The following is a 40,945-nucleotide window of genomic DNA, read 5'->3' as shown; positions in this document are numbered from 1 at the left end:
TGCCATAATTCCCCTGTAAATCTTGATGTGATATGATATGGACGACAGCAATAGCACAGTTCGTGCAGCCATAATTCCCCTGTAAATCTTGATGTGATATGATAGGAGAAATGAAAGCATGGACACAGCGCTTGCCATAATTCCCCTGTAAATCTTGATGTGATATGATAGTCCGGACAATACGCCCACAAACCAACTGCCATAATTCCCCTGTAAATCTTGATGTGATATGATGGCTATCCAGGCTTTAAAAGCAGTCAATCCGCCATAATTCCCCTGTAAATCTTGATGTGATATGATCGGTTTTTTTGTATCAGTTGTATCCGGTAAGCCATAATTCCCCTGTAAATCTTGATGTGATATGATGCTTCTTTTTTATTTTAAAGGAGGTTCATGGCCATAATTCCCCTGTAAATCTTGATGTGATATGATACATGGCCCTGAAACCCTTGAAGCATCCCCACTTCAAGGGTTTTCATTTTAAAAAAAGAGAAGAATATCTCGTTTTCTTTAACCACTTTGATAGTTTTTTATCAAAGTAAATAGAAAAAACGCCTGCAAATTTATTTTGCAAGCATTTTTTCAAAAGAAATCAACCTTTTTTGGACCTATTTCCTCTTCAGCTGTGGTCGTTCCTAGAAGGATATCCATGTTTTCAAATTGACGTTCGGTCACTTTCATCGCACGTATTGCTCCGTTTACAGGTGGAATATGTTCATGGAGTCGCCTCATATGCTTTCTTACGTTATCCTCGCCATTGCAAATTCTCGAGTAAACTGAGTACTGAAGCATGGTATAGCCATCATTCAACAAAAATTTTCTAAATCGGGCATACGCTTTTCGTTCTCTGGGTAAAACGACCGGCAGATCAAAAAATACAATGATACGCATATATCTACTCATACTGGTGAACGTTCAAGTTAATGAGTTCTGGCAAAGTTAGTAAGTTTGCATCTTGCTGCCGGCATGCAGATACAAAACTTTTAACCATGTTATCCACCCCATGCGTGATATTTAATCTATCGTTGCTCCATGCTGCTTCAATTTCAAGTACTTCAAAAAGTTTCTTTCGAATCTGTGAGGACCATACTGAATCGGCATCTACATGTTCCACAATCACAGCATCAACGAAAGGCCGCAACACCTCCATAAAATCATCGGCCAGGTTAAATGCATTTGTTTGACTGTCATGAAACACCCCATAACTTGGTGTGAAACCATACCTTATCAGGGAGCGGGCAACTAGTGAGCGAATAATGCTGTACCCATAATTCATGCTAATGTTATAAACGTTCTCTTCTCGCCTTTGAAATCCTTTTCCGAAAAGCGCTTCGAAGTAAATCTTAGCGCCATACGCCTCTCTATTGGATCGGTCACCTGATTCAACCGAGCGGCTGATGGTGTACAGTCTTTGAGCTTCATCCCCTTTATGATGCAGTTCCAGACAGCGTGCTTGATTTTCCAGTTTAGAGATAACAATTTTTTGCCATGTCCGTTTTTTAAATGGCTTGCTTAATTTCAATTGCATGTCCATCACGGTTTTTTGCCTAGAATGCCGGTGGAACGGCTGTACAATTCCACTCGGCATTCTTTTACGGTCGCAAACAATCATTTCCACATGATACTCGGTACATTTGCTAAGTAGAGCATTTGTTATGGTTATTGCAGGATCTTCTAATGTGATGGTACATATATCCTCTAAAGGGATCGTCACTTGCTCATCTTGCTTTATCACCAATTGCTCATGTCTGGTGGACAATTTTGCGGGGTTTCGAATAACGATATGCCTATACGACATAACTTTTTTCCTTATTCACTTTGGTTAGGTTTCCTAAAGGGTCGACTTGAAATTTATCAAAAAGTTTAAGCCCATTCGTACCTACCCTATCTTCAAAACTATCTTTATGATCAATTATTTTAATTGCAGCTGTGCCCGTATCAACGCCTTTATAGTAAAAAATTCCTTCTGTCCAAGTAAACTGTTCTTTTGTATGAGTCTTAGATGTTTTTTCTCGAGGCATTTTTATCTTGATTATATCATTTGGAAAGAGACTATATAAGAACTCGTATTCTTCTGTGATGTTTATCCATTTATCAAAGGGCTTGTTAGCTGTAATGAACTTACTCGGCCTCACTCCAGCCATAACCTCACTTACATAAACCGGTGCCAAATAAAACTTCCTGGTTTCTTTATGTCTGAATACTTCTGTCCTTGCAATACTTCCATTTGCCGCTACAGTGTTGTTATCCAGTTCAAAAGCTCGGTTGGTCGTATCCTCTATTTTCACACTGCGAATAATAGGGCTTTCTCCATATCCTTGGATGGTTTATATAGCGGCTCTTTAAATGCTTTGTCTTTTTTACCGTCATATTCCAGGAATCTTTCTTTTATCGCTTGGTATGTCATTGGGTCTGATTCTTTACCATACATTGGAAAGTCACCGTTTTTCTTAAATGGTATACTTTCCAGTGGTGTTTTTGTAACGACGCGCATAAATCCACGATCATTATATCCCGATGTCGACGGAGAGTTTCTTCATGAATCTGCCCTTTGATCGAACGCTTCGGCATACGCGAAACAAATATCGGTTTCACTTCATTGATAAAAGCCTCATCATAACCTGCCATGGATAAACTTTCGAGGGCCATTTTCAATTGATCAGGGTCTTGGACCATTCTTGCTTCGAGTTCTCTTCTGAATCCCTCCCATGGTTCAGGAAAGCGTTCACCTTCCCGTTTCAGAAGCTGTGATGCATGCTCTTCACTTCGCTTGAAGTAACGACTTACTTTTTGTTGATTAGGTAAACTTACTGCGACAATTGCGGCGTCAAGGGCATGGTGCAGGTCATTTTCCTGTCTGTTTTTATTGAAACCCCAACGTTTTCGCATTAATGACGTGTAAGCACCATTTACGGTATGGACATGTTGTTTCTTACCTTCTTCTTCACGAAACTGAAGATTGTCCTCAATAAAACCTTTGAGAAACCGGGTGATGTAACGTGTATCATTGAGATGGCGTGATTTGAATTGCTCTGCTTCATCTTCGTCAAAGTTCTTCTTAAGCAGTAAATTCTTTTTCTTCTTGCGTACTTTTAACGTGTTCACATAAGACGTAAACTCATCCCATTTCACAACGTCATTGCCAAACCATTCATAAGGGGTCTGATTTCTCTTATTTTGGTTTTCACTTGTCAGCACAAGTACCTTATTCGCATTACTGTCATCAAAGCTGCGACTGTATGGAATAATGTGATCCACTTCTGTGTAACCGGGATCGAGTAAATGATCCATTGTAATAGATTTCATAGAATAGGCACAACACCCATTTTGTTCTTCCCATAATTTGAACTTCAGAATATCATGACCCCGTGGATCGCTAAGCTGAGGATGCAGTTCTTGAATGCGTTCTTTTGCCTTATCGTTTACTTGCCTGTTTTTGTTGAATTGCTTTTCAATTTCTCGCCGTTCTGTGTAATGTCGCCCCATATCCCGTGCCATTTCAATATAAATAAATGACGGAGGGCCAAAGCGTTTAATAATTGAATTGACAACCTTCCTAGTCTGGGACAATGCTCTGATTACTACGGGATTGGCGATATCCTTTGTTGGAATCACAGGTAGAAGGGCATGCTTTTTCTGACCAACACGCTGATTAAAATTGTAACCGGCTTTTTCACATGCTTCATAATACTGTAAACCATCTTCAATGTAGGGCAAGATGTTATTCAGAGCTTTAAAGGATAAATGGCCAAACTTAGAAAAAGACAGATTCAATAACTCTGATATTAATGCTTCATCATAAGCTTGATTGGAAAGGTTGCTGACTTTTTTACCATTTGTATTCACATATTCATTCTTTAAATAAGCCCGAATATCCGGGTCGTCTTTAAATACGGTCAAAGCATAACCAAATGTGTCGTAATCAATCGGTCGAATGGTTTCGGGCATGATGTTACTGGCAGATTTAACAGCTTGTTTCATTTTCCATATGCCTTCAAGTGACAAAAATACCTTGTTTTCGTTTTTAGTATTCGCTTCATTCAGATCATAGAATAGTTCATTGAAACGCTCATGGTCAGCCAAATTCAACGTTTTTCGGAGTTCTTGATACTTGACTTGCTTTTTATTCATCAATGTATTCAAAATAGCATCGCGCTCTTCGTCTGACAGAAAGCGTGGTGATGCCGTATCGGAAATTATTTTAAGGCGATTGATTTTATCGAGGGCACGAAATCGTTCAAAGGTATAGGAGAATTTTGGTGCCCGTTTTTCATTTGGCTCAAAAGTGCAAGTGCCGATCTTCTTAACAATGTCATCTTGAGTGGCAAATGGACGTTGGGAGGCCCAGATGGATATGTATGCGTCTTCATTTTCTGCTGTAGCAAAGGGATGTCCATACTCTCGCTGCTTCTCAAACACGGTATGTATTTCTTCTTCAATTTCACTTCTGGCAATGACATGTGAATAGTCACCGCCCTTATTTCGTTTATGACCTTGGAATTTATCATCGAGCATTAGCATTTCAGCCACGGTATTGTAATTGTTCTCTTTCATTAATTCTTTGTTGGCTCTTACAGCCTGAAGAAGCTGCCCGCCTTCTTTTTCACTGGCTTCACTTTTCCGGTTGGATTTAAAACCCCGATTCTTGGCATAATGTATGAGGATTCTAGCAAACTCGCGATCTGATAACTGTCGCTCAAGTGCATTCATTCTGATCAGCCATATATCCAGGTCTCCATCTTTCCAATCATACAATTGTTCTGCCTGTACCTTCGACAACAATCCTTTATCGAGAATCATCTTGCGGACTCTTCCCACTCGATACCGACGTCTTCTGATCGTTTTCCTTGAAGACCGTGCCTCTCGTCTTGGTGCTGCCAATGATGAACCATTTTTAGGGTTCTCAGCCACATCAAACATTCGTGAACTTAAGTCCTGGATTCGCTCTTTATCAAGATTAATAACAGCCCAGCCTACAGACGTAATGCCAATATCCAGTCCAATACTATATCTCATTCTCATCCCTCCTGCTCTAATAACAAACTCATTTTGGGTATAAAAAAAGACTAAAAGCAACTTTAGTCTGAGTTCAAAGCAATAGGTGGGGAACTCCGCAAATGAATGCGGAGCTAGGCGATCCCCAACGCCACGGCTTAATGCCTTACCATAATAACTTACCTGTAAACCTTGATGTGATATGATACTTCCGACCTTCCCCAAGGCCGTTACCATTAATCTACCACATTATTCCTATTTTGTCAATAATTATTTGAAAATATCTTTATTTAGTCGCCAACAACATTCACACTATTATTTTTACTTATTTTTGACAAAATCAAAATAGTACTTAATACTTAGTTCGTAATGCCGATATTAGATAAAGATATACATATTAACTGGGGGATGCGTGTCATGAAAAAGAGTCTGTTAAAGAAAAAGAAAGTGCACAAAAAGAAATCAGAAAAGAGGAAAAGTGGGGCTTGGCGTAATCTGTCGATCGGGCGGAAGTATACAGCAGTCTTCTTATTGATTGGTGTTCTGTTTATTACAGCTGGCAGTCTGGCATTCTACCAGCTGCAGGAGGGGCAGAATGATGTCGGAACGATTGAGGACGAGGGCAAGAATATCAATAGCATGCTGGAAATTGCTACACTCATGCAGAACAAATACCTTGATGTCTCCTACTATGTTTCCACCACAAGCGATAAATACCGAACATCTTTTCAAGAAACCCAGGAGTCACTGATCCAGCTTGAGAATCAAATGGAGGGCCGGTTCTCTTCTGCTGAGATGAAAGAGATCTTTGCTGAAATCAGGTCTGACAATGAAAAGATTGATCAGCTATTTCTGAATGCTGTGGTGAATGCAGTTGAGAATAATAATATGTCAACGGCGATGAAACAGAATAATAGTGTTGCAGAAGCCACATCCGCCAACATTGAAAAAGTGACAGAGCTTACCAAGATGATGCACAAAGAGCAATCTGGTCTCGTTACGAATGCGAATCAAAACATCGGATCAGCGATTTGGGTGCTTACAGGCGTCATTGCAGCTGCACTTATCATTGGAATTATATTTATGTATTTTGTCAGCAAATCTGTGACATCTAATTTGAAAAAAGTTGTTGTGACCACGTCTGAGGTGGCAAAAGGGAATCTGGCTGTTGCCGATGTTGATTACAGCAGCCGTGACGAAATTGGGCAATTGGCCGCTGCAGTGAATCAAATGAAAACAAACATACGGCAGATCGTCGGTAATGTTTCTAACGTATCCGGCAGAGTGTCGAACCAAAGCACAGCCCTGAACCGTGCTGCTGAAGAAGTGAAGGCCGGCAATGAACAAGTAGCTTCAACGATGGAAGAATTGTCAACAGGTGCAGAAACACAAGCCAATTCGGCTTCTCATTTGTCTGAGGAAATGAGTGATTTTCTGCAACGGATCCAGGCATCTGAGAAAAACGGCCAAGAGATCGCCCGTACCTCTCAGGACGTTTCCCGCCTGACCACAGACGGGGCCTCAATGATGGAGCAGTCGACAGCACAAATGAAGCGTATTGATGACATCGTGACAGATGCCGTCGAGAAAGTTCAAGGGCTGGACAAGCATTCTGATGAAATCTCAAAACTTGTGTTGGTGATTAAGGATATCGCTGATCAGACAAATCTCTTGTCTTTAAACGCGGCGATCGAAGCTGCCCGTGCTGGTGAGCATGGCAAAGGATTTGCTGTAGTAGCTGATGAGGTACGAAAACTGGCTGAGCAGGTTGCCAATTCTGTTACGGAAATCACCTACATCGTTGACAACATCCAAAATGAAACGAGTCATGTCGTCGTGTCCCTGAATACAGGCTATGATGAAGTCAAGACCGGGTCAGAGCAAATGGAAGCCACTGGCAAAAGCTTTACGACGATTAATGAGGCGGTGGCGGACATGGCTGATAAGATCCATGGAATTTCAGAGAATCTGCAGGAGATTGCTCAAAATGGCGGGAACATGAACAATTTAATTGAAGACATTGCATCTGTGTCTGAAGAATCAGCAGCTGGCGTTGAACAAGCTGCAGCCTCAGCACAGGAGACATCAAGTTCGATGGAGGAAGTGTCAGAGAGCGCTCATCAATTGGCCGCGTTGGCTGAACAGATGAATGATGAAATAAAGGCATTCAAGCTTTGAATCTTGAAGCAGTCACTTTTTGTGGCTGCTTTTTTTGTGGCGGCCATAAGTTGGGTGAAGTGAAACTTATGGGCAGGTTCTTGCGTAAGGATGGTAACAATTGAAGAGGGGTGCATGTGGATGTTAATCGTCACAATGAACGATATTCCTGGCAAGACCATTAAAGAGGTGAAGGGACTTGTTCAAGGGAGCACTGTTCAGACACGGCATGTCGGCCGTGATATCGGTGCGGGTTTGAAGACGTTGGTAGGTGGTGAGATCGAAGGCTACTCCGATCTCATGAAACAGGCGCGTAACATTTCCCGCGAAAGAATGATTGAAGAGGCTCAACAACTCGGCGCCAACGCGATTGTTGCTGCACGCTACCAGACGTCACAGGTGATGAACTCCGCTGCCGAAGTGATTGCTTATGGGACAGCGGTTGTGGTGGAGTAAGTGGGTTCGCTTGGATGTTGGGCCTTGGCTTGTGGACTTTGCTGACGGCGTGAACGAAACCTGGATATAATGGTCAAGAACCTGGATAAGTGCGGCGAAATCCTGGATATATCATATTTTTTGTGGATATACCTTATGAAAACCTGGATACCGCACTCTTTTTCAGGATAAAGTCCTCTATAACCTGGATATACTGTCAAAGCACCAGCGCCCATTTCAGGAGGCTGGTGCTTTCGTTTACTATTTTTATCAAAACGGTCAACCCACTTCTTTTAAAATACCTTCAATATCTGTAAGCCGCTTCTGGACATCATTAATGGCTTGCATCTGCTGCTCTTGCAGGGACGCGTTGTCCTTTTCCAATTGAAGACGTTCATCTTACAAGATAGAAACAAAAATGGAACGCATGCACAGAAGGTAAAATTTCATTACTCTTATTCACGACACAAATAAAAGCTGAACACTTGGCATCCCCTTTTTTTCAAAGCGGATTGCCGAAGTGTTCAGCTTTTTATTATGCCTGTGCTTCATCCTTCTTCCCATGATACAAAAAGCAGTTCATGGTGTGGTCGTTCACCATACCGGTTGCTTGCATGTACGCATAGCAGATCGTGGGACCGACAAATGAGAAGCCGCGCTTTTTCAAGTCTTTGCTCATGGCGGTGGATTCTTCTGTATACGCCGGAACATCTTCATGAGTCGGCCAGTTGTTTAACACGGGTGTGCCTCCGACAAATTGCCATATGTAGGCGTCAAAGCTACCGTATGCTTCTTGGATGCGGAGGAAGGCTTGGGCGTTTTTAACAACAGAACGGATCTTGCGCTCGTTCCGTATGATGCCTTCATCTTTGAGCAGAGACTGAATTTTTGCTTCATCGTATTGGCTGACGAGCTTGGGATCAAATTCATCAAAGGCTCGGCGATAATTGTCACGGCGCTTTAGTATTGTGATCCAGCTCAAACCTGCTTGAGCCCCTTCCAAACAAAGCATCTCAAACAGATGGCGATCTTCATGATGCGGTCTGCCCCATTCATGGTCGTGATATTCAATATAGAGCGGGTCCGGGCCCGCCCATTGGCAGCGCTCGAGCATTACTCTTCCCCTTTATTAACGGGGATTTCTTCATAAGAAATCCAGTCGCTGAAACTGCCGGGATACAGTTTGACGTTGGTGTAACCGGCTGCCTTTAAACCAAGCACGTTTGGGCATGCAGACACACCAGACCCGCAAGAAACAATGACTTCAGTGTCTTTAGGAATGTCTTTAAAATTCTCAGCTAAATCGTCTTTTGTTTTCCAGTTGCCTTTTTCATCCAAGACATTTTTCCAGAAGTAGTTCTTGGCACCTGGGATGTGACCCGCTCTGCTGTACATCGGTTCGTTCTCGCCCATATAGCGTTCGTGTGAGCGGGAGTCAATAAGCAGAACATCGTCACTTCTTTGTTTCACATCATCTATATCCACTGTCTCATCTTGTCTCGGGTTTGGTGTAAATGTTGTTGGGTTCAAATCTGGAATTTCGGCAGTCGTTTCATAACCCGCTTCTACCCATGCATCAAAGCCTCCGTCAAGAACGTAAACTTTATCATGACCTAAATGGTGCAACATCCACCAAAAACGCGGGGCAAACATTCCGTTATTCTGATCATACACAACAACTGTTGTCTCTTCATCGATGCCAATGTTTCCCATCTTGGCAGCGAACGTGTCTGTGTCGGGCAGGGGATGAGTGCCTCCGTGTTTAGCTGGTTTCGCGGACAGATCTTTTTTCAAATCCAAATATACGGCACCGGGAATATGACTCTCGAGATATGTTTTCTGGCCTGCGTTCTCGTCATTCAGCTGAAAACGAACGTCAACGATCAACGTATTATTCAAATTGTTTTCCAGACGATTTTTCAAACGGTCGACACTAATAATGTAAGACATATGCACCCTCCAAGTTATGTTTTATTCAGTATAACATGTGAAGGCTTGGTTTGTGTTTAAGAGTGTTGTTCACAGTCTAGATGCTCTTGCTCTCGTTTGAAGTGGTGTTGCTCCCGTACCCGACTGCCTTGCTCTCGTTTGAACCCGTTTTGCTCCCGTACCCGACTGCCTTTCTCTCGTTTGAACCCGTTTTGCTCTCGTATCCGACTGCCCTTTCTCACATTCCGTTCCCTTGTGCTCGCGAAAGAGGTACTCTTGCTTGTATTACTAGAAACTTACTCATGTAATCCGTCCTTCCTCTCATCACCATATTGTTTAAACGTCAACGCAATCCCCAACGCAATAGCGAGCACACCGCCCAGGAGCACAACTGCCAAACGGGGTCCAGTGATCTCAGCAATACCAACCGCGCACATGGGTCCGACTGTAGCCCCGGCAAACAGGATAAATGCATACCACGCATTGGCCACGCCCCGCACCCCGCCGGAAAAATCGCCGATCATCATCATAATCGCTGGAAAGATGAGTGACATTCCGGCGACGTATATGATGCTTGCTAAGGTGATCAATCCCACCCCGTTAACGAGACCAAGCATGAGCAGTCCGCCTACCGATAATAACAATCCTGATTGCAAGATCCGTTCTTTTCCGAAAGCTGTAATAAATTTTCCAGCAAAGAGTGAACAGAGCATTCCGATCAAACCGGCAGCACGGACCATCATGACAGCACCATCATCCAGATTAAAAGGTGCGCGGACGAGCATATCGCCTAGGATCGTATACATGCCAATAAAAATGAGCAAAAGCAGAACGGTAATGCAGTAACACTTTAACAATCCGCGATGCTGAAACACTGTTTTCGTTCCATGTAAGAAATGCCGAACAGCCTGTTGATGTTTGACCTGTCTTTTGGCGAGCGGCAGAAGGGCGATGATGGCAATAAAAGAAGCGGCATAAAAGATCGTGAACAGGTAAAAGACCAAGTGCCAATCAAACGTTTGACCAATCCATTCAGCAACCACTTGCCCAAAGATTCCCGACGCAACGTAGCCAAAACTGATGAGTCCAACCACTCCTCCGATCTTTCGCCTGGGATAAACGTCAAACACATAGGCGAGTGCTGTTGGTGCAAAACAGGCTGCTGCAAATCCCTGCACACTGCGCCAAAACAGAAATGTGCCGAACTGACTAACCATCCCTGTGCAAAGGGTTGCGATGGTTAACGAGGCAAACCCGGCTACGAGTGTTTCTTTTCGGCCAAATCGATCTGAAACGGGACCAAAAAATAAAAATCCCAGCGCATAAAACAAGGAAAAAAGGCTTGTCGGCAGCACCGCTCGCGTTGAGGACACGTCAAATCCCTGCTCAAAAATGCCTGTCAAAGGCGTCGTGACATAAGCGCTGGAGACGACAACGAGTGCACACCAGAACAGAATTCCCGACATGAGTTTTAAGCGATTTTCAGTTGGTTCATAGCCATCCATACCCTTCGCTCCCTCAGCAATTGTACCGACAGTGTATGTGGTGGGCGATAGGGATGTGCGGCTCCGGGTTGGAATGACCAGAAGTTGCTATTGTCGGGGCAAATATTATATGCGACAATATAATTTGGAAGCAATTTGCATAGGATTGGGAGAGACAAACCTTGAAAACATACACACGATTAACGATTATGATCACTTTTTTACTCATAGCAGGAACAGCCTGTGCCCCTGCTGACAATAACAATCAAGAAAATATCAATAAGAACACAAATGAACAGCCCACAGAAACGGCTGATACGAATGATAAGGGAGAAGATAATGACATGGGAGAGCAAGAAGCACTTGTCTGGCCGGATGCTCATCTTCAGAAACAAGACACGGGGGATGCTGTAAGCGAACTGCAGCAATCTTTAATAAAGCTCGGCTATGATATGGACGCAAGCGGCACCTATGACATGGCTACGACCAATGCTATTACTGATATCCAGTTGCAACTTGATCCCATTATGGCGCTTGGCGTTTATAACGCGGAAACGCGCGAGGCCTTGACAGAACTGGACCAAGAAACATTCGCTGCCAAGGTTACACCCGGGAACAAATTGCCTGTACACGAGGCTCAGCCAGTCTCGGGATCGAACGAAAGAGGCACGCCTGTTATCACAAATCCCTACGATCAGCTCGCATTAGTTAATAAATCGCACGCGTTACCAGCCGACTATACACCAATCGATCTCAAAGTTCCTGACGTTCGTTTTCCATTTGAAGAGGATTTGCCAAAGAAAAAAATGCGGATAGTCGCTGCCGATGCTCTTGAAGACCTATTCAAAGCAGCAGAAAAAGCCGGCCATACCTTGTACGCCCAGTCCGGTTACAGGGCATATGACACCCAAGTTCGCCTATTCAACAATTACGCCGAAAAGCACGGTGAAGAAGCAGCCAACAACTTCAGCGCCCGCCCTGGCGAAAGTGAACACCAGTCAGGGCTTACCATGGACATTACCAGTGAATCCGTCAACTTTCGCTTGGTCACAGATTTTGGTAAAACCCCTGAAGGTCAATGGGTGAAAGAACATGCAGCTGATTTCGGGTTCATCATTCGCTATCCGAAAGGCAAAGAAGACATCACCCAATACCAATATGAACCTTGGCACTTGCGTTATGTCGGAAAGCAAGCTGCTCAACAACTCAGGGAAAGCGGACAAACACTCGATCAATATTTGGGAGAAGGATAATCTGCTAGCCTGACAGAGATTGAAATGGTCCCTGTTTCAGGAAGGAGTGGTGACATGCCAAAAGTTCTCGTTGCCGGGGCTACGGGCTATTTGGGAAAACATCTTGTACAGACCTTCAAAAAGGAAGGGTATAATGTACGGGCTTTAGTCCGGAATGAACAAAAACTTTCCAAGACTGGCCCATTTTTAGAACCTGCTGTCGATCACTTAGTTGATGACGTGTGGGTGGGTGATGTCACTGAGTCGGAGTCGATCAAAGGCGTTTGTGAAGGTGTTGATTTTGTCTGTTCTGCGGTCGGCCTCACACGCCAAAAGGGCTCTCTCACATTTCATGATGTAGACTATCAAGGAAACCTCCATTTGCTTCATGAAGCTCAGAAAGAAAACGTGGGGAAATTCATGTATATCCATGTTTGTGGCGATCGCCAAATGAATAACCCCATCGTTAACGCAAAATCAGCCTTTGTCCGTGAACTCAGGAACTCCGGGCTCAATTATATCGTTGTGAAACCCACTGGCTATTTCTCGGACATGACTGAATACCTGAAAATGGCCCAGAAAGGCCGGGTATTTCTGCGTGATAAAGGAGAAAACCGTGTTAATCCTATTCACGGCGAAGATCTTGCCGATTTTTGCGTTTCAGCTCTACGGGAACATGATGATACTGTACTCGAAGTCGGGGGACCTCATGAGTATCGGCATGCAGAAATTGGGGCAATCGCGTTTGGGGTCCTTCGAAAAAAAGAACGATATTTTAACATCCCGGCTCCACTCTTGTTGGTCTTACTTCCTGTTCTAAAAATCTTCAATAAAAAGCAGTATGCCCTGGGGAAGTTTTTCCTGGACATTATGACGAAGGACATTTTGGCCCGCGCTTATGGTAGGAAGAATTTAAGCGATTACTTCCTTGAGTACTTGGAAGCCGATAAGAAAAGCTGATCACAGGCTGCACACTCTAACCAAAGAGAGTCCAGCCGCTGATCAGCTTTTTTCGTAATCACACATTTTCCTGTGCCATTTTTTGATCAATGGCAGCATCAAGGGCCCGAATGCGCTCAAGTGCTGCCTCGTGTGAAATGGTTTTATAATGATGCTTGCCGCCCTTTTGTTCGTCGGCTTCGTCGGCAAGTGCCACAACTTGCTGAAGTGCATTCAATTCGAGGCTGCCTTTTGGGAGGTAAGAATCTGTGTGCAGGAGGATGGCAATGGCGATATCTTTTGCAGCTTGTGGGTACTCGCCGATTCTCACAAGCAATTTATGAGCCCTGTTGGCACCCTTAATCGCATGAATATCATTTTCTTTATACAGCTCATAGTCCCATTCCCCTTCACGATACCATGTGTAATGGCCAACATCATGCAACAACGCGGCTTTCGTGGCTCTGTCGGGGTCAACACCGTATTGCCCGGCGAAAATGTAAGCATATTCCGCAACCGAAATAGCATGGGCCATGCCTGAACGCCCTACATATTTTTGCGTCACCGGATGATTAAACACTTCTTCCAACGTTACTTTTCGCATACCCATGGCCTCCTTTGTTTTGGCATTCCCTGCTTTAAGGGAATTAAACGGTGAAAATAATTGCCAACCATTATAGCACTGGCTGTTTCTTTCGTAAACATTTTAGACTATGTCTTCTAAAAAGAAAAAGGAAGCCACCAATGTTTGACGACTTCCTTTTCATTCAAAAAGGTTTTAAAACCATGAGCACAATAATGACGATGATGAGTACGTTGGTTGCGTGTTCGACGATAAACAACTTTTTGGAGAGCTGTTTGTATTCGGCGGGAATGGCTTCACTCTTATGGGTTCTCAAGATCACTTTAATCGGTGTCATCAAAGGCCGAAGCAGCAAGGGGCCGGCAGCGAGGATCGCGAAGAATAAGATCAGGCTGAGAATATACCACCCTTGGTGCAACAGAGCCGTGTTGATAAGCGCCATGCCGATGCCTGTGACCAGCAGCAAAACAGCGCCGACAATGATAAACATATGAATACGACGACGCAGTGCGAAACCGTGTCGGAGCTCTGTCATAGTGGTTGCGCGATCAATAATGAATGTCATAACAAAGCCAGGTCCCATACCAAGAATGGCCGCTAATATATGAATAAAAATAAGAATTTCGTATAATGTCATATTACGGACCTCCACACATCTGTCTAGTTTCCAGTATAACGCACTCATGCTGTTTGTCAGTGATGGATATCACACAAATGTGAAGGTCACCCGACATACCGTTCTAAAACTTCATCCACCCGGGCCCCATACATTTCGCCGAAAATATTTAAGTGAACAAGCAGATAGTACAGCTGATACAATGGTTTGACCGTTTCGTAATCGGAACTTATAGGCGCATTGGCAGCATAGGCGTCATAGAATGATTTGGAGAAGCCACCGAACAACTCGGTGAATGCCAATTCGAAATACCGATCACCGTATAAAAAAGACGGGTCAATCAGATAGGGTTCACCACCCGGGCCCGCCAGCCAATTGCCGCCCCATAAATCACCGTGTAGCGGAGACGGGGTTACGTTTTCAGGGATCCATGTCTCCAGACGGGTAAGTAATTTTTCTAATAAGTCACGGCGGTGCCCGGTAATGGTGCCATGGTGGATGCCGTAATCCAGCTGGCCGCCAAGGCGTTTGTCACGATAGTAAGACAGCCAATTATCGTAGAGGTCATTTGGCTGGTCTAGGAGCCCGATATATGTATTGTCATGGAACCCATGTTGCTCAGCTGATGTGCTGTGCAGTGCTGCTAGTTTTTCACCGAGGACAGCTTGAGTTCCTTTTGTCTCACGGCCTTCGATCCATTCAAGAACGAGGAATGATTCACCCGGTTTGTCTTGGTAGGTAAAGGCTAGGGGCGCATTAATAGTACCCGTGTTACGAATGAGCTCTAGCCCCTTAGCTTCCAGTTCGAAAAACCGCTCCGGTGCCGCTTCGTGATATTTAATGAAATAGACGGACGCCTCTGTCTCCACACGGAAGCTTTCATTAATTGATCCGCCTTGAACGCTTGTCGCTGATTGGATCGTGGTCGTGTCACCTGTTTTGTCCAGCGCTGTTTGGATTAATGGATGCATCGGTCGTCCGTCCTTTCTGGTTGAAATTATGCTTTTTCGTTAAAAAGTGTCATAGGATTTTCCTGACCCTGTTCAAGTGGCATATGCTTCATTTTAACCGTACGCTTGTCTTTAGGCTTCGTGAAGTCATCATATAAAGTTACAGAAGCCCCAAGACCAACATCAGCCGCTTCTTCCATAGGAGAACAATAATAGCCTTCTGTAATCCCGCGTAAAACATAGCGGTCAAACACATCGGGCACGGCTCACCGCTTGCATACATGACATAACCTGATAAGTCGTGTGTTTGCAGCTTTTCCTGTGCTTTGCGGATGGCCACAAGTTCGGCATGGGCGCTGACATCGTATACTTTATGCACCTCATTGGCACCTTCTGTTATGACCTCTCCGTCTTTTACGAGCACAGCGCCAAATGGCTGACCGCCTTCTCTGACTGTATCGGCTGCCAGTTCCACAGCTCGCTTCATAAATTGATCCATGTAATCGCCTCCAGTTGGTTGAGTACTTATTTACCATGATAGGATAACGCTCGCAAAAATGCCAAGAACGCGGCTTTGTAGTCTTGTTTTTGGTTCCAGATGTCTCACCGACATACGCTTTTGGCAACAATTATTGTCTAACGCTGGGATAGACACGGCCTATGCATGTCCATTTAAAATATATCGGCGATTTGCAGTCATATATCGGCGAATTCTAGATGGATATCGGCGGTTTCCTCTCATATATCGGCGATTTTGCATGATATATCGGCGAAAACGCATTATAATCATTTATTCCGTTTCAATCCGCATATCTCCCGACTTAATCCAGCCTTTTTTCCGGAACCATTCGGCAAGGGCCAAGCTAATCAGAGCTGGAGCGACGATATGAAGCATCAGGATGGCAATTAGAATTTCCCATGTGAAGCCCATTGTCTCAAACGTCATAATCTGTCCGACAAGACCGCTTGTCCCCATGCCGGCGCCGGCTGTGTTATTTTCAAGTTTTAGCCACACCGTTGCTAACGGGGCGAGTCCGGCACCGGCGATCGTTGGCGGGAGAATGATCAGCGGTTTCCTGAGAATATTGGCGACTTGCAGCATTGATGTCCCGATGCCTTGTGCGAGGAATCCGCCGAATCCGTTGTCCCTGTAGCTTGCCGCTGCGAACCCGATCATCTGAGCAGAACAGCCAATGGCAGCAGCCCCGGCCGCGAGTCCGTCTATTGAAAGCATGAATGCGATCGCAACACTGGATATCGGTGCCGTTAAAGCCCATCCCATCAAAACCGCGACAAGAATGCCCATGACAAGCGGCTGCCTGTTGGTGGACCAATTGATGATCTCACCAAACCAGACCATAAACGTGTTGATGGGCGGTCCGATGAATGTTCCCACCAGAAATCCGATAACAATCGTGACGAGCGGCGTTACCAAAATATCTACTCGTGTTGTCTTATAAACCATTTTTCCAAATTCAATCGCGAACAAGGCAGTGACATAGCTGCCGGCGGGGCCTCCCAAATTCGCACCAAACGCCCCAGCAAACAATGCCGAAAACATAACGAGCGGTGGGGCTTTTAAACCATAAGCAATCGCCACGCCAATTGCGCCACCCATAATTTTCGGATCCATGGCAAAGGTACCCATTTCAATGGCAGATGCGCCCAAGCTCCTCCAACCAAGCGCAACCATCTGTTCACCGGCAGTTTTGATGATCAGTCCAATAATCAATGATGAAAACAGCCCTAGCGCCATGTAGCTTAACGCTGTAATCAGATAATCCTTTGGTGACAGTGTGACCCCTTTCTTTTTTAAAAACGCTTTCATATTACCCGTTCCCCTTTGTTTGTGAACTAATTCACATTAATGGTGTGACTTCTCTCTCTATGCACTCTTGTATATTATTACGTGAATGGCCTGTACAATCAAGTGTTACTTTGGACTGGTTTGTAATTTTTGCTGAGCTGAGGAGCGGCGTAAAGGGTTCCATCTTGGTTTATTCGTCTTTTATTTTTTTCTTTGCTGATGTACTTTATTTCTTCGCTCTTACACTTTATTTTTATTTCTTCACTCAGCCCTTTTATTTCTCCACTCACCTGTTTTATTTCTTCGCCCCTCTCACCCCACAGTTAAAAAGACCTTCATTTGCCATTCCTCTCCCAATCATATACAATATAATTGAAAATAATTCTCAATTAACTCAACACCCCTATAAAGTTCACTGTGGGAGGCATGGATATTAATGGAACAAACAAAGGAAAAATCAGCTCTGGTGCAAGTCATCCGTGAACGCCGAGCGGTTAAGAAAGGCTATAACGATCAGGAGGTTAAAGAAGCGGTAGTCCGTGAACTACTGGAAGATGCCATTTGGGCCCCAACGCACAAGATGCGGCAGCCCTGGCGCTTTGTATTTGTCGGAGCCGACCAACTGCCTGACTTTGCTAAAAAAGTGGCGGCCACCTATCCGGAAGAACGCCAGGCGAACCGGGAGATGGTGTTGCGTGAACCCAGTGCCATTCTCGTGGTACTTATGGATGAAGCCGATTCTCAGAAACAGTGGGAAGAAAACTTTGGTGCAGTTGCCAGCATGATTCAAAACTTCTGGCTGCTTGCCTGGGAGAAGGAGCTCGGCGCTGTCTGGAAAACCAATTCACATATCTATGATGAAGCGGTTAAACAAATTGTCGGGGCCGGACCCAATGAAAAGATCGCCGGTTTTGTCCATCTTGGCTATTTCGACACGCCGCCAGCGAAAAAAGAGCGCATGTCCCTTGATGAGAAATTTACGAGTTATCAAGATTAACTTCAATAATAAAGCCAGAAGGAAGCCATCCAGCCACGCGACTTCCTTCTGGCTTTTTTTGTGTGAAAGCTATCCAACGAAGAAACATCTCTATCCAAGCGAATGCATCTTCTATCAAATGAAGCACATACTCTATCCGAGCAAAAATATTCTCTATCAAACGAATCTTACAATCTATCGGAGCAAAACCCCCGTCTATCAAAGGAACAACTCTTTCTACCAAACAAAGAGCACACCCCCCATAGAAGTGTGCTCCGCTCGCTTCAATCATTAATCATCCCATACAGTACTTTTCAACTTGGCATCTGCTTCATGCCGCTCCACAGCAAGTTCAATCAAACGTGTAATCAGCTCTGTATAAGGCACGCCGCTGATTTCCCACAGTTTCGGATACATGCTGATCTTGGTGAATCCTGGCAACGTGTTGACTTCATTCACATAAATATCGCCTGCTTCAGTCAGGAAAAAGTCGACACGGGCGAGACCTTCGCATTGTAGAGCCTGGAAAGCTTTAATGGCCGCATCTTGAACCCTTGCCACATCTTCGTCAGATAAATCGGCCGGGGCTGCGAGGTCGGCACCTTTTTCATCGATGTATTTCGATTCATAGGAATAGAATTCAGTCTGGGGTAAAATCTCACCAGGTAAAGACGCCTTTGGATCGGCATTGCCCAGGACGGAACATTCAATTTCGCGTCCGACAACAGCTTCTTCAATAACAAGCTTGTGGTCATAATCAAAGGCTTGGTCAATTGCAACGTTGAATTCCGCTTTTGAGGTGACTTTGCTGACGCCGACTGATGAGCCTTGATTTGCAGGCTTAATGAACATCGGCACACCAAGTTTTGCTTTTGCAGTATCAAAATTTATCTTCTTCCGCTCTGCGCGTGTGAATGCCATTCCTTTTGCCACATGAATGCCTGCATCTGCGAGGAGACGTTTGGCAATATCTTTATCCATGCAGACTGCTGAACTGAGAACGCTCGGCCCGACAAATGGCAGGTTGGCGATTCGCAGCATACCTTGCAGGCTGCCGTCCTCACCGAGTGTGCCGTGTACAATCGGAAATACAACATCCACTTGATCCAGCACAGAAGCATCTGCTGCATGAATCATTTGTGCCTCACTTGACCCTGGCACCACAGCTACCGGATCCTCGGATTTTTTCAATGCGATACGTTTTGGGTTATCGGCATTGAGTAAATAGGACGAAGGATCACTCACATGCCACTTACCTGCCTTATCAATACCAATCAGCAGAACTTCATATTTGTCTTGATCGATCGCATCCACAATGTTCTTGGCAGACTGCAGGGAAACCTCATGTTCGGCAGACTTCCCCCCGAAAATAATACCGACTTTTCTTTTGTCCATTATTCATATCTCCTTGTCAAAAATGGGTGTCTACCCACATACTATTCAAATCATGATGCAATGATAATACTTACCTGTTTTTCGACGACATCAAACGTTTACGCATGTTCCTGATCTTTAGCGAATGCTTTCAAGTCCTTAAGCAATTGTGTTTCAATTTCTTCTTCATGGGAAAATTGAATGCCATACTGCCACTGATTAGCTCGCGGCTTCTTCCACACGATTTGGCCGCGGGTCTGGTAGTTGTTTTTATGTATACGATAATCAACCAGTATGCTCATGCTGGGACGGTTTGCCGGCATGTTCAAGTCTGTCTCGATTTTCATGCCTTGGAGACTGATGTCAAGCATTTTCGCATCGCCGGAAGAAGAAACAGTCCTTTCTCCATTTCCGTCTTCAAGCCGGAATTGTATATCAAGCGGTTGTCCAAACTCCAGACGGAACCCTTCATTTCTTCTATATCGCATGAACATCACCCTTACTCCCATGATATCCTAATCATAAATAATATGGATTTTAATTACAAGCGCAGTTTATAGAAAAAATTACGCCACTGCTTCGAAAAGCTGTGGCGTAATGGTAAGCAAATTTATGCGGCATATGAAAAACCGGGTTTTTCATTATTACGTTGTCTTTTAGCCTCTGAACGAAAGCGAATTAGGCGGAGCGCATTTAGAATGACCAGGAGAACGCTCGCTTCATGAATCAGCATACCGGAGGCGAGGAACACTTTGCCAAGTAATACACCTGCAAGTAAAAGCCCCACTGTCCCGACAGCGAAGAACATATTCTGCTTCATGTTGCGGACGGTTGCTTCGGAAAGTGCATAGGCGTAGGGGATTTTCTCCAGGCGATCTGCCATGAGCACGACATCTGCCGTTTCCATTGCAGCATCTGTTCCAGCAGCACCCATCGCAATCCCAACGTCTGCCAGCGCAATAGCTGGCGCGTCGTTAATGCCGTCACCTACCATGGCAACTTGATGGCCGGCTTTTTTTAACCGTTTGATGTGCTCAACTTTATTTCCAGGGAGCATTTCTGCCTGCACGAAGTCAATGCCCAGCTGCCCGGCGACTTTCTCAGCTGTGTGCTTGTTATCCCCTGTCAGCATGACCGTTTTCTTGATGCCCAACGATTTTAACTGGCTGATCATATCAGCTGCCTCTTCTCGAATCGCATCAGCAATGGAAATGACCCCTGCAATACGACCAGCAATTGCAACAAATATAGCGGTTGTTCCTTGTCTTTCTTCCTGAGTTGCATAGGCGTTAACTTCAGTAGGAATCGTGATACCGTGGCGTCCTATTAACTTTCGATTACCGACGACAACATGACGTCCAGCAATGTCAGCATGGAGACCATGCCCTTTTTCCACAGTAAAATTTTCAGGCTTATTTGTTGGGTTTAGGCCCCGTTTTCGGGCTGCTTCAACAATGGTGCGTCCAAGATGATGCTCCGAAATCACTTCCACTTCGGCTGCTGTTTTAAGCAGTTCATCTTCACTTATGTTGAAAGCCTGGACGCTACGGACTTCAGGTTTGCCTTTTGTCAATGTCCCGGTTTTATCAAATACAACCACATCAACTTTAGCCAGGCGCTCCATAACCTCCCCGCCTTTTAGAAGTGCGCCGTTACGGGCTCCGTTACCAATGCCAGCCACAAGTGACACGGGTGCTGATATGACAAGCGCTCCAGGGCAGGCAATAACGAGGAAAGTAAGCGTCATTTCGATGTTTCTGGTAAATAAAAAGACAATGATCGATAAGACGAGAATGCCTGGGGTATAGACGCCTGCAAAGCGTTCAAGGTATTTCTGTGTTTTCGCCTTAGATTCCTGTGCTTCTTCCACCAGTTCGATGATCTTGGCAAATGTGGTTTCATCACCAATTTTGTCTGCGGTGACTTCCAAATAGCCGTTGTCAATAATCGCACCGCTATATACTTGATCTCCTGTCGTCTTATTAATGGGAACCGATTCACCCGTAATAGCGGCCTCGTTTACAAACGCCTGACCGGATACAATCGTGCCGTCGATGGCAATTTTTCCGCCTGACTGGATGAGGACTCTGTCACCTTTTTCAATCTCTTCAACCGGGACAGTGTTTCGCTTTCCATCTATTAAAACCACAGCCTCATCCGGCGCAAGGTCCATTAATGTTTTCAAAGATGAACGCGTTTTTTCCAATGTGCGCGCTTCAAGGTACGCCCCAAATAGAAACAAGAACGTAACAGCTGCCGACTCTACATACTCTCCAATGATCAGTGCGCCAATAACAGCGATCGTGACCAGCAGTTCAATACTGAATGCTTTCATTCGAAGCGACTGGAGCGCCTTGATCATAATGGTGTACCCAGCTGCAACCGTAGCACCAATTAAGGCAGCATTTTTCCAAATATCCAAACCGGCCATGTGACTGATCGCTGCCAGGAGAAGCAGACTCCCGGCAGCAATGACAATATGCACCTGCTTAACGTTTTTCATTTGACCCATCTCCCTTTACTTTTGTACCGGATAACCCAATTTTTCAATCGTACGCTCAACCTCGTCTGCAGTAACCTGGCCCTCATCAATGGTCGCTTTCACTTTGCTGGAATTGAACAATACTTTAGCATCAGTTACGCCATTCATTTTTCCCAATGCTTTTTCAATCTTGTTGATGCATGACGGGCAAGTGAGTGGCTCTAATTGGAATTTAACTGTTTTCATAATCCATCTCTCCTTTGTTTGATTCTGTCTTCATTATAGGATGGATTGTGATGGTGTTCTTTGACCTGGGTCAAGTTTTAGGAAACAAAAATAGAAACGCCCCTAAAAAAACAAAAAAACCGGTGATCAGCCGGTTTAAAGAACACGTTCATATGGGTTGTGGGTCATCATATTAAATCCTTACAAGTCTTGCATGAATTTCTACTATATATATGTATCTAGTGTACAACCATGACGGCGGAGTGGCTGGTGTAAGTGCACATTTTGGCTAACCTATGAACCAATCGCACAATTTCCACTAAAAATAGACTTTTGTACAACCATAGAAGTTTGGTTTCCATAGAGTATTAATGTATCAAAAATCAATTTAAAGGAGAGAGTGTAGTTATGACTAAATATCACGGGCATCATAATTGTGTTTACGAAACGGTGAGAGGCATTATCCGGGCGCAAGACGAGGTGGCCAACAATAACGGTAACGGATGTTGTACAACGAGTTGTGAAAAATCGATAAGCGAATTGTTATCTCCTGCAGCCCAGCCAGGGCGTACAGGTTTTTCCACAATCCCTTTCATTCTATACTGTAAAGGTGACTGTCAGCCGTTTATGCCGAGCGGTGTATTTACCGATGTAATCGAGGGTACGAATGACACATTTTTGAACTGTATTCAATCCCCGATCCTAAGAGTTAAAGGATTCACTGACGAAGATGAGAATTGTGTTCGTGTTGAGTTACTGACTGGGGTTAACAACGCTGATGAAGTTGTTAAACAAGAAGCAGATACAGTGTGTGGCTTTTTCGAAGATGCGTATGGTGAAAGAGCTAGAAACCTTATGGCAACGGGCATCTGTCTCACTCTTGATCTAGATTGCTTCTGTGCCATCCAATGTCTGGACCCGGTTAACCCACTCCCTGCATCCATGCTTGTTAACGGCTAAAACACAATCAAACCAAAGGCCAGCAGCTGGCCTTTGGTTTTTTTAAACATATTTATAGAACTCTATCAAAGAGAGTGCCATTATTACAATCATAATCATACCGATTCCTGAACCTATCTCCTTCATGGGGAGTTTGCCATTTTGCTTATTCTCAACCCAGACCATCCACGACACAACCGCAATAACACTGACTGCTAAGATCAATGCCGAGAAAGAGTTTGTCGGCTTAAACCAGTCATGCCAATGAATATTCATACAACGTCACCACCTGGTACATTATATGCCTGAAGCGGTTAAATTATAACGAAACCACCTGAGCACAAGTAAACCGTCCCATTATATACCTGTGCTATAATCTCATTCAGAATGGAGGTTCAAATATATGTCACCATTTACCAGACTGACATCAATTGAAGCGATCGATACGTTTATAGACGAGCACTCACTTGCATTTCTCTATATTTCCCGTGAAGGATGCAGTGTCTGCCATGGTCTTCTCCCGCAAGTGGAAGAGATGATGGAACGCTATCCAAATATCAGCTGTGCGCATATAGACGCGGACCAGGTGGCAGCAGTCGCCGGGCGTTTTTCAATTTTTACCGTTCCCGTGCTCCTTTTGTTTGTTGAGGGAAAAGAATACATCCGTGAAGCCCGGATTGTTCATATGGATTTGTTTGAAGAGAAAGTTGAGAAAGTTTACCGGCATATGGGATGAGGATATTTGGGTATTCGTTCCTTCGAGCAAAAAGCCTGATCCTCACACAATACAGGATTAGGCTTTTTTACGATTTGGTATCAAGTATAAGCTCACGCAGCTTGTTGGTCACTTCCGGTGTGGTTAGATAAACCATATCATCTTCAATGTACATGAATTGACTGGCCTGTCCCTTCTTGCCAAGGGTCAGATGCAGACCGTGAGTAGGCAGGCCACCGTCAGATTTGGATCCATATTCCACCAGCACATCATAATCCGGATTCGGCACAATTTTGTCAGATGCTTTTTCCGCCGTTGTTATCGCTTTTTGGAGAAATTCCAGTTCCGCCGGGTTCTCAAACGATAGGAAGTAATCTTCATTAATGCCACCGTCTCCCTTTGACTTAGAAATCTTCACCACAGCAACTTTTTCATCGAGGAGTGACATCGTTTCTGACTTCATCGGACAGCCAGCTATAAAGCCAATACTGCAAACAATGGCAAGCAGGGCGATTCTTCTCAACATGCACATTACTCCCCTCTTCTATCAACTATTCGTCTTTGTAGATACGCAGCATATCATTCTTTGGTTTCAATTTCCGATGATTTGGCCGGGTCAGATCGCCAAATTCCCGTGAAACCTCTACATATTGAACAGCCTTTTCATCCTTGGCAAAAACCAGCAACTGTATATCATCACGATAACTGATACCGCTCGGGTCTTTAATGCCAACTTCATCTTTAATAGAATCTTCCGGAGTATACGGTGTAAACAAAAAGGCTTCGTCCCATTCAAAATCTGTTAAATGCCCCAGCTGAATCGTGTCTGTTTCTCCAGACTGCATTCTTGCATGGATCGCCTCTTCTACACCTGAATTACGGTCAGCATTACTCAAATCGCATGCCGCCAATAAAAGCATAGCGCTAATTAATAGGAGCCCCAATTTTTTCAAAACATATCTCCCCCTTCAAACAGTTGTAGATGTATCAGCCGAATCAAGGAGGAGAACTCCCTCCCCCTGATACGGTCTGTCATTACTGCACAATAAATTCATATATTTCCAGATTGTATTTTTCCGGAAGATCTTCAGCTGTAACTTCCCCTTCAAAAACCGTTTCCCCTGTTTCGGTATTAAGGGCATAAATTTTCGGTGTGGTGTCAGACGCCGGATCATTCAGGAGGAGATATAGTTTATCCCCTTTTATAGTCATGTTAGAAAAGTTTCTCAGTCTCTCTGCATCTTTCATTTCTACCTCTAGCTCATTGATAATCTCCTGCTTGTCAATGTTATATTTAACGATTGTCATTCCAGTATCGTCTGTTTCAACAAAATACAAATTTTCCCCATCAAATAGATCGACTTGGCTTTTGTCCTCTAAGCGCTTAGGAAGATCAAGGTTCTCAGTTTCTTCAGTTTCAAGGTTAAAAACAACCAGATCACTTTCGATCACCTCAGGTTGCTGGATTTGATCACCTTTATCACTAAACTCTACTGTACTGTGATCTAGCACCTCTTTACGAAACACAACATAATCTTTCGGTGCAAGCGGATCAGTCACATGAAGCAAGCGAATATACGTCTCATATTCTTGTTGTTTAGAAGGGTCAATTTGATCCAATGGTTGGTCATCGACGAGCTCCTGACTGTTCAGATCAAATACATATAGATGAAGCTCTTCCTCACCCGTCCGCTTAAATAGGGTGGCAAACACTTTTAATTCGTCGCCAACCTTTTCCACACTTTCGATGGACGCATGATTGACTTTATTCGCACCTTCCATTAGATAAGAAAACTCATTTTCCTTGTCAGCTTTTTTATCAAGAACAGCCAAATTAAAGGTGAAATCTCCAGTCTCGAACGAACGAAAGTCGTACTCCACGGCAGCGTATGCCAAATAACTGTCATCTTCATACATGCTGCCCATCCAAGGGCTTTTCCCGCGCATGAATCCGCGATATTCGGTCGTCAGCCGTTTATACATTGGATCATGATTAATTCCGTTCAACCGTTCCCAATAGGAATAATCACTCATGTACTTCGAACCCTCTTGTGTAATGGTTATATTTTCGTCAATGGTATCTGTTGAATAATAACCATCTATACGCAGATTTTCTGCTTTTGCTTTATCTCCCTCAATGGTTTTTATCGTAAAATTAGGATTACCGCCTGAGGCCAATGCTACTTGCAAATAAAATGTTCCGAGTCCAAGCACAATGATCATTGTAATGGCTATGGATTTCCAGTATTTTTTCATGATTTGGATACCTCCTTAAATGCGTATTTTTTTATTCAGTAAATAACCACTCATAGCAAGTGATCCTGCTAAGACAATGACACCTGCCAATACTGTTAACAATACCAGTTCAGTTGGATAGAAAAATTGCTGCATCACAGTTTCATGTAAAATCAACGGCAAGAAGAAAACCAACCCAGCAATAAACCCGTACGCTACAGCGCCAATAATGCCTTTCCAGCGAAAACTTCTCTCAAATAAGATGCCTGTAAATAATGTCACAACTACGACGACTCCAGCACCATAAGTAAACAGAAATGCGAGGGGTTCTTCCGGAAATAAAATCCCCAGGTCAAGCATAGATCTGACTACTTCATGGAAACTCATATCCATGCGGAAATCTTTGGGAACCATCCATTGCATCACTCTAGCTTCCACCTGGTAGATAATAAACTGAAATGCGATAAATCCAAACGTCATCATAAGAATAGTTGTCAGTTTGGCATACAAAACATTCAGCCGTGATGTCGGCAACGTTAACAGGCGATAGGCAAATGTGTTTTTGCCAAACCAGTCTCTATACCATATGAAGAATATATAAAACGCAACGGCAGCGATACACAAGGCGATAGGTCCTCCAAACCACAGAGAACGAACCACATTGTGAAATGTCATATGTCCATACGTCGAGAGAAAGTCTGCTTGAGACATCATCTCGACATTTAATGACTCATTAGCATCTTTTAAATAATTTCTGGATGCTGTAATGACAGCGATCATTTGAGAAGTCAGAACGATGCCCAACAAAACAACATACACTTTCGCAATTCGATTAAATTCAAAGTTGACCAGTTTTAAATAACGCATCATCCTCTATACACCTCCCGCATCACGTCTATAATTGATTTGCCCTCGTTTTCTCTGATGTCTTCTACATTAAATGACCGATAGACCGTGCCCTCATCTAAAAGGACGGCTTTGTCAATCAGATGTTCAATATCCTGAATTTCATGAGTCGTGATGATAACGCCTCGGTCTTCAATCAAATGACTTGTGAACACTTCCGCGATCTGCTCCCGGCTGAACATATCAATCCCGGAAAACGGCTCATCCATAAGCACATAATCCACATCCAAAGCGAGACCCATCAGCAGGTTTGCCTTTGCCGTGTTACCTTTTGACAGTGTGCTGATCCGGTCATCTTTGTTTAAACGAAAGAAACCAAGCATTTCATTGGCACGTTCCGCATTCCAGCTTTCATAAAAGTCCGCCATGAAATCCATCGCTTCACCAATCTTCATTTGTGGCAGCATCGTGATCGCATCTGGAATAAAAGTCACTTTTTCATATGTCTTTTTATTGAGTTTGTTTCCATCAATTAATATCTGGCCTTTATTGATTGGTGTCAGATTCATAATCGCATTCATGATGGTCGTTTTTCCAACACCGTTCACACCGATCAAACACGTAATTTCACCTTTTTCCGCTGTAAACGAAACATCTTGCAGCACAGTTTTAAACCCGAATTTCTTCGTCATATTCTTCACTTCAATCATGGGGTGGCCCTCCTTTTTCACGTCCGGTGACGGATATTTTGTTTTAATCAGCTCAATCAGCTCCTCAAGAGGTACATTAACCGGTCTGACCGCCTGAACAAATTCTTCCACGGCTGTCGTAAGCAGCTCCTGGCGTACATGTTGAATCATGGCTTCATCATTCGTAATTTTGCTTGGCGTATTTCGTTCGGTCCGTATCAAGCCTTCTTCCTCCATTTCCTTGTACGCCCGTTGCGCCGTGTTTGGATTGATCTTAAGGGTATTCGCCAACTCCCGCCGTGATGGGATTTCATCACCCGGCTCCAGCTCCCCAGTCGCGATCTGGGTTTTAAAATGGCGAATGACCTGCAAATAGACCGGATCTCGTGTATTAAATTTTAACGTCATACGACTTCACCTCTTATCAGTGTGTGTATTAATTGGTTCATACACATAACACAAAAAAATATAACTGTTTACCTTTGCTATGAAGCTGTATCAAGGAGTTAATACACCATCTAAGTGTATTATATGCATCATACACTTGAAAGTCAAGACAAATTTAACGGAAGGGTAAATCCTTCCTATGATAGAAACAGTTCTTGCTTGGATAGCCCCAGTCCCTTCACCAAAGAAAATCTCATTCCAAGTTTCACACGGCACATGTATGTTAAAATGGTAAGGTTACTATGGAGAGGAAGTTGGTAGCATATGAAACTCATTTCATGGAATGTCAATGGACTAAGAGCTTGTGTCAGAAAAGGGTTTATGGATTATTTCAACACTGTGCAAGCAGATATTTTCTGTGTCCAGGAAATCAAATTACAAGAGGGGCAAATTGAACTGGATATGCCTGGCTATTATCAATACTGGAACTACGCTGAGCGGAAAGGCTATTCCGGTACAGCTGTTTTCACTAAATATGAACCAATAGATGTCCTTTATGGACTCGGGGAAGCCCCCAGCCAATCTGAAGGCCGAATCATTACGCTTGAATATGAGCACTTTTATCTCGTCACCGTCTACACCCCGAATTCACAGCGGGACCTCGCTAGATTGGATGTACGACTCGAGTGGGAAGATGCCTTTTACAAACACATACAAAATTTGGACAAAAAGAAACCCGTTATCTTGTGCGGCGATATGAACGTGGCACACAAAGAAATCGACATTAGGAATTATAAGACCAATTACGGAAACTCCGGATTTACTGACGCTGAGCGAAGCAAGATGACCCGGCTTCTCAACGCTGGATTCATTGATACGCTTCGTCATTTCCATCCGGATGAAACAGACATTTACACATGGTGGTCTTACATGAAAACTGTTCGGGAGCGGAACATCGGCTGGCGGATCGATTACTTTATCGTTTCTGAACGCTTAAGAGACAACCTTGAAAATGCCGCTGCACATCCACACATTTTTGGAAGCGACCATTGCCCAATCGAACTGGACATAGATCTGCCTGTCGGCTGAGGACCTCCTGGAAAAAGGTCTGATTGGGATAACTCGGGGAAGCTCTGATATAATAAGGAAAGAATGATACAGAAAGGCTGATCAAATTGACTGAACAGATCAAATTAACATCACTGACTTCGAAGGGCGGATGTGGCTGCAAGATTGGCCCCGCAGATCTTTCGAATGTGCTTAAGTCTTTACCGCAAAAACCTGCCCATCCTGATCTCCTTGTCGGCCTCGATACGAGTGACGATGCTGGGGTCTACCGGCTGACCGACGACCTTGCCATCGTGCAGACCCTCGACTTCTTCACTCCAATTGTTGATGACCCATACGATTTCGGACAGGTCGCAGCCGCCAATGCGATCAGTGACGTATATGCAATGGGCGGGACCCCCGTTACAGCACTCAACATCGTAGCATTCCCGATTGCGGAATTAGATAATGCCATTTTAACAGAAATTCTCAGAGGCGCCGGTGACAAGCTTTCTGAGGCAGATGTGGCCCTTGTCGGCGGCCATTCCATTGATGACCAGGAGCCGAAATTTGGTCTGGCGGTGACAGGCACCATCCACCCGGATCGTATTCGTACAAATGCTGGGGCACGTCCAGGTGACAAGCTTATTTTGACGAAACCAATTGGTGTCGGCATTATGACAACCGCTCTGAAAAGAGGTCTTTTGACAAACGATGAAATTCAGCATGTAACCGAAGTGATGACAACGCTGAATAAAACAGCGGCAGAAACGATGAATGACCACACAGTTCATGCTTCAACAGATGTGACCGGCTTCGGGCTGATGGGCCACGCCATGGAAATGGCCGAAGCAAGCGACGTCGGCCTGACCATCTATCACGAAGATGTACCTGTCTTGCCGAGAGCCGAAGAGTTGGCTCAAACAGGCGTTATTCCAGGTGGCTCAAAAAACAACTTTAATCATGTGAAAGATCGGATTAAGTACCCCTACGATATGACTGACACACGGAAATGGTTGCTCTCTGATGCTGTAACTTCTGGAGGTTTACTTGCTGCTGTAGACATCACAGAAGCAAATGATCTCCTCGAAAAATTGCAAGCAAACGGTATTGAAGCAGCCATCATCGGCGAGGTGACGGAAACCCCCGGGCAGATCATTGTGACGTAAAAAGACACACCATTGTAAGCGCAATGCCGCAACTCAAAGAAAGGTGTTTAGCATGATTCATGATATAAGCATTGAGAAAATATTGGAAGAACACAAAAAGCATCCACTGGCATTAATCGATGTCCGCTCTCCAAAAGAGTACCAGGAGGCGACTATCCCAGGCAGCATCAATATTCCTATTTTCAATAATGAGGAACGTGCTGAAGTCGGCACTTTATATAAGCAAGCTGGTTCCGAGGTGGCCAAACAACGCGGGCTTGAAATTTTTTCAGCGAAGCTCCCGGCGTTTATCGAACAATTTAAAGCACTTGATTCAGATATGGCAGTTTTCTGCTGGCGGGGCGGCATGCGGAGTAAAACCGCCGCAACGGTGCTCGACCTTATGGGCATTCAAGTAAGTCGGCTTAAAGGCGGCTACCGTTCCTACCGCAAATGGATCGTCAATCACCTGGATCAAGCCCCCATACATCCAGATCTTTTTGTGTTAAACGGTTATACTGGCTCCGGAAAAACAACGATCTTGCATAAACTCGAAGCATTAGGGGAACCGGTTATTGATCTTGAAGGTATGGCAGGTCACCGGGGATCTATTTTTGGCCATATTGGTTTGAAGCCAGCCAATCAAAAAACATTTGATGCTTTATTGTTTGAAAAGCTAACGGCTTATCAGCAAAAAAGCCATATATTTATCGAAGGCGAAAGCAAGCGCATCGGGAAAGTCGTTTTGCCGGACGCCTTTTTCCATCAAAAAGAGACGGGCAAGCAATTATTCATTGAATTGCCCATTTCTGAACGTGTGAACAACATCCTCGAAGATTATCACCCATGGGACGCTCCGGAAGCGTTTATGGAAGCTTTTTCGCTGATCAAAAAACATATTCATACGCCGGTAGCCAAAGAGGTCGAGACACATCTGATTCATGAACGGTATCCTGAAGCCATTGAACTGCTGCTGAAGTATTATTATGATCCAAGATATGAACACAGCATCAGCCATTACACCGACGATCAAAAGATTATCATAACAGCTCGCAATGCCGATGATGCAGTGGAAAAGATCATGGATATGGTAAAAAAACACCAGGTTTAATCATTTGTTCATGTTCCGTTCATAATCTTCGTGTATAGTAGGATTCATGATAGGAGATTATTTGGAGGGGACTTTATATGAATGGATATAGCAAACTATTATTGAGGGTTTCGGCATTATTTGCCTTGGGTGGTGCTTTTCTCGGTTCACATATGGCCGGATCAGGCGGATTGGAATTCAAATCGGTACACGCCCATATTCTTGTAGTCGGATGGTTAAGTTTATTTGCTTGGGCCGTGTTTTATAAAATCTTTACACCAGCAAATAAGCTGTTGGCAAAGTTCCATGTTTGGACTGCTATCATTGGAGCTGTTGGGCTGACGGGCGGCATGTGGCTGTATTACGTAAGACCATTTGGCATAGACGGCCCATTCCCCCTCATCGGTTTCATCGTCGGCGGCTCAATTCTAATGATCAGCTTCCTGCTATTTGCCATCTTGACATTCATGAAAACCGAAGAAGATCAATAACACAAACACGCCTGTCCACCACACCAGGCGTGTTTTTTAATGAGTTTTTTACCATGACTCCTGTTTTAAAAGAAAGTTACCTTCACAATTAGCACGCTTAACGAACAGTACTTGGAATGATTGCTTCTGGCAACCGCTCGGGGAAAACACTCCGCGTTCCGTGGGCGCTGCTGAGCCTCCTCGCGCTACCGCGCTCCGGGGTCTCACCGAGGCTTTTTCTCCCACTGGAGTCTCCGTATTTTCCCCGAGCTAAGTGAGGAGTGCTTCCCTTTCACATTTCTAATAAGAGCAAAACCGTCCAAGCAATCAATAAACATAGAGTGATTGGAGCGGAGGGAAGTCGACTCCTGTGGGAACAGCACGAGTCCGAAGACCCCACAGCGCGTACATTAAGGATGGTCGACTAAGACCGTCCTTTGCGGACAACGTCGACATACCCCTTGCCGGGGCAAGGAGGCTGAGGCCGTGCCCGAGGCTAGAAGACCCTGTGAAAGTGGGGTTCTTGAACAGATGTCGCACTTGAGCTGTGATAAAGTTAAAGCGACTTCCCCCAGCGAAAATCACGGTGCTCTTATATACATTGATGGGTTTTGATCTATTATGCTTTTTAGTTCGCAGTCTACGGAATCTGTGCTTCTAGGTTATTTCAAATTCTACTGCCAGGTCACATTCTTCTTCAAAGCCGTCTATCCAGATTGTTTTTACGACTCGGTAGGTTCCGGGTGGAAGATCATCAATTGGGACCGTTTGTTCATAATTCCCGCGCGGTTCTACTGCTATTCCAATGTCGTTAAATGAGCGTTCCAATGGGACAACCCGCCACGTTTCATCCACTCTCTTCTCAATCTGATAATACTTTCCCAAAGATATAACGGTCGGCCCATCATTCTCCATTTTGATATGGGCTTCATCAGCAGATGTACTGAAATTTGTCTGGTCAATGGTCAATGCAGCGTTTACTTCTTTTACAGGAACATGTATATAGGAAACGAGTGTATCTTCCACAAGACCGTTTTCGCGCAAAACCTGCACACTGAAAACATAGCTTGAGTCCCTTTCTGTCGGCACCCGCCCATGCATAATGGTATGTGTGCCCTCCACTGTTTCAAGGTAAATGGTTTCATCCAAAATAACTTCTTGCGTTTCAAATTCCTCTCCGACCTCATCTAACTTGATACGAACATCTTTGTTTACATTTACGGCATCACGTTCATGAGCAATCAAATCAATCGACCACTGATCCCCAGGATGCATGGTCCCAGCCGGCATGCTGAACCCTAGAACACCATCTCCATTGTGCAAAAACCATTTGCCGCTCGGAAGCTGATATGTGGTGTTTTCGAGTAATTGGTCGCCAGCTTCCGAGGGAGGCGGCAGTATCGGCTGTGCAACTACATTTCCTGTTGTCACAGAATCAGATAAGTCACCCGATCCAACTTCCCAATCCTTTTCCGCACTTTCTTCTGTATTCGTATTCCCTGAATTTGCTCCACAACCAGCAACAATTAATAAGAAAGCAAGACCTGACCACATGATATGCTTGTACACCGAGCGCCCCCCCTTTTTTCTCAAATATTCGAATCATTACTTACTTATATGACGGACGATCGCCTTAGAAAGTTTCACTAAATAATAAAAACGCTCAGAATTAAGCACTGAGCGTTTAGAGTTCATTCATATTATAATCAGAAAAATAACGAGACAAGCCATGGGGCGGCATAGAGAACCATGAATTGCACCCCATAGTTGATCCCTTTTCTGTGAAGGAATCCTGCCACAAGTCCGATTAACAGAACACCGAATATATTAACGACACCTGCTTCCATAAAAGCAAGCATTAAAACGAGACCGAAGAATAACCCCAACATAGCTTCATGAGGTACACGTTTAAACACAAAAGCACAAATGGGCTGAGCATACTTAATTGTGACATAATACGTGAGCGCAATCGCAACCACAGCACCGATTACGCTGGCAAAAATAAAATCTCCCATTGAGAGCAGATGGTGCATATTATGCTCTTCCGTAAACACCGGTGGCGCCTTAAACAATGCGTTGGCCGGTCCGATTGCAGTCGGGGAAAGCGGAAGCCCTATGGCGATTAATGGGATAAGCGTTCCGGCTATGTAAGAAGCGTTCGTCAAACCATCCATAGCGGAGATTGCTCTAGTCGCTTTTTTCACAGGGTTCTTAATATGACTTGTCAGAGCTTCCCCAAGAAAAATCGTCATCCCCACAGGGCTCATAAAAAAAGTAAGAACCCCAAGAAACGATGCCATAGAGGTTGATCCGATTTCCTTTTTATCAAGAATTTTAAATGGGTTCGGAAATCCTTTCCCTCGTTCTGTTTTATATAACGAGATATGTTTAAGTCCATAACGGGGCATTTTATTGCGAATATGCGGAATCAGCAGCTCAAACAGCTTTAAAATAACAGGTCCGATTGTAATACCCAAGAAAAAAGAAATAAACACAGTCGTGCCCTCTGGTACAATTCCCGTTTTCCAATACAGCTGGCGCAAACCTTGGATTAGAAATGCAAATGGGACAATGGACAACAGGGCAAGTCCGCGGTTTTTCGTCATGAGTGCCAAAAAGATTGCGCCGCCTAAAAAAACCTGCCCCGAATATTCAGCTATTAAATCCTGCAAGGGGATTAAAGCGCTTGCCAGCAATAAACTGGTCGGGATGGCAATTATGGTCCCAAGAACGGATCCTGAAGCCATCTTTCTTATACTCACATCCGGCATACCGTGCTTCTTCAGTATCATGGCGTAGTCGACCATCGGCGCCGACATTACCCCGCCGGGAATGCCCGCTACCGCAACAGGAATAGAATCAGTCAGCTTTTTTGCTATGATGGCTGACATGAAAAATGTAAGAATGACAACCGGCTCGAAACCTGCCAACACAAGTACGAGGGTCACAGGAGCAAGCACGGCCGTTTCATCGGTGCCTGGAGCAATACCGATGATGGTATAGAGCACAGCGCCCACCATGGCGGCTGCAATCATTTGTAAAATTAATTCCAGTTCCATTACTCCTGCTCCTCCTCAACGTATTTGAATGTGCGCTTTGGCTTGATGATTACACTTGCAATTACAAATCCAACAATTGCACCAATCAAACCAAAAATAAGTGGCTTCGGCGGCTCATCAGGCGCAATCAAATATCCGCCAAGTGTCGTCACACTGCTGATGAACAGACTCAACACAAGATCTTTAATTTTTATTAAATCAGCCCAGACTTCTACATAGTCTTCTTTTGGACCGTTTGGTTTATCTGACATATGTACACCTCTTTTTTGTATCCATATCGTTTTGATTATACATGGGTTCATTTCGTTTGTGAAACATTTTACATGTTTGGTCTGCATGTTTTTTAAACCCGAATCATAAAGTAAAAAGGATGCATGCATAATATGAGCCAAATGACCAAACATAAACATGACAAATTTACAGGAGGTTTTTCTATTGCCAAACCAACAACAAAACCAGAACATGCAGCAGTCCCCGAACATGCCACCGCAGCAGAACCATGGCGGGCATGAACTATTCGATTCACATGAAGCCATTTCGACCTTAGTTGGAGGTCTGGAACAGTATATGCTTTATGAACAGCATATTCAGGATCCCGAACTCAAAGACATTCATCAGCGCCACAAAACGTATATGACACAATTGTATAACACAATCGTAGAAACATTGAAAACCGGGCAAGATCCTAAGGTTCCAACGCAAACCTATAACATGCAAATGGAAAATGACGTCGTGTATGGCACCCAACCGGGCCAGCCGAAGACACCGGCTCAGTCGCCGACGGAAATTAATGATCAGTGTGTCTCAGGATTCATGATGGGGCAGCTGAAAGCATGTGCATCTGGATTTACCATGACAGCACTTGAGGCGACGAACCCGGTTCTCAGGCGTGTGTTTGCAGACAGTGTACCGAATATGATTGAGCTTGCGTATGAGGTCTTCTTATATCAGAACAAGCATCAGTATTATCAGGTCCCTCAGTTAAAAGATCAGGATCTGCAAATGTATCTGAACAGCTTTGCCCCTGTTCAAAACACTATGCCGCATTAAAGTCAAACCTCTTTAGTCGCCTGTCCATCACGGTAGGCGACTAAAGTTTAAAAATGCATACAAAAGGGAATACCGTAATACTGACTTACCTTTTGTCACAAAGCCTCCATACAAAGACCTATTTTCCTGGGAATTGGTGGATTTGTGCTAAGAGATATTGCAATTCAGAGGAAAATTGATTACAATAGTATCTTGCTATGAAGTTCTCAAGGAGAATGAAAACTTTCGAGGTGAATAAAATATGAAGAACGTCATGTCTTCAAAAATCGGATTTTTTACTGTTGCTGTTCTAGCAATCTGGTTAAAATCCTATCTCATCTATCTATACGAATTTAATCTGGATATACAAAACAGCATGCAGCAGTTTCTATTATTCTTTAATCCTTTAAGCTCAGCCTTGATTTTGTTAGGCATTGCCTTGTTCGCAAAAGGACGAAAAGCAGGCTTGTTCGTGATCATTCTTCACGGTCTGATGAGCTTTCTATTATATGCTAACGTCGTATTCTATCGTTTTAATACAGACTTCATTACAATCCCGACCCTGACGCAAACAAGCAACTTTGGCAGTCTGGGCGGCAGTATTGCAAGTCTTGTAGCATGGCATGACCTACTATATCTTGTCGATATCGTATTGTTGGTGGCCATGTATATATGGGCAAAGCCGAACTGGTCCCCAATGCGGATGCAAAAACGCAAGCCTATGCTGATCATTATGGCGGGTATGCTTGCATTTGTCGTGAACCTGAGTCTTGCTGAGGCCGACCGTCCACAGCTTTTGGAGCGGACATTTGACCGTAACTATATCGTGAAGTATCTCGGTGCATACAACTTTACAGTGTATGATGCGATTCAAAATGTCAAAACATCTACGCAGCGCGTACTTGCAGACAGCAGTGATATCACTGAAGTCGAAAACTATACCAAAAATAAATACGCTGAACCGAACGAAGACTTATTCGGTGTCGGTGAAGGCAAAAATGTAATTAAGATCCATTTAGAATCGTTTCAGTCGTTCCTAATAGATTACAAGCTTCATGGTGAAGAAGTAACACCATTTATAAATTCTCTTGTACATGACCAGAGTAAAGACTTTACGTACTACGAAAACTTCTTCCACCAGACAGAACAAGGAAAGACAGCAGATGCTGAGTTCATCATGGATAACTCCATGTATGGATTGCCTCAAGGTGCAGCCTTTGTTACAAAAGGCAACAACACGTACCAGGCTCTCCCTGCTATCATGAAACAACAGCAAGGATACACGTCAGCTGTGTTCCATGGTGACAATAAATCGTTCTGGAACAGGGACCAAATCTATAAATCTTTTGCTATTGATGAGTTTTATGATTCAGCCTATTACAACATGAGTGAAGAACAAGTTATCGGTTATGGACTAAAGGATAAGCCTTTCTTCAAAGAGTCTATGCCGTATCTTGAATCAATGTCTGAACCGTTTTACGCACACATGATGACCCTCACTCATCACCATCCTTATCTGATTGATGAAGAGGATGCTACGATTGCACCAGCTGAAACAGGTGATGGGTCGGTAGACCGATATTTCCAGACAGCTCGTTATCTGGATGAATCCCTTGAACAATTCTTCAACGACCTGAAAGAATCAGGGTTGTATGAGGATTCCATCATCATGATTTACGGCGATCACTATGGCATTTCGCAAAACCACAACCGTGCAATGCAAGAATTGCTTGGCGAAGAAATTACACCATATAAGAGTGCGCAACTGCAGCGTGTGCCATATATGATTAAAGTACCTGGCGTTGACGGTAAAGGTACTGTCGATGATTATGCCGGACAAATGGACGTCATGCCGACATTGCTCCATCTGCTTGGCATTGATGCTCAAGACTATATTCAATTCGGTACTGACATGTTTTCTGAAGGTCATAAAGAGTTCGTTCCATTCCGTAACGGTGACTTTATGACACCGGAATACAGCAAAGTTGCTGGTGTCTTCTATGACACTGAAACTGGGGAAGCCATCGAAAACCCCACTAAAGAAATGCAAGAGATGGACGAAACGGTCAAAAGAGAACTTGAGCTTTCCGACACAGTCCTTTACGGGGACCTGCTCAGATTCTACACGCCCAATGATGAGTGGGAACCTGTAGACACGAGCAACTACCGTTATGAAAAAGAAGAATAAACCAACACCCGGTATGGAGCACTCCATTCCGGGTTTTTCATTTGTAGTATGTAACACTTTGTCCAGATTATACCCACATATTTTGGTGAAGTTTTGTTCATAATAAGTGTGAACAACAAAAAGGGGTTGAATTGCATGGGCAGAGACGAGCATAAAAAATCAAAGGGCAGAAACATCATGGCCCAGACGCCGAAACAAGAATTGACCGACGGCGCCGATATTGAATTCAGTACAGAACTCGCGGACAGCGAAGATCAAAAAGCGCTGGCAAGACGAAAAGCAGCTGATCAGCGTAATAAAACCCGAAATTAACATTGCAAAAGCGGCTCTATGCCGCTTTTGCATTACATAAAATTTGCAACTGCAAGTGCTAATCCTTACAATCAAGATAGAAAATGAATGGAAGTGAGACCAACAGCATGAGTAAAAAGAATGTAGATGATTATTTAACAGAAGGTATCCATGGTCCCCGTCGTCCAAAAGAAGGCGAACGTGCCTACTTTCTCGGCACACTGAGGGAAAGAATTGTCCTTGCCCTTACAAAAGGACAAGTCATGACCGACAAAAGTCTGGCCAAGCTTGAAGAAGCGTTGAAAGAACATCCAGATGCGACGTTGTTGATTAATGGCACAATCTCATATCGGTTTTTAAAAGCTGAAAAAGACTTGGCGAACAAATATAATGTTGCTTACACAGTCATAACCAATGAAGAAACAGATACAGACATTGGTGCAGTATTAACGTACGATTTCGCCATCGACCGTGAAGACATTTTTGTTGAAGATGAAGTCGTGAGCAATAATCCGAAACCCCAAAAAGACAATGGTTCTTTGCTCGGCAAAATAAAGCGCCTATTCTCCTCTTATAAATAAACAGCCCCGATGCGCCGCAGCATCAGGGCTGTTCCATTTTGATCTATAGTTTCTGTCCATAGTATTTATCTAGTGAAAATCCGCGACCAAGGATTTCAGAGGCATTAAGGAAAACAACAAAAGCAGTTGGTTCCTCAGTTAAAAGCATATTACGCAATTTCACAGCTTCTGTTTGTTCAGCAACACACAGGATCATCGTTTTATCCTGATTGGAATAACCGCCGACAGACCTGACTTTAGTCAAGCCTCTGTCCAGATCCTCCCTGATCATGCGCTGCACGTTCGCTTCATTTTCCGTAATGATCAGGATCAGTTTGGAAGAGGTTGTTTGCAGCTGCACTTTATCAATCACCTTGCTCGTCAAATAAATACACATTAAAGCAAATAAAGTCAATTCCAGGTTAAACACGATGATTGAGCTTACAACCACAATGCCATCAACCGCGAGCTGAGAATAGCCACTTGAGAGGCCGGTTGCTTTTTTCAAAACTTGAGCGATGGCTGCGGTGCCACCTGTTGAGCCCCCGCCACGGTAGACGATTCCTAGGCCTGCCCCAAGCACAATCGCTCCGTATATAGCACCTAGGAGCGGATTGGTAATGGTGTAGGGAATATTTGCCGTCAGTCCAATAATAAACGGAACCCAAAATGTTCCAACCAAGGTTTTAAAACCAAAATCTTTCCCCATAATCAGCCATCCGATGACAAAAATTGGAGCGTTAATCAGAAATTGCGTTACACTCGGGCTCCAGCCAAACATTTCATTCAAAACTGTACTGACCCCGGAAATGCCGCCAGCTGCCAGTTTAGAGGGTAATAAAAACATATTATACGACAGCGCCACCAGAGTCGCGCCAAGAATAATCAGGGCATAATCCTTGCCAAGCTGTTTTCCCTTTGTTTCATTTTTCATACGTATTCCTTCTTTCAAAAGCACTAATGTCCACTGATACATTCTAAAATTGTTAGGTGCACCTGTCAACTTGCATTTTTTCTCATAATATCCAGGACATCTTCAAATACTATAGATGGAGGTGTTCAGTATGAGCCAACCTTATCGTTGTCCAAACTGCAAAACAAACCGATCCAGATTCAACATCATCGAACAGGTGGCTAATCCTGTTCGGCTCGATCCTGAAACAGGAGATGTCCTCAATGATTATTCGGATGGATCAGCCGTTGAAGTTTTCCATACCGCATACAATGGTCCTAAACACAGAATTCAATGTGCATCATGCGGACTCGTTGAGGATGAGAGGACGTTTATCCAGTTTGGTCTTAGAAAAGATTAATCGAAAGGAGTTTTAAACATGACTAAAAACCGTAAAGGTCCAAAACAGCAAGATAAACCCAATTTGCCCAAAAGCCCGGAACAACCGTATGGTGAACCACTCGACGGCTCCCATAAAGTCAAACAGCGGAACCACACACGACAGAAAAAAGGTGCATCACACGATATGTGACTTCTTCAACCTGAAGATCACTTCAGATTATGTATAAACAAAACTCCGGCCTAATCACATTAGACCGGAGTTTTGTTTGATTCCAATATAACCCTTGCTAAATTACAGTATAAGTAAACTGCGAACTAACTATACAGATCTAATGACTGCCACTGGCAACCGCTCGGGGAAAACACTCCGCGTCCAGTGGGCGCTGATGAGCCTCCTCGCGCTGCGCGCTGTGGGGTCTCATCTAGGCTTTTGCTCCCACAGGAGTCTCCGTATTTTCCCCGAGCTAGATATGAGAGGTTATTCTCTAACTCTTATGTGAGTAAAACCGTCCAAGCCACGGTGTTTGTCAACATAGTTGTCGCATGAAGCAGTTTAGCTTCTTTAAATTTCACGCCATATGACCATAGCTACCGCGCTTTGCTTGCTGCCCTGATGATTTGAAATGAAAGGGAAAACCATTCTTTCATTTCAAATCATCAGGTGATAAAAAACCCATTCTATTAATCTCCTATAGCCAATAAAGTCTCTTCACGCATAGGATTCAATGCAACCTCTTCATGAGGTGACCAATCCCTTGTGTTTCTTGCGCCCCA

The 40,945-nt window shown here is 44.1% G+C and carries 46 protein-coding genes, 2 pseudogenes and 1 CRISPR repeat array (1 of these 49 running past the window's edge); of the genes and pseudogenes, 17 read left to right on the top strand and 31 right to left on the bottom strand.

Annotation, left to right across the window (positions count from 1 at the left end):
* Nucleotide 1 precedes the first annotated feature (1 nt).
* A CRISPR array of direct repeats spans nt 2-432; the repeat unit is 36 nt; unit sequence GCCATAATTCCCCTGTAAATCTTGATGTGATATGAT.
* A gap of 150 nt (nt 433-582) precedes the next feature.
* The 5 genes from cas2 to cas9 are packed head-to-tail and all read right to left on the bottom strand — an operon-like array spanning nt 583 to nt 5,016.
* Nucleotides 583-891 carry a CRISPR-associated endonuclease Cas2 gene (gene cas2 / locus JNUCC1_RS10265; protein WP_156645313.1) on the bottom strand — a complete coding sequence of 103 codons (309 nt, stop codon included), beginning with the start codon at nt 889-891 and terminating at the stop codon, nt 583-585.
* A gap of 4 nt (nt 892-895) precedes the next feature.
* Nucleotides 896-1,798, bottom strand: a complete 903-nt coding sequence (gene cas1 / locus JNUCC1_RS10260; protein WP_156645312.1) for a type II CRISPR-associated endonuclease Cas1 — start codon at nt 1,796-1,798, stop codon at nt 896-898.
* Nucleotides 1,788-2,288: a hypothetical protein gene (locus JNUCC1_RS18700; protein ID WP_231784118.1), complete on the bottom strand. Its 501-nt coding sequence runs from the start codon at nt 2,286-2,288 to the stop codon at nt 1,788-1,790. Before JNUCC1_RS18700 ends, cas1 begins: the two co-directional genes overlap by 11 nt.
* Nucleotides 2,285-2,407 carry a hypothetical protein gene (locus JNUCC1_RS19040; protein ID WP_269448150.1) on the bottom strand — a complete coding sequence of 41 codons (123 nt, stop codon included), beginning with the start codon at nt 2,405-2,407 and terminating at the stop codon, nt 2,285-2,287. The genes JNUCC1_RS18700 and JNUCC1_RS19040 overlap by 4 nt, the downstream gene beginning before the upstream one ends.
* Entirely contained in the window at nt 2,404-5,016 is a 2,613-nt protein-coding gene (cas9, locus tag JNUCC1_RS10255) for a type II CRISPR RNA-guided endonuclease Cas9 (RefSeq protein WP_231784117.1), read from the bottom strand. The genes JNUCC1_RS19040 and cas9 overlap by 4 nt, the downstream gene beginning before the upstream one ends.
* A 396-nt stretch (nt 5,017-5,412) precedes the next feature.
* Here cas9 and JNUCC1_RS10250 point away from each other — a divergent pair, with 396 nt between their 5' ends.
* Entirely contained in the window at nt 5,413-7,173 is a 1,761-nt protein-coding gene (locus tag JNUCC1_RS10250) for a methyl-accepting chemotaxis protein (protein WP_156645311.1), read from the top strand.
* A gap of 120 nt (nt 7,174-7,293) precedes the next feature.
* Nucleotides 7,294-7,608: a YbjQ family protein gene (locus JNUCC1_RS10245; RefSeq protein WP_156645310.1), complete on the top strand. Its 315-nt coding sequence runs from the start codon at nt 7,294-7,296 to the stop codon at nt 7,606-7,608.
* 514 nt (nt 7,609-8,122) lie between these two features.
* Here the strand turns inward: JNUCC1_RS10245 and JNUCC1_RS10240 are convergent.
* The 3 genes from JNUCC1_RS10240 to JNUCC1_RS10230 form a co-directional block, all read right to left on the bottom strand.
* Nucleotides 8,123-8,701, bottom strand: a complete 579-nt coding sequence (locus tag JNUCC1_RS10240) for a DNA-3-methyladenine glycosylase I (RefSeq protein WP_156645309.1) — start codon at nt 8,699-8,701, stop codon at nt 8,123-8,125.
* Nucleotides 8,701-9,537, bottom strand: a complete 837-nt coding sequence (locus JNUCC1_RS10235) for a sulfurtransferase (protein WP_156645308.1) — start codon at nt 9,535-9,537, stop codon at nt 8,701-8,703. The genes JNUCC1_RS10240 and JNUCC1_RS10235 overlap by 1 nt, the downstream gene beginning before the upstream one ends.
* Nucleotides 9,538-9,812: 275 nt before the next feature.
* Complete coding sequence (locus JNUCC1_RS10230; protein ID WP_156645307.1) at nt 9,813-11,021, bottom strand: MFS transporter; 1,209 nt, start codon at nt 11,019-11,021, stop codon at nt 9,813-9,815.
* A gap of 161 nt (nt 11,022-11,182) precedes the next feature.
* Between JNUCC1_RS10230 and JNUCC1_RS10225 the strand changes: the two genes are divergently transcribed.
* Both JNUCC1_RS10225 and JNUCC1_RS10220 read left to right on the top strand, forming a co-directional pair.
* Nucleotides 11,183-12,253, top strand: a complete 1,071-nt coding sequence (locus JNUCC1_RS10225) for a D-alanyl-D-alanine carboxypeptidase family protein (RefSeq protein ID WP_231784116.1) — start codon at nt 11,183-11,185, stop codon at nt 12,251-12,253.
* Between the two features lie 54 nt (nt 12,254-12,307).
* On the top strand, nt 12,308-13,192 hold the full coding sequence (locus tag JNUCC1_RS10220) for an SDR family oxidoreductase (protein WP_197431696.1): 885 nt from the start codon (nt 12,308-12,310) through the stop codon (nt 13,190-13,192).
* 58 nt (nt 13,193-13,250) lie between these two features.
* On the opposite strand, the gene JNUCC1_RS10215 is transcribed toward JNUCC1_RS10220, so the two are convergent.
* From JNUCC1_RS10215 to JNUCC1_RS10195, 6 genes are all read right to left on the bottom strand, one after another.
* On the bottom strand, nt 13,251-13,775 hold the full coding sequence (locus JNUCC1_RS10215) for an HD domain-containing protein (RefSeq protein WP_156645305.1): 525 nt from the start codon (nt 13,773-13,775) through the stop codon (nt 13,251-13,253).
* Nucleotides 13,776-13,938: 163 nt separating this feature from the next.
* On the bottom strand, nt 13,939-14,391 hold the full coding sequence (locus tag JNUCC1_RS10210; RefSeq protein ID WP_156645304.1) for a DUF2269 family protein: 453 nt from the start codon (nt 14,389-14,391) through the stop codon (nt 13,939-13,941).
* A gap of 86 nt (nt 14,392-14,477) precedes the next feature.
* A complete protein-coding gene (locus tag JNUCC1_RS10205) occupies nt 14,478-15,341 on the bottom strand; it encodes a fructosamine kinase family protein (RefSeq protein ID WP_156645303.1) in 864 nt (287 codons plus the stop codon).
* Nucleotides 15,342-15,367: 26 nt separating this feature from the next.
* Nucleotides 15,368-15,520 (bottom strand): hypothetical protein, encoded by a 153-nt coding sequence (locus JNUCC1_RS19240; protein WP_331713702.1) that lies wholly within the window; start codon nt 15,518-15,520, stop codon nt 15,368-15,370.
* Entirely contained in the window at nt 15,481-15,819 is a 339-nt protein-coding gene (locus JNUCC1_RS10200; protein ID WP_331713701.1) for a nucleoside deaminase, read from the bottom strand. Before JNUCC1_RS10200 ends, JNUCC1_RS19240 begins: the two co-directional genes overlap by 40 nt.
* 291 nt (nt 15,820-16,110) lie before the next feature.
* Nucleotides 16,111-17,148, bottom strand: a complete 1,038-nt coding sequence (locus JNUCC1_RS10195) for a PTS transporter subunit IIC (protein ID WP_156645302.1) — start codon at nt 17,146-17,148, stop codon at nt 16,111-16,113.
* Nucleotides 17,149-17,563: 415 nt separating this feature from the next.
* On the opposite strand from JNUCC1_RS10195, the gene JNUCC1_RS10190 reads away from it, so the two are divergent.
* Complete coding sequence (locus JNUCC1_RS10190) at nt 17,564-18,124, top strand: nitroreductase family protein (protein ID WP_156645301.1); 561 nt, start codon at nt 17,564-17,566, stop codon at nt 18,122-18,124.
* Here JNUCC1_RS10190 and JNUCC1_RS10185 read toward each other — a convergent pair.
* From JNUCC1_RS10185 to JNUCC1_RS10165, 5 genes are all read right to left on the bottom strand, one after another.
* On the bottom strand, nt 18,105-18,395 hold the full coding sequence (locus JNUCC1_RS10185; RefSeq protein WP_156645300.1) for a hypothetical protein: 291 nt from the start codon (nt 18,393-18,395) through the stop codon (nt 18,105-18,107). The genes JNUCC1_RS10190 and JNUCC1_RS10185 overlap by 20 nt on opposite strands.
* Nucleotides 18,395-19,498: a D-alanine--D-alanine ligase gene (ddlA, locus tag JNUCC1_RS10180; RefSeq protein WP_156645299.1), complete on the bottom strand. Its 1,104-nt coding sequence runs from the start codon at nt 19,496-19,498 to the stop codon at nt 18,395-18,397. Before ddlA ends, JNUCC1_RS10185 begins: the two co-directional genes overlap by 1 nt.
* Nucleotides 19,499-19,596: 98 nt before the next feature.
* Complete coding sequence (locus JNUCC1_RS10175; RefSeq protein WP_231784115.1) at nt 19,597-19,965, bottom strand: PilZ domain-containing protein; 369 nt, start codon at nt 19,963-19,965, stop codon at nt 19,597-19,599.
* Between the two features lie 122 nt (nt 19,966-20,087).
* Nucleotides 20,088-21,980, bottom strand: a complete 1,893-nt coding sequence (locus JNUCC1_RS10170; protein ID WP_156645297.1) for a heavy metal translocating P-type ATPase — start codon at nt 21,978-21,980, stop codon at nt 20,088-20,090.
* Nucleotides 21,981-21,995: 15 nt separating this feature from the next.
* Nucleotides 21,996-22,205, bottom strand: coding sequence for a heavy-metal-associated domain-containing protein (locus JNUCC1_RS10165; protein WP_156645296.1), 210 nt, complete (start codon nt 22,203-22,205; stop codon nt 21,996-21,998).
* A 387-nt stretch (nt 22,206-22,592) separates the two neighbouring features.
* Here JNUCC1_RS10165 and JNUCC1_RS10160 point away from each other — a divergent pair, with 387 nt between their 5' ends.
* Complete coding sequence (locus tag JNUCC1_RS10160) at nt 22,593-23,144, top strand: CotY/CotZ family spore coat protein (RefSeq protein WP_156645295.1); 552 nt, start codon at nt 22,593-22,595, stop codon at nt 23,142-23,144.
* A gap of 42 nt (nt 23,145-23,186) precedes the next feature.
* Here the strand turns inward: JNUCC1_RS10160 and JNUCC1_RS10155 are convergent, their stop codons facing one another.
* On the bottom strand, nt 23,187-23,399 hold the full coding sequence (locus JNUCC1_RS10155) for a hypothetical protein (RefSeq protein ID WP_156645294.1): 213 nt from the start codon (nt 23,397-23,399) through the stop codon (nt 23,187-23,189).
* 127 nt (nt 23,400-23,526) lie between these two features.
* On the opposite strand from JNUCC1_RS10155, the gene JNUCC1_RS10150 reads away from it, so the two are divergent.
* Nucleotides 23,527-23,859, top strand: a complete 333-nt coding sequence (locus JNUCC1_RS10150; protein ID WP_156645293.1) for a thioredoxin family protein — start codon at nt 23,527-23,529, stop codon at nt 23,857-23,859.
* Nucleotides 23,860-23,926: 67 nt separating this feature from the next.
* On the opposite strand, the gene JNUCC1_RS10145 is transcribed toward JNUCC1_RS10150, so the two are convergent.
* The 6 genes and pseudogenes from JNUCC1_RS10145 to JNUCC1_RS19235 all read right to left on the bottom strand — a co-directional run.
* Entirely contained in the window at nt 23,927-24,364 is a 438-nt protein-coding gene (locus JNUCC1_RS10145; RefSeq protein ID WP_156645292.1) for a hypothetical protein, read from the bottom strand.
* A gap of 25 nt (nt 24,365-24,389) precedes the next feature.
* A complete protein-coding gene (locus JNUCC1_RS10140) occupies nt 24,390-24,791 on the bottom strand; it encodes a hypothetical protein (RefSeq protein WP_156645291.1) in 402 nt (133 codons plus the stop codon).
* An 82-nt stretch (nt 24,792-24,873) separates the two neighbouring features.
* Nucleotides 24,874-26,094: a hypothetical protein gene (locus JNUCC1_RS10135; RefSeq protein WP_156645290.1), complete on the bottom strand. Its 1,221-nt coding sequence runs from the start codon at nt 26,092-26,094 to the stop codon at nt 24,874-24,876.
* 15 nt (nt 26,095-26,109) lie between these two features.
* Nucleotides 26,110-26,943 (bottom strand): hypothetical protein, encoded by an 834-nt coding sequence (locus JNUCC1_RS10130; RefSeq protein ID WP_156645289.1) that lies wholly within the window; start codon nt 26,941-26,943, stop codon nt 26,110-26,112.
* Complete coding sequence (locus JNUCC1_RS10125; protein WP_156645476.1) at nt 26,940-27,629, bottom strand: ATP-binding cassette domain-containing protein; 690 nt, start codon at nt 27,627-27,629, stop codon at nt 26,940-26,942. The genes JNUCC1_RS10130 and JNUCC1_RS10125 overlap by 4 nt, the downstream gene beginning before the upstream one ends.
* Nucleotides 27,630-27,821: 192 nt before the next feature.
* Nucleotides 27,822-28,016: pseudogene (locus JNUCC1_RS19235) on the bottom strand (GntR family transcriptional regulator); the annotation flags it as partial.
* Between the two features lie 303 nt (nt 28,017-28,319).
* On the opposite strand from JNUCC1_RS19235, the gene JNUCC1_RS10115 reads away from it, so the two are divergent.
* The 4 genes from JNUCC1_RS10115 to JNUCC1_RS10100 all read left to right on the top strand — a co-directional run bounded on the left by JNUCC1_RS10115 (nt 28,320) and on the right by JNUCC1_RS10100 (nt 31,771).
* Nucleotides 28,320-29,084 (top strand): exodeoxyribonuclease III, encoded by a 765-nt coding sequence (locus tag JNUCC1_RS10115; RefSeq protein ID WP_156645288.1) that lies wholly within the window; start codon nt 28,320-28,322, stop codon nt 29,082-29,084.
* Between the two features lie 77 nt (nt 29,085-29,161).
* The gene (gene selD / locus JNUCC1_RS10110) at nt 29,162-30,211 is read left to right on the top strand and encodes a selenide, water dikinase SelD (RefSeq protein ID WP_231784186.1); all 1,050 of its coding nucleotides are present in this window, start codon (nt 29,162-29,164) and stop codon (nt 30,209-30,211) included.
* Between the two features lie 52 nt (nt 30,212-30,263).
* Nucleotides 30,264-31,301: a tRNA 2-selenouridine(34) synthase MnmH gene (mnmH, locus tag JNUCC1_RS10105; protein ID WP_156645286.1), complete on the top strand. Its 1,038-nt coding sequence runs from the start codon at nt 30,264-30,266 to the stop codon at nt 31,299-31,301.
* 77 nt (nt 31,302-31,378) lie between these two features.
* Nucleotides 31,379-31,771, top strand: coding sequence for a hypothetical protein (locus JNUCC1_RS10100; RefSeq protein ID WP_156645285.1), 393 nt, complete (start codon nt 31,379-31,381; stop codon nt 31,769-31,771).
* A 636-nt stretch (nt 31,772-32,407) separates the two neighbouring features.
* Here JNUCC1_RS10100 and JNUCC1_RS10095 read toward each other — a convergent pair.
* The 3 genes from JNUCC1_RS10095 to JNUCC1_RS10085 all read right to left on the bottom strand — a co-directional run bounded on the left by JNUCC1_RS10095 (nt 32,408) and on the right by JNUCC1_RS10085 (nt 35,060).
* Nucleotides 32,408-33,319, bottom strand: coding sequence for an immunoglobulin-like domain-containing protein (locus JNUCC1_RS10095; RefSeq protein WP_156645284.1), 912 nt, complete (start codon nt 33,317-33,319; stop codon nt 32,408-32,410).
* A gap of 137 nt (nt 33,320-33,456) precedes the next feature.
* The gene (locus JNUCC1_RS10090) at nt 33,457-34,809 is read right to left on the bottom strand and encodes a tripartite tricarboxylate transporter permease (RefSeq protein WP_156645283.1); all 1,353 of its coding nucleotides are present in this window, start codon (nt 34,807-34,809) and stop codon (nt 33,457-33,459) included.
* Complete coding sequence (locus tag JNUCC1_RS10085; protein WP_156645282.1) at nt 34,809-35,060, bottom strand: hypothetical protein; 252 nt, start codon at nt 35,058-35,060, stop codon at nt 34,809-34,811. The genes JNUCC1_RS10090 and JNUCC1_RS10085 overlap by 1 nt, the downstream gene beginning before the upstream one ends.
* A gap of 184 nt (nt 35,061-35,244) precedes the next feature.
* Between JNUCC1_RS10085 and JNUCC1_RS10080 the strand changes: the two genes are divergently transcribed.
* From JNUCC1_RS10080 to JNUCC1_RS10065, 4 genes are all read left to right on the top strand, one after another.
* The gene (locus JNUCC1_RS10080) at nt 35,245-35,859 is read left to right on the top strand and encodes a spore coat protein (protein WP_231784114.1); all 615 of its coding nucleotides are present in this window, start codon (nt 35,245-35,247) and stop codon (nt 35,857-35,859) included.
* A 241-nt stretch (nt 35,860-36,100) separates the two neighbouring features.
* On the top strand, nt 36,101-38,026 hold the full coding sequence (locus JNUCC1_RS10075) for an LTA synthase family protein (protein WP_156645280.1): 1,926 nt from the start codon (nt 36,101-36,103) through the stop codon (nt 38,024-38,026).
* 108 nt (nt 38,027-38,134) lie between these two features.
* Entirely contained in the window at nt 38,135-38,338 is a 204-nt protein-coding gene (locus JNUCC1_RS10070) for a YfhD family protein (RefSeq protein WP_331713700.1), read from the top strand.
* A gap of 107 nt (nt 38,339-38,445) precedes the next feature.
* Entirely contained in the window at nt 38,446-38,898 is a 453-nt protein-coding gene (locus JNUCC1_RS10065; protein ID WP_156645278.1) for a YueI family protein, read from the top strand.
* A 43-nt stretch (nt 38,899-38,941) separates the two neighbouring features.
* Here the strand turns inward: JNUCC1_RS10065 and JNUCC1_RS10060 are convergent, their stop codons facing one another.
* Complete coding sequence (locus tag JNUCC1_RS10060; protein WP_156645277.1) at nt 38,942-39,811, bottom strand: YitT family protein; 870 nt, start codon at nt 39,809-39,811, stop codon at nt 38,942-38,944.
* Nucleotides 39,812-39,941: 130 nt separating this feature from the next.
* Between JNUCC1_RS10060 and JNUCC1_RS10055 the strand changes: the two genes are divergently transcribed.
* Entirely contained in the window at nt 39,942-40,190 is a 249-nt protein-coding gene (locus JNUCC1_RS10055; RefSeq protein WP_156645276.1) for a DNA alkylation repair protein, read from the top strand.
* 18 nt (nt 40,191-40,208) lie between these two features.
* Nucleotides 40,209-40,361: a small acid-soluble spore protein P gene (locus JNUCC1_RS10050; RefSeq protein ID WP_156645275.1), complete on the top strand. Its 153-nt coding sequence runs from the start codon at nt 40,209-40,211 to the stop codon at nt 40,359-40,361.
* A 491-nt stretch (nt 40,362-40,852) separates the two neighbouring features.
* On the opposite strand, the pseudogene JNUCC1_RS10045 reads toward JNUCC1_RS10050, so the two are convergent.
* Nucleotides 40,853-40,945: pseudogene (locus JNUCC1_RS10045) on the bottom strand (IS3 family transposase); it runs 1,469 nt beyond the window's last position.

Source organism: Lentibacillus sp. JNUCC-1 (assembly GCF_009741735.1).
In the GTDB taxonomy this organism is placed as follows: Bacteria; Bacillota; Bacilli; order Bacillales; family Amphibacillaceae; genus Lentibacillus_B.
This window is presented reverse-complemented; position numbering and strand designations above follow the sequence as displayed.

Coding starts and splice junctions, on each gene's coding strand:
- cas2 (WP_156645313.1), bottom strand. CDS start 891: ATGCGTATCATTGTATTTTTTGATCTGCCGGTCGTTTTACCCAGAGAA.
- cas1 (WP_156645312.1), bottom strand. CDS start 1,798: ATGTCGTATAGGCATATCGTTATTCGAAACCCCGCAAAATTGTCCACC.
- JNUCC1_RS19040 (WP_269448150.1), bottom strand. CDS start 2,407: ATGACATACCAAGCGATAAAAGAAAGATTCCTGGAATATGACGGTAAA.
- cas9 (WP_231784117.1), bottom strand. CDS start 5,016: ATGAGATATAGTATTGGACTGGATATTGGCATTACGTCTGTAGGCTGG.
- JNUCC1_RS10250 (WP_156645311.1), top strand. CDS start 5,413: ATGAAAAAGAGTCTGTTAAAGAAAAAGAAAGTGCACAAAAAGAAATCA.
- JNUCC1_RS10245 (WP_156645310.1), top strand. CDS start 7,294: ATGTTAATCGTCACAATGAACGATATTCCTGGCAAGACCATTAAAGAG.
- JNUCC1_RS10240 (WP_156645309.1), bottom strand. CDS start 8,701: ATGCTCGAGCGCTGCCAATGGGCGGGCCCGGACCCGCTCTATATTGAA.
- JNUCC1_RS10235 (WP_156645308.1), bottom strand. CDS start 9,537: ATGTCTTACATTATTAGTGTCGACCGTTTGAAAAATCGTCTGGAAAAC.
- JNUCC1_RS10230 (WP_156645307.1), bottom strand. CDS start 11,021: ATGGATGGCTATGAACCAACTGAAAATCGCTTAAAACTCATGTCGGGA.
- JNUCC1_RS10220 (WP_197431696.1), top strand. CDS start 12,308: ATGCCAAAAGTTCTCGTTGCCGGGGCTACGGGCTATTTGGGAAAACAT.
- JNUCC1_RS10215 (WP_156645305.1), bottom strand. CDS start 13,775: ATGCGAAAAGTAACGTTGGAAGAAGTGTTTAATCATCCGGTGACGCAA.
- JNUCC1_RS10210 (WP_156645304.1), bottom strand. CDS start 14,391: ATGACATTATACGAAATTCTTATTTTTATTCATATATTAGCGGCCATT.
- JNUCC1_RS10205 (WP_156645303.1), bottom strand. CDS start 15,341: ATGCATCCATTAATCCAAACAGCGCTGGACAAAACAGGTGACACGACC.
- JNUCC1_RS19240 (WP_331713702.1), bottom strand. CDS start 15,520: ATGGAAGAAGCGGCTGATGTTGGTCTTGGGGCTTCTGTAACTTTATAT.
- JNUCC1_RS10200 (WP_331713701.1), bottom strand. CDS start 15,819: ATGGATCAATTTATGAAGCGAGCTGTGGAACTGGCAGCCGATACAGTC.
- JNUCC1_RS10195 (WP_156645302.1), bottom strand. CDS start 17,148: ATGAAAGCGTTTTTAAAAAAGAAAGGGGTCACACTGTCACCAAAGGAT.
- JNUCC1_RS10190 (WP_156645301.1), top strand. CDS start 17,564: ATGGAACAAACAAAGGAAAAATCAGCTCTGGTGCAAGTCATCCGTGAA.
- JNUCC1_RS10185 (WP_156645300.1), bottom strand. CDS start 18,395: ATGATTGAAGCGAGCGGAGCACACTTCTATGGGGGGTGTGCTCTTTGT.
- ddlA (WP_156645299.1), bottom strand. CDS start 19,498: ATGGACAAAAGAAAAGTCGGTATTATTTTCGGGGGGAAGTCTGCCGAA.
- JNUCC1_RS10175 (WP_231784115.1), bottom strand. CDS start 19,965: ATGCGATATAGAAGAAATGAAGGGTTCCGTCTGGAGTTTGGACAACCG.
- JNUCC1_RS10170 (WP_156645297.1), bottom strand. CDS start 21,980: ATGAAAAACGTTAAGCAGGTGCATATTGTCATTGCTGCCGGGAGTCTG.
- JNUCC1_RS10165 (WP_156645296.1), bottom strand. CDS start 22,205: ATGAAAACAGTTAAATTCCAATTAGAGCCACTCACTTGCCCGTCATGC.
- JNUCC1_RS10160 (WP_156645295.1), top strand. CDS start 22,593: ATGACTAAATATCACGGGCATCATAATTGTGTTTACGAAACGGTGAGA.
- JNUCC1_RS10155 (WP_156645294.1), bottom strand. CDS start 23,399: ATGAATATTCATTGGCATGACTGGTTTAAGCCGACAAACTCTTTCTCG.
- JNUCC1_RS10150 (WP_156645293.1), top strand. CDS start 23,527: ATGTCACCATTTACCAGACTGACATCAATTGAAGCGATCGATACGTTT.
- JNUCC1_RS10145 (WP_156645292.1), bottom strand. CDS start 24,364: ATGTTGAGAAGAATCGCCCTGCTTGCCATTGTTTGCAGTATTGGCTTT.
- JNUCC1_RS10135 (WP_156645290.1), bottom strand. CDS start 26,094: ATGAAAAAATACTGGAAATCCATAGCCATTACAATGATCATTGTGCTT.
- JNUCC1_RS10130 (WP_156645289.1), bottom strand. CDS start 26,943: ATGATGCGTTATTTAAAACTGGTCAACTTTGAATTTAATCGAATTGCG.
- JNUCC1_RS10125 (WP_156645476.1), bottom strand. CDS start 27,629: ATGATTGAAGTGAAGAATATGACGAAGAAATTCGGGTTTAAAACTGTG.
- JNUCC1_RS10115 (WP_156645288.1), top strand. CDS start 28,320: ATGAAACTCATTTCATGGAATGTCAATGGACTAAGAGCTTGTGTCAGA.
- mnmH (WP_156645286.1), top strand. CDS start 30,264: ATGATTCATGATATAAGCATTGAGAAAATATTGGAAGAACACAAAAAG.
- JNUCC1_RS10100 (WP_156645285.1), top strand. CDS start 31,379: ATGAATGGATATAGCAAACTATTATTGAGGGTTTCGGCATTATTTGCC.
- JNUCC1_RS10090 (WP_156645283.1), bottom strand. CDS start 34,809: ATGGAACTGGAATTAATTTTACAAATGATTGCAGCCGCCATGGTGGGC.
- JNUCC1_RS10085 (WP_156645282.1), bottom strand. CDS start 35,060: ATGTCAGATAAACCAAACGGTCCAAAAGAAGACTATGTAGAAGTCTGG.
- JNUCC1_RS10075 (WP_156645280.1), top strand. CDS start 36,101: ATGAAGAACGTCATGTCTTCAAAAATCGGATTTTTTACTGTTGCTGTT.
- JNUCC1_RS10065 (WP_156645278.1), top strand. CDS start 38,446: ATGAGTAAAAAGAATGTAGATGATTATTTAACAGAAGGTATCCATGGT.
- JNUCC1_RS10060 (WP_156645277.1), bottom strand. CDS start 39,811: ATGAAAAATGAAACAAAGGGAAAACAGCTTGGCAAGGATTATGCCCTG.
- JNUCC1_RS10055 (WP_156645276.1), top strand. CDS start 39,942: ATGAGCCAACCTTATCGTTGTCCAAACTGCAAAACAAACCGATCCAGA.
- JNUCC1_RS10050 (WP_156645275.1), top strand. CDS start 40,209: ATGACTAAAAACCGTAAAGGTCCAAAACAGCAAGATAAACCCAATTTG.